The sequence below is a fragment of the Klebsiella sp. 1SOBk5mer genome (genome assembly GCF_046603115.1).
GTDB lineage: Bacteria > Pseudomonadota > Gammaproteobacteria > Enterobacterales > Enterobacteriaceae > Klebsiella > Klebsiella quasipneumoniae.
On record NZ_JBKIUU010000008.1, the window covers coordinates 170,392 to 225,212 of the forward strand.

Sequence of the window (54,821 nt, forward strand, 5' to 3'; positions counted from 1 at the left end):
ACCCAGATAGTTATTGGCGCAGAAGTTAATCACGTGGCTGTCGCCGACGGTAATGTCCGCCTGCTGCGCCGAGGTGATGATGCGCTCTTCTTTAAACAAGCCTTCGGCCCGAGCGGTCTCCAGATTGCTAGTTAACTGTTTGTAGAAATCACCACGCATTGCAACTCTCCAGATTCGGCAAAATTTGGCACATATTACCCAAAGCTATACGCTGATACGAGATGATGCAGGCCTGAATGAATTATTTGCAGCATAAATCACGTCAGCCCAGCACCTTATTCTGCGAATGGCTGTAGGCTTGCTCATGTGGTGATATGATATGAGCATTCATGTCCGGATTGTCTCCGGGCTCTCAACTTCAAAGGTACAGTTATGATCATCGTAACCGGCGGCGCAGGCTTTATCGGCAGCAACATCATTAAAGCGCTGAATGACAAGGGCATTACCGACATTCTGGTTGTCGACAATCTGAAAGACGGCACCAAGTTTGTGAACCTGGTTGACCTGAACATCGCTGACTACATGGATAAAGAAGACTTTCTGATCCAGATTATGGCAGGCGAAGAGTTCGGCGACATTGATGCAATCTTCCACGAAGGCGCGTGCTCTTCCACCACGGAGTGGGACGGCAAGTACATGATGGACAACAACTATCAGTACTCCAAAGAGCTGCTGCACTACTGCCTGGAGCGCGAAATTCCGTTCCTGTACGCCTCTTCGGCGGCCACCTACGGTGGACGCACCAGCGATTTCATCGAGTCTCGCGAGTATGAGCAGCCGCTAAACGTCTACGGCTACTCCAAATTCCTGTTCGATGAATACGTTCGTCAGATCCTGCCGGAAGCCAATTCGCAGATCGTCGGCTTCCGCTACTTCAACGTCTACGGGCCGCGCGAAGGCCACAAAGGCAGCATGGCGAGCGTCGCTTTCCACCTCAACACCCAGCTGAATAATGGCGAAAGTCCGAAACTGTTCGAAGGCAGCGACGGCTTCAAGCGCGACTTCGTCTACGTCGGCGACGTGGCTGACGTCAACCTGTGGTTCTGGGAAAACGGCGTTTCCGGCATCTTCAACCTCGGCACTGGCCGCGCGGAATCCTTCCAGGCCGTCGCCGACGCGACCCTGGCGTACCACAAAAAAGGCAGCATCGAGTACATCCCATTCCCGGACAAACTGAAAGGCCGCTACCAGGCGTTCACCCAGGCGGATCTGACTAACCTGCGTAAAGCGGGCTATGACAAACCGTTCAAAACCGTTGCCGAAGGCGTAACGGAGTATATGGCCTGGCTGAATCGGGATGCGTAAGAGATAACATGAAAATTCTGGTGGTAGGCCCGTCTTGGGTGGGCGACATGATGATGTCGCAAAGTCTTTATCGTACGCTCAGGGCGCGCTATCCCCAGGCGATTATCGACGTGATGGCGCCAGCCTGGTGTCGTCCGTTGTTATCGCGCATGCCGGAAGTGAACGAAGCGATCCCGATGCCGCTGGGCCACGGCGCGCTGGCTATCGGCGAACGCCGCAAGCTCGGCCACAGCCTGCGCGAGCGTCGCTACGATCGCGCTTACGTGCTGCCAAACTCGTTTAAATCGGCATTAGTCCCCTTCTTCGCCAACATCCCGCTGCGCACCGGCTGGCGCGGCGAGATGCGCTACGGTCTGCTCAACGACGCCCGGGTGCTGGACAAAGACGCCTGGCCGCTGATGGTGGAACGCTACGTGGCGCTGGCCTACGACAACGGCGTGATGCGCTGCGCCAAAGATCTGCCGCAGCCGCTGCTATGGCCGCAGCTGCAGGTCAACGAAGGGGAAAAGTCGCAGGCCTGCAGCGCCTTTAACCTGTCCAACGATCGGCCGATCATCGGCTTTTGCCCCGGCGCGGAGTTCGGCCCGGCAAAACGCTGGCCGCACTATCACTATGCTGCGCTGGCGAAAAAGCTCATCGACGATGGTTATCAGATTGCGCTATTTGGCTCGGCAAAAGATAACGAGGCCGGCAAAGAGATCATCGCCGCCCTCAGCAGCGAGCAGCAGGCCTGGTGCCGGAATCTGGCGGGTGAAACCCAGCTGGAGCAGGCGGTGATCCTGATTGCCGCCTGTAAAGCGGTGGTGACTAACGATTCGGGGCTGATGCACGTCGCCGCGGCGCTGGACCGCCCGCTGGTGGCGCTGTATGGCCCGAGCAGTCCGGACTTTACCCCGCCGCTGTCGCATAAAGCGCGCGTGATCCGTCTGATTACCGGCTACCACAAGGTGCGCAAAGGCGATGCCGCGGAAGGTTATCATCAGAGCCTGATCGACATTACGCCAGAGCGCGTCCTGCAAGAGCTGAACGAATTGCTGACGGAAAAAACCGGGCACGAGGAAGCGTAGCGGATGCGGGTATTGATTGTAAAAACCTCATCGATGGGCGACGTGCTGCACACGCTGCCCGCGCTGACCGACGCCGCGCAGGCCATCCCCGGCATCCGCTTCGACTGGGTTGTGGAAGAAGGCTTCGCGCAGATCCCCTCCTGGCATGACAGCGTCGAGCGGGTGATCCCGGTGGCGATCCGCCGCTGGCGTAAAGCCTGGCTCTCCGCGCCGATCAAAGCGGAGCGTAAAGCCTTTCGCGAGGCCGTCCAGGCGGTCAAGTATGACGCCATTATCGACGCCCAGGGGCTGGTGAAAAGCGCTGCGCTGGTCACCCGTCTGGCGCACGGCGTCAAGCATGGTATGGACTGGCAAACGGCCCGCGAGCCGCTGGCCAGCCTGTTTTACAACCGCCGCCACCACATTGCGAAACAGCAGCACGCGGTGGAGCGTACCCGCGAGCTGTTCGCCAAAAGCCTCGGCTACGCGAAACCCCAAACCCAGGGGGATTACGCCATTGCGCGCCATTTCCTGCAGCACGAGGCTAGCGCTGCCGCCCCCTATCTGGTGTTTCTGCACGCCACCACCCGCGACGATAAGCACTGGCCGGAAAACCGCTGGCAGGAACTGCTCGATCTGCTGGCCGACAGCGGCGTCCGCATTAAGCTGCCGTGGGGCGCCCCGCACGAAGAGGCGCGGGCGAAGCGGCTGGCGGAAGGCCGGGAGTATGTTGAAGTGCTGCCGCGCATGAGCCTTGAGCAGGTGGCGCAGGTTCTGGCCAGCGCCCGGGCCGTCGTCTCGGTCGATACCGGCCTGAGTCATCTGACCGCCGCGCTGGATAAACCGAACTTCACGCTCTACGGCCCGACCGATCCGGGGCTGATTGGCGGATACGGTAAAAACCAGCACATCGTGCGGCCGGAAAACAGCGCCAGCACCGGCGATATTACCGCCAGCCGGGTTCATCTTCTTCTGCAAAATCAGGGGCTGCTCTGATGGGATCCCTGTTTAAGCAGATCTATCGCTACACCCGCCCTCGCGCTTATCGTCACAATGAAAATCTGTGGCCTTTTACCCGCATCACCCGCGCGCCGAGCGGCGAAATCAGCGCGTTGCGTTATAAAGGGAAAACGGTGCCGCTGGTCAGCCTGAGCGCGCTGAAAAACAGCATGCAGGGCGAAGTCCTGCTGACCGCCACTGGCCCTTCGACCCGCAATATCGATTTTTCCCTGTTGTCGAAAACGATCCCGGTGATGGGCGTCAATGGCGCCTGGCATCTTGCCGACCGACTGCACTTTTCGCTCTATACCATCGTCGACATGGAGTTTTTCGATAAGAAGCCGGACATTATCCGCGCCATCGTCAGTCAGCCGGACATTCTGCTGTTCACCACCATGCATGGGATCGCCAAAATCGTCGATCGCCATGCGGGCGCGCTGCGCTGCCGTTTGGCGTTGATTGAGGACGGTTGCTATAAGATTTACCAGCCGAAAGTCGCCAGCGAAGCGATAAAGCGCACTTACCAGCAGAATCCGGCGATGTGCTTTCATCCCCAGCGCCCGGATATCTGTTTTAGCACCGATATTCGCCAGGGCGTCTTTGATGCCGGCACGGTGGTCTACTGGGCGCTGCAGATCCTCGCCTGGCTGGGCTTCAGCACTATCCTGGTGAGCGGTCTGGATATGACTAACTTCAACCAGCCGCGATTCTACGAAACACAACAAGAAAAATTGCCTTCGTACCTGGCAACAAAAGTGGATACCCTCGTCATGCCCTCCTTTGCGCATGCCGCGCAGGTACTGCAGCAACGCCAGATCCGGGTCATTAATTTTTCACCAGAAAGCGCTGTGCCGGACACTATTTTCGAAAAGGTTGCGTTTAATGAGTACTTTAAAAATGAGTAACTACGCCAGACAGGGTTACTCGATTGTTTTTCCTTTGTTTTTATTTTTCAGCGCGATTTTTTGCATGTCCACCCGGACCAATAACCTGCTGCATTTATCGATCCTGCTGCTCTTGCTCTCGCTGGTACGCCCGGAAAACCGCCAGGCGCTGGCCGGCGTGTTACGTGAACAGTGGCAGACCTGGGCGCTGCTGGCGGTCTTCTTTATCTATTACGCCCTCAGTAACCTGTGGGGCCATACGCCGCAGCATATCGACTCGCCGATCACCCACGGCGTGTACCTGACGGGCTATCTGTTGCTGATGGCGATGCTGCTCAGCGACGAACGAACCCGCCGCCTGGCCATGCTGGCGGTGGTTGGCGGGATCACTGTGCTCTCGCTGTGGACGCTGATGTTCGACCACACCCTGGTCCTCACCGAACGGGCGGTCTCCCCCGAGAACCCCGGGCCAACAAACGTTATCGACCTTGCCGGATACTGCGGCATCGGCATCTTAATCTGCGGCATGCTGCTGAAAGAAAAAGCCAGCCACTGGCTCTATCTGCCAGTGGCCATCATGCTGGTGATGATGCTGCTGACCCAAAGCCGCGGGCCGATCATCGCCCTGGTGCTGGCGGTCGGCTGTACGCTGCACCTGCACGTCTTCACCCGCCGCAACCTGCTGATCGCCGCGGCGCTGGCCGTGCTGGTGGCTCTGCTTTTGGTCATGACGCCGGTGGGCGACATGCTGCTCGCCCGTTTCGAAGAGTTGGGCACCCAAAGCGGGCTGCGCCTGAGCATCTGGCACCATACGCTGTCGGAGATGGCCAGCCAGCCCTGGCTGGGACGCGGTTTCAGCTATGAACTGGATTTCATCAACTACAGCGGCGAACACATCACCACCACCCACAGCGTATATATGGGCGCCCTGCTGAAAGGCGGCATCGTGGGTTTACTGCTGTTGCTGGCGGTCATTGCCTGCGGACTGTGGCAGGCGTGGCGCAAGCGCCGCTCCGACAGCCGCTACAGTCTGGCGATCCTGTTTTACGCGCTGGTATTTATGGCCTCGCAGGGGATGTTTATCATCAGCAACCCCCGGGAGACCTGGGTGCTGTTCTGGCTGCCGCTGGGCATTGCGCTCAGCAAAGGGCTGGCGGAAAAGCGTTAACAAGAAAGGGCCGCTGACGGCCCTTTTTTATATTCACTTTTCTATTAACTGCGGGCGGCGACCAGCCGGTCGGCCTGCTCTTTAATCACCGGCCATACCGACTCAATCGCCACATCGGCGACATTCGCTTCTTCACAAACGATCTGCCTCGCTTTGTCATAGCCCGGCGCCCAGATATGATAGCCGGGCAGCCCGGTATCCTTGAGTTTGCGTTTGTTATAGACCGCCACCATCGGTTTATCGAAAGCGCGGGCGATATGCACGATCGAGGTGTCCGGCGTAATGACTAAATCACAGCTGCGAATCACCTCCACGGCGGAGTTGATAGTGCTGTCGGCGACGTACAGCGCCATATCCAGCCCCAGCTGTTGAATTTTCTCGCTGCGACCCACCATCACGATACAGACCCGGTAAGGCAGAGCATGTAGCCGCTCGACCAGGGTCGCCACCTGATGACGACAGAAGTCTTTATCCTCGGAGGCGGTAAAAGGGTTAATGGCGATGCGCAGTGCGACCTCTCCGGCCTGGGAAAGCAAGCGCGCCACTTTCTCCCGCTCATGGCGACAGCCGGGGAGATGATAGTCGTATGGCTGGTCGTCAACGACGCCAAAAAGCTTCACCACCTGTTGATAGCGCAGGGAAATATGGCTGTTGCTGTCAAAAAAAGCGATCGAATGATCGTAAAGTTTATAGGGCTCTTTATTAAAGCCAATCACGCTAGTCGCCCGTAAATCGGCGAGTAATTTAAAGCGTTCATAGCTGGTCACGTCATCAAAATCGATAACCGCATCAAAACCCGCCGCCCGTAACGTATTTAAGGACATGCGTGGTCGATATAAATATACTTGCTCAATGAATTCTGAGCCGGCTAATATTTCGCAGCATATTGGTCCGGTTAACACCGAAACCTGATATCCCCTTTCGGCCAGTATTCTGGCGCAGCCGGTGGTCACCACCATATCGCCGACTTTATCGTCCAGGCGCAATAGCAGCACGCGGCGCACGGGGGCCGGGTCGAAGGGTTTGCGCGCCGGCTTATTTCTGTATCGATAGTTAATTAAATTAAATTTAATACCGCGGAAAAAAGCGTTCTTTTTCCGCGTCAATTGTTTAAGGATACGCATACGGTACCTTGAGCTGTGTTAGCGCTGTGTGATTTTCCGCTGGTAATATTCTGCCAACGTCATGCCCTTCACCTGCGGCGCCAGCCAGCTAAAAAAGGCTTCAAGGTCAGCGTATAAACGCTCAATATCCCGTTCATTCTGGAACGTGGGGCTGCCGCCGGGCATATATTCTGAAGAGTGGAGCATATATTCCACGTAGTCATTGCCCTGCGTCAACGTTTGTTCGACGACTTTTTTCATCGTCTCCACGTTGCCGCCCATCGGACGCAGCCAGTGCACGGAGGGGGAACGCACTTTGCCGCGCAGGCGGTCGTAGCCCTGCTTCACGCTGTTCATCCACGCGGAGTGCTTGTACTGAATGCTCATCGGCACTTCCAGCAGCGGCGAGCGGCCCTCGCGGCTGATGTCATTTTCATCGAGGAAATAGGCATGCTGCGGGAAGCGACGATAATCGGTCCCGCCATCGCCCTGCGGCGCCCCCTTGGCGGTCTTCCAGTTCACCCGCGGGGTCACCGAGCAATCCACCTGATACCCGTACTCCACCAGCAGACGCGCATAGCGCTCGTCAAAGGCCCAGCGCCCGGCGCGATGACTAACCATTTTGGTCTGGAAGGTGTCCTCCAGCAGACGCGTCATATAGTCGACCTTCTCACGCATCATGGCATCGCTGTATTCAATGAGATAAGGCTTATGCCGCCAGTCATCGGCGGTCAGCGGCTCGGTCGGCGGGCTGTTCCAGGCATGCAGATGCATACCGACTTCCGCAGTGCCGCGGGCAATCACGTCTCTGGCGAATTCGATATAAAAGGGATCGATGGCCATTTCATAATTGGTCAAATAGACCGGTTTAAAGCCATACTTTTCGCAAAGCTGCTGAAAACGCGGGAGATAACGCGCATTCTCGGTGGTGATGCTGTCATGTTTTTGCCAGAGGTTATCGCCCTCTGTATCAATCGTGATGAGAAATGCGGGATTGTGCACGAAAACGTCCTCAGGCCATACGTATCGGGTCATGGTAGAGCAATACAACGCTTCTCTCAATCTGTCTGATCCCCTAGAATCGGAACCCTTATCCTGGATGAAGAACAGAGTATGACGCCTGAAACCCTCTCCCGCAGCCCCTTGAACCCGGCGCGGATCCTGGTCATTAAGCTGCGCCATCATGGCGACATGCTGCTGATCACCCCGCTTATTCACGCGCTGAAACAGCAGTATCCCGCCGCCAGCGTGGATGTCCTGCTGTATGAAGAGACCCGGGATATGCTCGCCGCCAACCCCGATATCCACCATATTTATGGTCTCGACCGCCGCTGGAAAAAGCAGGGGAAAAAGCATCAGCTGAAGATGCAATGGCAGCTCATTCAGACGCTGCGCCAGCAGCGATACGATATGGTGCTCAACCTTGCCGACCAGTGGCCGAGCGCGATTATCAGCAAACTGACCGGCGCCGCGACGCGGATCGGCTTTGATTTTCCGAAGCGTCGCCACCCGTTCTGGCGCTATTGCCACACCGCGCTGGCCGCCACCCAACAGCATAATCAGCTGCATACGGTACAGCAGAATCTCTCTATCCTCGCTCCGCTCGGTATCCAGTTGAACGACGCCCCGGCGCGGATGGGCTACAGCGAAGCAGACTGGGCCACCAGCCGCGCCCTGCTGCCGGAGGACTTCCGGGATAACTACATCGTCATCCAGCCAACGTCGCGTTGGTTCTTTAAATGCTGGCGCGAAGACAGGATGAGCGCGCTGATCAACGCGCTGTCCGCCGAAGGGTACGCGGTGGTACTCACCTCCGGCCCCGACGATAGAGAGAAGAAGATGGTGGAGACCATCATCGCCGGCTGCCCGCAGGCGCGGCTGCACTCTTTAGCCGGCCAGTTAACGCTGCGCCAGCTGGCGGCGGTGATCGATCACGCCCGGCTGTTTATCGGCGTCGACTCGGTGCCGATGCATATGGCTGCGGCTCTCGGCACCCCGCTGGTCGCCCTGTTCGGCCCCTCGAAGCTGACCTTCTGGCGTCCATGGCAGGCGAAAGGCGAGGTGATCTGGGCAGGCGACTTCGGTCCGCTGCCCGACCCGGACGCCATCAACACCGACACCGAGGAACGTTATCTCGATTTAATTCCTACCGACGCCGTGATCGCGGCGGCGAAAAAGGTACTGGCATGAGTAAATTCAGGCTGGCTCTGGTGCGGCAGAAGTACCGCCCGGACGGCGGCGCAGAACGGTTTGTCTCCCGCGCGCTGGAAGCCCTCGACAGCAGTCATCTGCAGCTGAACGTCATCACCCGCGAATGGCAGGGGCCGGTGAAACCGGACTGGCAGATCCATATCTGTAATCCGCGCAAATGGGGGCGCATCAGCCGCGAGCGCGGGTTTGCCAACGCCGCGCGGGCGCTCTGGCAGCGCGAATCTTTCGATCTGGTGCAGAGCCATGAGCGTATTCCCGGCTGCGATCTCTACCGCGCCGGCGACGGCGTTCATCGCCGCTGGCTGCAACAGCGCTCGCGCATTTTACCGGCCTGGAAAAGCCGCCTGCTGTTTGCCGACCGCTACCACCGTTATGTGATGCAAGCGGAACGGGAGATGTACGAAGACCCGCATCTGCGCGGGGTGATCTGCAACGCCGAGATGATCAAACGCGAGATCATCGAAGACTTTGGCCTGCCGGCGGACAAGATCCACGTTATCTATAACGCCATTGATAACCAGCGTTTCCTGCCGCCGGGCGAAGAAACCTTTGCCGCCTTACGCGCCAAATGGCAGTTGCCGCTGCAGGCGACCTGCCTGATTTACGTCGGCTCCGGCTTTGAGCGTAAAGGGCTGGCGGCGGCGATCCGCGCCATCGCCCCGACCGATCGCTATCTGCTGGTGGTTGGCAAAGATAAAGATCAGCCGCGCTATCAGGCGCTGGCGAAGAGTCTCGGCTGCGAAGCGCGGGTGCGCTTCTTCGGCATGCAGTCGGAGACGCTGCCGTTCTATCAGATGGCTGATGGCCTGCTGCTGCCGACCCTCTACGATCCGTTCCCCAACGTCATCCTTGAGGCAATGGCCTGCGGTCTGCCGGTGATCACCACCACCGGCTGCGGCGGGGCGGAGTTTATCGTCAACGGCCACAACGGTTACGTCTGCGACGCCCTGGATATCCCGGCGCTGCAGCAGGCGGTGATGGCCCTGCCTGCCCGCGCGCTGGGCTCCGCGGAAGGCGACCGCGCCCGCGAGCGCATCATGGCCTGCACCAGCGAGCGCCTCTCAACCCAGCTGCTTTCCCTTTATCAGGATCTGGTGAAATAACGATGCGCATCTTATTTGTGATTGACGGATTGCCCGGCGGCGGCGCGGAGAAAGTGGTTCTCACCCTGGCGGCGCAGTTCCTGCGCGACGGCGATCGGGTCTCGCTCATTTCGCTACGCGACGTCTGCGAGTACCCATTGCCCGAGGGGCTCGACTACCAGGTGGTGGCCGATCGCTGCCGCAAACCGTGGCGCAAGCTGACCGAGCTGTCCCGCCGCGCCCGCCAGCTGGACGCCGCGGTCATCCGGGCCGAGCAGCAGGGACAATTTGACCTTGTGCTCTCCAACCTGCACAAAACCGACCGCATCGTCGCCCGCAGCCGGGCGCTGCGCGAGCGCAACGTCTGGTTCTGCCTGCACGGCGTCTTCTCGGCCTCTTATCTTGGTCACCGTACCGGCTTTGATCGCTGGATGAAGCAGCAGAAAATTAAGCGGATTTACCAGGGGCGCAACGTGGTAGCGGTTTCCGACGCCGTGGGGCGCGATCTGGTGGACGCCTTCGCCCTGCGCCCGGCGCAGCTGAAAACCATCTATAACCCCTTCGATATCGCCGCCCTGCGCGCCGGGGCGGAAGCCGACAGCGAGCGCCCGGACGGCGACTACCTGATTCACGTCGGCCGCTTCCATCCCGGCAAACGACACGACCGCCTGCTCGAAGCCTACGCGCAAAGCGGCATCGACGCGCCGCTGGTGCTGTTAGGCCAGGGGAAACCGGAGCAAGAGCAGCGCCTGCGCCAGCTGGCCAAAACGCTGCAGATTGACGACCGGGTGTGGTTCAAAGGTTTTCAGGAAAACCCCTTACCGTGGATCAAAGGCGCGCGGATGCTGGTTTTGAGCTCGGATAGCGAAGGATTCGGCAATGTGGTGGTGGAGGCGCTGCTGTTGCATACCCCGGTCGCCAGCACCCGCTGCCCCGGCGGCGTCACCGAGATCCTCACCGGCGAACTTGCCCGCGGTCTGGCGGATCTCACCAGTCCGGCGCTGGCTCAGACGATGCAAAGCATTTACCATAACCCGCCGGCCATCGACGATGCCGCGCTGGAAAAATTCAGCGTCGTGTCCATTTGTCAGCAGTACCGTCAGCTGCAGCGCATCTGACGCCGTTAGTTAACCAGGATCGAAGATTTATGAGTCAAACGCCTTTACTGAGCATCGTGGCTGCCGTCTACAACGGTGAGAAATTTCTTGCGCAATTCTTTGAGTGCATTGAACAGCAGCAGCTGGACAGCTATGAACTGATCCTGGTGAACGATGGGTCGACGGACAACAGCCTGGCGGTGATCGCCGAATGGCGGGATCGGCTGCAGAACGTCCAGGTGCTGGAGCAGGAAAACCAGGGCGTCTCGGTCGCGCGCAATACCGGCCTGGCGGTTGCCAGCGGCAAGTACCTCGCGTTTCCGGACATCGACGATAAACTCTATCCGGGCATGTATCGCACGCTGCTGGAGATGGCGGAGAAAGCACATCTCGATGTCGCCACCTGCAACGGCACCTACGTGTACGAAAAGCGCCGCGAGAGCCACCCGATCTTTCCGCTGGATCGCTTGCCCTCGACCGGTGTGCTGCCGGGCCATGTCTGGCTCAAGCAGGCCCTGGACTCGCGGAAATTTCTGCACGTCACCTGGCTCAATATCTATCGCCACGATTTTATCCGCCAGCATCACTTCCATTTCGAGCCCGGCCTGCGCCATCAGGATATCCCGTGGACCACAGAGGCGCTGCTGGCCGCGGAGCGCGTGCAGTACACCAGTCAGCAATTCTATGATTACTACATCCACTCTGAGTCGGTGTCGCATAAGCCGGACAACGACGACACGCTGATGCGTTCGGCGCGCCATTACATGAAAATTCTGGAGATGCTGGAGGCGATCAACCAGCGTTACCCGGACAAAGTGCGCCATATCGCCGCCTGTCGCTGGCAGATCGCCAAAGAAGGCCTGGGGATCATCCACACCTTCGACAGTATGAAAGATGAGTCGAAAAAGCATGTTATCATTAAAGAATTCTTCGACCGCGGTATCTGGCGGTTAATCTGGAAAAACGCCTGTACTTTCCGTTTACGCTGGCGCCTGGGACGCCGTTATCTGCGTATTAAGCGTTATCGCCACGCGGGATAGACCAAAAACCCGCTGTTTCCGCCAAAGAGATAGCTTTACGCGGGCTAAATGCTTAGAATTTGCCCGCCAAAACAGAGAACGGATAAATAGTTTGGAATTGCTTTATACCACCCTACTTTACCTTATTCAGCCGCTGGTGTGGCTGCGGCTGCTGCTGCGCAGTCGTAAGGCTCCTGCCTACCGTAAACGCTGGGCGGAACGCTATGGCTTCTGTCAGAACAAGGTAGAGCCGGATGGCATTCTGCTGCACTCCGTTTCCGTCGGCGAGACCTTAGCCGCCATCCCGCTGGTTCGCGCCCTGCGCCACCGCTACCCTTCTCTGCCGATCACCGTCACCACCATGACGCCGACCGGCTCCGAGCGCGCCATGTCGGCCTTCGGCAAAGATGTCCATCACGTCTATCTGCCCTACGATCTGCCCGGCGCCATGAACCGCTTCCTGGACACCGTTCAGCCGAAGCTGGTGATCGTCATGGAGACCGAACTGTGGCCGAATATGGTAGCCGCGCTGCATAAGCGTAAGATCCCGCTGGTGATTGCCAACGCCCGCCTGTCCGAACGTTCCGCCAAAGGCTATGCCAAACTGGGCGGCTTTATGCGTCGCCTGTTGAGCCGTATTACGCTTATCGCCGCGCAGAATGAAGAAGATGGCAACCGCTTCCTCGCGCTGGGACTGAAGCGCAACCAGCTGGCGGTCACCGGCAGCCTGAAATTCGATATCTCCGTCACGCCAGAACTGGCGGCCCGCGCGGTGACGCTGCGCCGGCAATGGGCGCCGCACCGCAAAGTCTGGATTGCCACCAGCACCCACGATGGCGAAGAGCAAATTATCCTCCAGGCGCATAAAAAGCTGCTGGAGACCTTTCCGAACCTGCTGCTGATCCTTGTTCCTCGCCATCCGGAGCGCTTCCCTGACGCCCGCGACATGGTGCAAAAAGCCGGAATGAGCTTCACTCTGCGCAGCACCGGCGAGATCCCCTCCTCCAGTACCCAGGTGGTCATTGGCGATACCATGGGCGAACTGATGCTGCTCTACGGCATTGCCGACCTCGCTTTCGTCGGCGGCAGCCTGGTGGAGCGCGGCGGCCATAACCCGCTCGAGCCGGCGGCGCACGCCATTCCGGTGCTGATGGGGCCGCATACCTTCAATTTCAAAGATATCTGCGCCAAGCTGCAGCAGGACGATGGCCTGATCACCGTTACCGACGCTAACTCGCTGGTCAAAGAGGTTTCCACGCTGCTGACCGATGAAGACTACCGCCTGTGGTATGGCCGTCACGCGGTGGAAGTGCTGCACCAAAACCAGGGCGCGCTGTCGCGTCTGCTACAGTTACTGCAACCTTACCTGCCGCAGCGGAGTCATTAATGTCGAACCGGCTTTCCGTGGTGATGATCGCCAAAAACGCAGCGGACCTGCTGCCGGATTGTCTGGACTCCGTTAGCTGGGCGGATGAAATTATCGTCCTCGACTCCGGCAGTACCGACGGCACCGTCGAGCTGGCTCGCCGCCTCGGGGCGCAGGTCTATACCCATACCGACTGGCGAGGCTATGGCATTCAGCGCCAGCGCGCGCAGGACTACGCCACCGGCGACTGGGTGTTGATGATCGATACCGATGAGCGCGTCACGCCGGAACTCAGGCAGGCTATTCTTACGGTACTGGCAGCCCCGCAGCGCGGCGCCATCTACAGCATCGCCCGCCGTAACTATTTTCTCGGACGCTTTATGCGCCACAGCGGTTGGTACCCCGATCGCGTCCTGCGCCTGTACGAACGCGCCCGTTACCGCTATAACGATAATCTGGTCCATGAATCGCTGGATAGCCTGGGCGCCGAGGTCATTCCGTTGACCGGCGATCTCCTGCATCTGACGTGCCGCGACTTCGCTGGCTTTCAGCAAAAACAGCTGGCGTATGCCGCCGCATGGGCGCTAGAACGCCACCAGAAGGGCAAGAAGACCTCGATGGCGGGGATATTCAGCCACACGCTGGGCGCGTTCCTGAAAACGCTGCTGCTGCGCGGTGGGGTGCTGGACGGTAAGCAGGGCTGGTTACTGGCGATGGTCAACGCGCAGTATACGTTTACGAAATATACCGAGCTGTGGGCGCTGAGCCACGGCTACTCGGAGAAAGAGTCATCATGAGCACAAAAGCGATCTATCCGGGTACCTTCGATCCCATCACCAATGGCCATATCGATATCGTCACCCGCGCGGCGAGTATGTTCGATAAAGTGGTGCTGGCTATCGCCGCCAGCCCGAGTAAAAAGCCGATGTTCAGCCTTGATGAACGTATTGCGCTGGCGGAGCAGGCGACGGCCCACCTGGTGAATGTTCAGGTGGTCGGCTTCAGCGACCTGATGGCCAGCTTCGCGCGCGCGCAGCAGGCCAATATCCTGATCCGCGGCCTGCGGGCGGTGGCGGATTTCGAATATGAGATGCAGCTGGCCCATATGAACCGCCATTTGATGCCCACCCTTGAGAGCGTGTTCCTGATGCCGTGCAAAGAGTGGTCGTTTATCTCCTCTTCGCTGGTCAAAGAAGTCGCGCGCCACCAGGGCGATGTCTCTCACTTCCTGCCAGCCAACGTCCACCAGGCGCTGTTGAATAAGCTGAAGTAACGCATCTGCTGGGACATGTGCCAGGCTGGCGCTGCGCTCACCTGGCCTACAAACGTCCCCGGCCCACCAGATGCGCCCCCGCAGGTCCGCTGACCTGGCCGACAATCATTCCTGTTCCGGTGACTATTTCTGACACTGGCGGCAATAAAAGGTCGCCCGCTGGGCATGCTTGGTCCCGACAACCGGCGTGCCGCAGATCCGGCAGGGTTCGCCCTTGCGGCCATAGACCTGTAGCTCCTGGGCAAAATAGCCGGGCTTGCCATCGCTTTGCAGGAAGTCCTTCAGCGTGGTGCCGCCCTGCTCTATCGAACGCAGCAGGACCAGCTTAATCACCTTCACCAGCTGCTCGCACTCGTCCCGCGACAGTGAGGACGCCAGCCTGTCAGGGTGGATCCCAGCGGAGAACAGCGATTCACTGGCGTAGATATTGCCGACGCCCACCACCAGCTTGTTATCCATCAGCCAGGGTTTGATCGCGGTTTTCTTCTTCGCGCATTTCTGCTGGAGATAATCGGCGTTGAAGGCGTCGCTCAGCGGCTCCGGCCCCAGATGCGCCAGCACCGGGTGGCCTTCCAGCTCTTTGGTCCACAGCCAGGCGCCAAAGCGGCGCGGATCGGTATAGCGCAGGACTTTACCGTTACTCATAACCAGATCAACGTGATCGTGTTTTTCCGCAGGCAGCTCTTCGCTCAGGATGCGCAGGCTTCCCGACATCCCGAGATGGACAATGATCCAGCCGTTCGGGAGTTCCAGAAGCAGGTATTTGGCGCGACGACGCACGCTGAGCACCGGAACGTCGCTCAGGCGATAAATCTCTTCAGAAACCGGCCAGCGCAGCCGTCCGTTGCGCACGACGGCGTGCAGAATGGTTGCGCCAACCAGGTGCGGCTCAATGCCGCGGCGGCTGGTTTCAACCTCTGGTAATTCAGGCATGATTTTCCTCCATTAACCCGGCGTATTGTGCTTCACGGACAGGTGGCTGAAAAGGGAGTGTGTGAAAGCAATATGGGGGAGTTTTAAAAACAAAAAACCCCGCCGGAGCGGGGTTTTTATACAAGGAGGCTAAAATTATTTGATTTTAGCTTCTTTGTAGATAACGTGCTGACGTACAACCGGATCGTACTTTTTCAGTTCCATTTTTTCCGGTTTGGTACGTTTGTTCTTCGTGGTGGTGTAGAAGTGACCAGTACCAGCGGAAGAAACCAGCTTGATTTTCTCACGAATACCTTTAGCCATGATTTATTTCCTCTAAGTACTTAGTACTTTTCGCCACGGGCACGCAGTTCAGCCAGAACTGTATCGATGCCTTTCTTATCGATTACACGCATACCTTTAGCAGATACGCGCAGGGTGACAAAACGCTTCTCGCTCTCAACCCAGAAACGGTGAGAGTGCAGGTTCGGCAGGAAACGGCGTTTAGTCGCGTTCAGTGCGTGGGAACGGTTGTTACCGGTCACCGGACGCTTGCCAGTAACTTGGCAGACTCGGGACATGTCTATTCTCCAAAAATCAAATTAGCTCGAGCTTCGTATGGGGTATTGGCGCCTCGTCAGGCTTTACAGCCTGGTCATCGCAGTTCAATGTGAACTCTCGACTGCCAGGCCCAAATGCCAAACCCGAGATTCTCAAAGGTGGCGTAGTATACGCTGACTCGGCGATGTGCTCAAGTCCCGAACAGACAAAGATCCCGAAGGATCGCCAGTTCGGGGCTAAATCCAGCCACGTTCGGCAAAAGATACATACGCACCGCGGCCGATAACCAGATGGTCAAGCACACGTATCTCCATGAATCGACAACACTTTACCACCCTTTCGGTAATCAGCCTGTCAGCCTGACTCGGCTCCGGACTACCGGAGGGATGATTATGCGCAAGGATCACGGCGGCGGCGTTCACTTTGATGGCTTCGCGTACAATTTCTCGCGGATGCACCTCAACGTGGCTAAGAGTACCAGAAAAAAGGCGGCTATGTTTCAACACGCGGTTCTGATTATCTAAAAAGATCACCATAAAGATCTCGCGCTCCTCTTCCGTCAGCTGGCTTTGCAAAAATTCCCGCGTCATCGAGGGGGTGACCAGCGCGGCCTCCTCAACCAGCTGCGAACTAAAATAGCGCCGCGCCAGCTCGGCAATCCCCTTCAGTTGCGCATATTTCGCCAGCCCCAGCCCGTCAACGGCAACCAGTTGCGCTTTATCAGCGGAAAGCAGAGCGTAGAGCGAACCAAAACGCTGCAATAACGCCTGGGCGTAGCTCAGCACATCCTGACGGCGTGTGCCAATGCGCAGAAACAGCGCCAGTAGCTCAACGTCCGTCAGCGCCTCGATGCCGAATTGCAGCATCTTCTCCCGTGGCATCAGATTTTCCGTTCCGTCCATGCGCCCTCCTGCGTGAATCAGCCTATCCTGGCACAACCTGACGACGCTGCCGACCCGCCGCTTTTCACCCTGCGTAGCCGCTCGCAAAGTGAATGCCCGTCAGAGGCACGACGGCGGCAGGATTGTGATAAGATGCGCGGATTCTGGTCTACGGCAACAGGAATACATCATGATGACTCTGGCGGGTAAAAAAATCGTCCTGGGCGTCAGCGGCGGTATCGCGGCGTATAAAACCCCGGAACTGGTACGGCGACTACGTGAACGCGGCGCGGAAGTGCGTGTCGCAATGACGGAGGCGGCAAAAGCGTTCATCACCCCACTCAGCCTGCAGGCGGTATCCGGCTATCCGGTTTCCGACAGCCTGCTCGATCCGGCGGCGGAAGCGGCCATGGGCCATATTGAGCTCGGAAAATGGGCCGACCTGGTGATCCTCGCCCCGGCGACCGCCGATTTGATCGCCCGCGTGGCGGCAGGCATGGCCAATGATTTGGTGTCGACGATCTGTCTCGCCACCCCTTCCCCGGTTGCCGTCTTGCCCGCCATGAACCAGCAGATGTATCGCGCGCAGGCCACCCAGCATAATCTGCAGACGCTCGCATCCCGCGGCCTGCTGCTGTGGGGACCGGACAGCGGTAGCCAGGCCTGCGGCGACGTCGGCCCGGGGCGAATGCTCGATCCGTTAACCATCGTGGAGATGGTCGCACAGCATTTCGCCTCCCCTGTCAAAGATTTGCAACATCTCAACCTCATGATTACCGCGGGCCCGACCCGTGAGCCGTTGGATCCGGTACGTTACATCTCAAACCACAGCTCCGGTAAGATGGGCTTCGCGATTGCCGCCGCCGCCGCACAGCGCGGCGCGAACGTGACCCTGGTCAGCGGACCGGTATCGCTACCGACACCGCCCTTTGTGCAGCGCATTGATGTCACTACCGCGCTGGAAATGGAAGCGGCCGTCCAGGCCAGCGCTCAGCAGCAGCACATTTTTATTGGCTGCGCCGCGGTGGCGGATTACCGCGCCGCCGCCATCGCCGAAGATAAAATAAAAAAACAAGGTGATGAATTAACAATAAAAATGGTTAAAAACCCGGATATCGTCGCCGGGGTTGCAGCGCTAAAATCGCATCGCCCCTACGTCGTTGGGTTTGCCGCCGAAACGAATAATGTGGAAGAATATGCGCGGCAAAAACGTGCCCGCAAAAACCTCGACCTGATTTGCGCCAACGATGTTTCCCAGCCTAATCAGGGATTTAACAGCGATAGCAACGCATTACACCTTTTCTGGCAGGATGGGGAAAAGCGCTTACCACTTGAGCGCAAGGAACTCCTGGGCCAATTATTACTCGACGAGATCGTGACCCGTTATGATGAAAAAAATCGACGTTAAGATTCTGGACCCGCGTGTCGGCCAGCAATTTCCGCTGCCGACCTATGCCACCTCCGGCTCCGCCGGACTTGACCTGCGAGCCTGTCTCGACGACGCCGTAGAGCTGGCGCCGGGCGCAACCACGCTGTTGCCGACCGGCCTTGCGATTCATATCGCCGATCCCTCTCTGGCGGCGGTGATCCTGCCGCGCTCGGGCCTGGGTCATAAGCACGGCGTGGTGCTGGGCAACCTGGTGGGCCTTATCGACTCCGATTACCAGGGGCAACTGATGGTGTCCGTCTGGAACCGCGGTCAGCAGAGCTTTATTATCGAGCCGGGCGAACGTATCGCGCAGATGGTCTTTGTGCCGGTCGTGCAGGCGGAATTTAACCTGGTGGAATCTTTCGATGCCACCGACCGCGGCGAAGGCGGCTTCGGTCACTCAGGGCGTAAATAAGCCCAGCAACACGGAATCTGCATCCCAACGCGCATAATGCAATAACATCACCGCAAACTCTGGTTTGCGGTCGCGTTGTGGATGTCTGCCTGACAAGTGCTTATTTTCAGGGGTATTTTAAAACATGGCAGAAAAGCAAACTGCGAAACGGAATCGTCGCGAAGAAATACTTCAATCTCTGGCGCTAATGCTGGAATCCAGCGATGGTAGCCAACGTATTACCACCGCGAAACTGGCGGCTTCCGTCGGCGTTTCTGAAGCCGCGCTGTATCGCCATTTTCCCAGCAAAACCCGCATGTTTGACAGCCTGATCGAGTTCATTGAAGACAGTCTGATTACGCGCATCAATTTGATTCTGAAAGATGAGAAGGACACATCCGCGCGCCTGCGCCTGATTGTTCTGTTGATTCTTGGGTTTGGCGAGCGTAATCCTGGGCTGACGCGCATCCTCACCGGACACGCGCTGATGTTCGAACAGGATCGGCTGCAGGGCCGTATCAACCAGCTTTTTGAACGCATCGAAGTGCAGCTGCGTCAGGTGATGCGCGAGAAAAAAATGCGCGAAGGCGAAGGCTACACTCTCGACGAAACGCTGCTGGCCAGCCAGCTGCTGGCCTTCTGCGAGGGCATGCTGTCGCGCTTTGTGCGCAGCGAGTTCAAATACCGTCCGACGGATGATTTCGACGCCCGCTGGCCGCTGGTCGCCGCACAGCTGCAGTAGTTTTTTTGCATTGCCCGGTAGCGCTCTGCTTACCGGGCTTTTTCGTTACACGCCGTAGGCTTCGCGATAAGCGCGAACTGCCGCCAGGTGTTCCGCCATCTCCGGTTTCTCTTCCAGGTAAGCGATCAGCTCTTTCAGGGTGACGATCGAGATAACCTGGCAGCCGTAATCCCGCTCCACTTCCTGAATGGCGGAGATTTCGCCGCGGCCACGCTCCTGACGATCCAGGGAGATCAGCACACCCGCCAGCTGCGCGCCGTTGGCCTGGATGATCTCCATGGATTCGCGAATCGCCGTACCGGCGGTGATCACATCATCCACCAGCATGACCCGGCCCTGCAGTGGACTACCGACCAGATTGCCGCCTTCGCCGTGAGTCTTTGCCTCTTTACGGTTAAAGCAGTAAGGCAGGTCGCGGTCATGGTGTTCGGCTAACGCCACCGCGGTGGTGGTGGCAATCGGGATCCCTTTGTAGGCCGGGCCAAACAGCAGGTCGAACTCAATCCCGGAATCCACCAGCGCCTCGGCATAAAAACGGCCCAGCAGAGCCAGATCGCGCCCGGTGTTAAACAGGCCGGCGTTAAAGAAATAGGGGCTCTTACGCCCGGATTTCAGCGTGAACTCGCCAAACTTAAGAACCTGCTTGCTAAGCGCAAACTCAATAAACTGGCGCTGATACGGCTTCATGGATTCGCTCCTCATCTTACTTTTTTACGGTCAAAAAAAAGGCGACTTCTCAGTCGCCTTAAAAACTAATCTGCTAACGCCGCCTTCTGCGTCGTAATAATGGATTCGATCCCCCCTCGGGCTAACGCCAGGAGAGTGAGGAGCTCTTCATGGGTGAACGGCTCGCCTTCTGCCGTACCCTGCACCTCGATGATGCGACCATCTTCGGTCATCACCACGTTCATGTCGGTTTCCGCGGCAGAGTCTTCGATGTACTCCAGATCGCAGATGGCTTCGCCATTAACGATCCCAACAGAGACCGCCGCCACCATCCCTTTCATCGGGTTAGTTTTCAGCTTGCCGGCCGCCACCAGCTTATTCAGCGCGTCGGCCAGCGCCACGCAGGCACCGGTAATAGACGCGGTGCGGGTGCCGCCGTCGGCCTGCAGCACATCGCAGTCGAGGGTGATGGTAAACTCGCCCAGCGCTTTCAGATCAACCGCCGCGCGCAGCGCACGGGCGATCAGGCGCTGAATTTCCATCGTCCGGCCGCCCTGTTTGCCTTTTGCCGCTTCACGCGCGTTACGCGTGTGCGTTGAACGCGGCAGCATGCCATATTCAGCGGTGATCCACCCCTGTCCCTGTCCTTTCAGGAAACGCGGTACGCCTTCGTCAATGGAGGCGGTGCACAGCACTTTGGTATCACCGAATTCAACCAGCACAGAGCCTTCAGCGTGTTTTGTGTAATTACGGGTCAGGGTAACGGGGCGCACCTGGTTGGCGCTACGACCTGCTGGACGCATGATAGAAATCTCCGGCTTGAAACGAATGTGGCTGCGCATTATACGGATTAAAGGCGCTTATTCCTATCCTGATAAGGTCTCGAAAGCTATAATCCTCCCCACTCTCCTTTAAAAACAGGAACGACTATGATCCGCAGTATGACCGCCTATGCCCGCCGTGAAATCAAGGGTGACTGGGGTAGCGCCGCATGGGAGCTGCGCTCGGTAAACCAGCGCTATCTGGAAACGTACTTCCGCCTGCCGGAGCAGTTCCGTAGCCTGGAGCCCGTGGTACGCGAGCGCATTCGCGCCCGCCTGACTCGCGGTAAAGTCGAATGCACCCTGCGTTTTGAACAAGACCCCAGCGCTCAGGGCGAACTGATTCTCAACGAAAAGCTGGCTAAACAGCTGGTTAACGCCGCCAACTGGGTAAAAATGCAGAGCGATGAAGGGGAAATCAATCCGGTTGATATCCTGCGCTGGCCGGGCGTGATGGCCGCCAAAGAACAGGATCTTGACGCCATCGCCGCCGACATTCTGGCAGCCCTTGACGGCGCGCTGGATGACTTCATCGTCGCTCGCGAAACGGAAGGCCAGGCGCTGAAAGCGCTTATCGAGCAGCGTCTTGAAGGCGTGAGCGGCGAAGTGGCGAAAGTTCGCGCCCATATGCCGGAAATTCTCCAGTGGCAGCGCGAGCGTCTGGTCGCCAAGCTGGAAGATGCGGAAGTGCAGCTGGAGAATAACCGTCTCGAGCAAGAGCTGGTGCTGATGGCGCAGCGTATCGACGTTGCCGAAGAGCTGGACCGCCTCGAAGCCCACGTAAAAGAGACCTACAACATTCTGAAAAAGAAAGAGGCTGTGGGTCGCCGTCTCGACTTTATGATGCAGGAGTTCAACCGTGAGTCGAACACCCTGGCGTCAAAATCGATCAATGCCGAGGTCACCAACTCTGCGATTGAGCTGAAAGTGCTGATCGAGCAAATGCGCGAGCAGATCCAGAATATCGAGTAATCTCAGATACCTTTCTGAAGGCCGGTTTACCGGCCTTTTTTCATTCATTTCAAAAGCACTATTTTTTATCCAGTACCCGGCAGGTCAAAAACGCCCCTGCCGCGCACAGCAGCGTCGGGGCCAGATAGCTGTGATCCATGTGGGTGAACTCCATCACCAGCACCACCGCCGTCAGCGGCATCTGCATGGAGGCGGCGAGAAAAGCGGCTGCCCCCACCAGGGCGAAACTGCTTTCATCTCCGCCAGGGAACCCTGATTGCCAGAGCGCGCAGTGCAGCAGGCTGGCCAGCCCGCCCACCGCCAGCCCCGGGGTTAACAACCCGCCTTCCGCGCCGCCGCGCAACACCGCCAGGATCACCACCAGCTTCAGCCCTAACAGGATCGCGACCATGGAGTGAGGCAGCCCGTCGCTGAGCGCCAGCTGCATCGGCCCCTTGCCATTGCCCGGTAGCGCAGGGAACCAGAGGCTAAGGACGGCCAGAAGCGAAAACGCCAGCAGACAGAACACCGGCATCTGCCAGTTACTTCGCACGCGTGAACGCGCTGCGCTGGTCGCTTTGCGAAAGAGCCAGGCGCCGGCGCCAAGAATCGGGCCCGCCAGAATCGCCCACCAGAGAAAGGTGTGCGGAAGCGCGCTGGAAACAAAATGGTATTGCGATTCATCCCCTAACCCGAGGGTGGCCGTCCAGGCGGCAATCGCCGAGGTCATTATCGCCGCCAGCGTTTTTTCCCAGCTAAACGACAGCAGCATGACCTCGAGGGTGAACAACGCCCCTGCCAGCGGGACGTTATACACCGCCGCCAGGCCCGCGCCCGCCCCACAGGCAATCAGCGTACGGGTTTCATCCTCCAGCAGGCGCAGCTTACGCGCCACCATCCCCGCTCCCAGCGCGCCCATTTCCCGAGGAGCCACTTCGCGGCCAAGCGGGGACCCCAGCGCGACGGTGACGATCTGCAGCAGAGCGTGGATCGTCGTGGTGCCTGCGGGCATGGGGACGGAAGGGTTAGCCACCGCCGCGGCAATGGAAACCCGCTTCTGCCCATAGCGACCAAGCAGCCACCAGCCAAATCCGGCGACGATGCCGCCGGCCACGATTGCCGCGATGCGACGTGGCCAGGGCGACGCCGTGACACCCTGTAAAAATGATACCGAACCGACGATATGCGCTGGACTGTAGCCAAAAGCCAGGTGCTGAATGGCATGTAAAATCAGCGCCAGCGCCATACCGGACAGACCGGCCAGAATCCCGGTTAATACCACGGCCATCAGGCGAGTCAGAGAATGTTTGTTCCCGGCGGCGACACGCATTTCTCATCTCCTCGAGAAAGAAAATAAAAGGATAAAGGTCGGGACTTAAACATTAGGTATTCTTAGCGTTTTCAATATAGATAACCGATCGGGAATAAAACATTACTTTTTCTAATCTGTAAAAATTCAAAAAATAATACTTAACCGCCAAATAAAGCCAATTTAAGCCATGTTGTCATTACTTTTTACTGGCCTAACGACTTCACTTTAGAAAATATCAATCGTGATCCTGCGCACAAATCGTTAACCTGCCGGCCACTGTCTGGGGGGATCTATGCTGCTTCATGTTCTGTATTTAATCGGTATCACCGCGGAAGCCATGACCGGAGCGCTGGCTGCCGGTCGTCGGCGGATGGATACGTTTGGCGTCATTATTATCGCCACCGCGACCGCGCTGGGCGGGGGTTCTGTTCGCGATATCCTGCTGGGACACTATCCTCTCGGCTGGGTGAAGCATCCGGAATACGTCATCATTGTCGCCGTCGCCGCCGTCCTTACCACAATTGCCGCCCCGGTAATGCCGCACCTTCGCCGGCTTTTCCTGGTGCTGGATGCGCTGGGGCTGATCGTGTTTTCCATCATCGGCGCGCAGATCGCCCTGGATATGGGCGAAGGCCCGGTTATCGCCTCTATTGCTGCGGTCATCACCGGCGTTTTCGGCGGCGTACTGCGCGATATGTTCTGCAAGCGCATTCCGCTGGTCTTCCAGAAAGAGCTGTATGCCGGGATCTCGTTTGCCGCAGCGGTACTCTATATAGCGCTGCAACACTACGTCAGCAGCCACGATGTGGTGGTCCTGGCCACGCTGCTGTTCGGCTTTACCGCCCGCATGCTGGCGCTGCGCTGGAAGCTCGGGCTACCGGTCTTCCACTACACCCACGACGCCCACTAACCGCCTTAAAACCCGGGGATGCGCTGCCTGCTAAGCCATTGCGCCAGCGCCGCCACGTCAGGGTCATGCAGGAAAGCCACTAACTGTCGGGCTCTGATCGCCCCCACGCCCGGCAGCGTGCGCCATTGCGCTTCACTCTTTGCCGTGAGGAGGCGCCAGTTTTCACTGCCAGGCTGCGCCAGCGCCCCCTGGGGCACCGGGATCCCCATCGCCAGCACCCAGCGTATAAAAGGCCGTTTACGAATAAGATCAAACTGATGCCAGAGGTGCTGCCCGCGGGCAGCCGAGATCCCCGGCATCGCCTGCAGCTGCTCCGGCGTGAGCGCCAGCCAGGAAAAAAGATGCTCCATCGGGTGCTGCTGCTGAATAACGCGCCATACGCTTTCCCCTACGCCATCGATATCCAGCGCCGACTTTGATGACAACCAGACCAACCGGGAAAGAAACTGTTCGCTGCACTCGGGGGTGGCGAAATAGCAGGTTAGCGCATTGAATTTCGCCGCCGGCGGCGTCGGTTTATGGCGCTCGACCGTCCGCCAGACAACAGCGTCGATCCGTGGAATACCCTGGCCAGCCAGACTGATCTGCAGCTGATCGCCAACCCCAATATCCAGCGCCTGCCAGCGGCTCACAGAGCCAACGTTAACCCGCTGCACGCGTTTGTCATCCAGCCGCTGGGGCTCAAGCTCAGCCACTACGTTGAGTCTGCCGCTGCGGCCAGTACTGAAATGGATCGCCCGCACCTCCATCACCCGCGATGCCGGAGGATATTTCCAGGCTGCCAGCCACTCGCCCCTTCCCGGTGACCAGACGCGCCCCGAAGGTTCGCGTCCTTCACGCACAATCACGCCATCGCTGACGAAGGGGAGCGGCGAGCGATACCAGCGCTGGCGCCACTCCGCCACCTGCTCAACGCGCGTTATCGAATGGGTGTATTGTCCGCTGTAGCCGAACCCCGCCTGCGCCAGCAGCTGCTGCCGACGGCGCATATCCGAGGGACCGTCTGGCCAGGCCCAGATAAAAACGTCCAGCTGGCTGAGCGGCGCCGCCGCCGCGTCAGCCCGCATCATCAACCCGGCGACTTTCGCCCGCGCGTTCATTCCGCCAGCCTGCTCCTGAATATGCCCCTCCCGACGCAGAAATAGCTCCCCCTGCAGCACGCTGTTGGCCAGTTCGCCGGTCGTCTGCTTCGCCAGCGCCGGGATCTGCCGCGCTCGGGCGGTCCACAACTCACCGCGCAGGCCATCCCCGCGGCTAATAGCCTGAACCAGATGCCCCTGGCGATAGACCAGGGTGACCGCCACGCCGTCCACTTTAGGCTGTACCCACAGGTCGGCTTTATTTTTCATCCAGCGGGCCACGCTGGCCCCATCCGCCAGCTTGCGCACGCCAGTATGGGCGACCGGATGACGCGTATCGCCGGTCGGCGGAGGCAGATCGTCATCCTCCGGCGTCGCGCCCGGAAAGCATTGCCGCCACTGCGCCAGGCGCAGGGTGAGCTGGTCGTAAACGTCATCGCTCACCTCGCTGGCGCCCTGTCGCCAGTAAGCCTCGTTCCAGGCGTCAATCTGCTGATGTAGACGTGCGATCTCCTGTCTGCCTTTGGCCGGCGGCCAGTCCGGACACGTCGCCAGCGCGCTGGCGGAGAACATCCCTATCGCCAGCCACCCTCCTCCTTTACGCATTGCTGTCCCCTCCTTCATCACCTGGCGGAGAGTCTGCGGCAGAATGCCGGAAACCGCGACGGGCGCTTTTTCACCCTGCGAAGCGCCTTCCAGGATTTACACCTCGTTGCAGCAACGGCTGGCGAATTCAGGAAAACGGCAGGCAAAATGAAAGAAACAGCGGCAAAAAGTGTGACAAGGACTGCGTCACGCCGCGGCGACGTGTATAATAGGCTCGTATGTAGGACCTCTTTCGATAACCACATACAAAAGACACTCATGGCTCAAGGCACGCTTTATATTGTTTCCGCCCCTAGCGGCGCGGGTAAATCCAGCCTGATTCAGGCTTTATTAAAAACCCAACCGTTGTATGACACCCAGGTATCGGTTTCCCATACCACGCGGGCGCCGCGTCCGGGTGAAGTGCACGGCGAACATTATTTCTTCGTGAATCACGACGAATTCCGCTCGATGATTGGCGAAAACGCGTTTCTGGAACATGCAGAGGTCTTTGGCAACTATTACGGCACGTCGCGTAAAGCGATCGAGCAGGTGCTGGCGACCGGCGTTGATGTCTTCCTCGATATCGACTGGCAGGGCGCGCAGCAGATCCGTAAAAGCATGCCTGGCGCACGCAGCATTTTTATTCTGCCGCCGTCAAAAGATGAACTGGACCGTCGCCTGCGCGGCCGCGGCCAGGACAGCGAAGAGGTGATCGCGAAGCGAATGGCCCAGGCCGTTGCGGAAATGAGCCATTACGCCGAATATGATTACCTGATTGTGAACGATGATTTTGACACCGCCCTGAGCGACCTGAAAAATATCATCCGCGCTGAACGTCTGCGCATGAGCCGCCAAAAGCAGCGACATGGCGCTTTAATCACCAAACTATTGGCAGACTGAACCCACATTCAGTATCATGCCCAGTCATTTCTTCACCTGTGGAGCATTTTAAGTATGGCACGCGTAACTGTTCAGGACGCTGTAGAGAAAATTGGTAACCGTTTTGACCTGGTACTGGTCGCCGCGCGTCGCGCTCGTCAGATGCAGGTAGGCGGAAAGGATCCGCTGGTACCGGAAGAAAACGATAAAACCACCGTAATCGCACTGCGCGAAATCGAAGAAGGTCTGATCAACAACCAGATCCTCGACGTACGTGAGCGCCAGGAACAGCAAGAGCAGGAAGCCGCTGAATTACAAGCCGTTACCGCGATTGCTGAAGGTCGTCGTTAATCACACAGCGGGTCGCCCTTGTATCTGTTTGAAAGCCTGAATCAGCTGATTCAAAACTACCTGCCGGAAGACCAGATCAAACGTCTGCGGCAGGCGTATCTCGTTGCACGTGACGCTCACGAGGGTCAGACACGTTCAAGCGGTGAACCTTATATCACGCACCCGGTCGCGGTAGCCTGTATTCTGGCCGAGATGAAACTCGACTACGAAACGCTGATGGCCGCGCTGCTGCATGATGTGATTGAAGATACTCCCGCCACCTACCAGGACATGGAACAGCTTTTTGGTAAAAGCGTCGCCGAACTGGTAGAGGGGGTATCGAAACTTGATAAGCTCAAGTTCCGCGATAAGAAAGAGGCACAGGCCGAAAACTTTCGCAAAATGATCATGGCGATGGTGCAGGACATCCGCGTCATCCTCATCAAGCTTGCCGACCGCACCCACAACATGCGTACCCTGGGCTCGCTACGCCCGGATAAACGCCGCCGCATCGCCCGCGAAACGCTGGAAATCTACAGCCCTCTGGCGCACCGTTTAGGTATCCATCACATCAAAACCGAGCTCGAAGAGCTGGGCTTTGAGGCGCTGTACCCGAACCGCTACCGCGTCATTAAAGAGGTGGTCAAAGCGGCGCGCGGCAACCGTAAAGAGATGATCCAAAAGATTCTCTCGGAAATCGAAGGGCGTTTGCAGGAAGCGGGGATCCCCTGCCGCGTTAGCGGTCGCGAAAAGCATCTGTACTCGATCTACTGCAAAATGGTGCTTAAAGAGCAGCGTTTTCACTCGATCATGGATATCTACGCCTTCCGCGTTATCGTCCATGATGCCGATGTCTGCTACCGCGTGCTTGGCCAGATGCACAGCCTCTATAAACCGCGTCCAGGTCGTTTCAAAGATTACATCGCTATTCCGAAAGCGAACGGCTATCAGTCTTTGCACACCTCGATGATCGGCCCCCACGGCGTCCCGGTCGAGGTACAAATTCGTACCGAAGACATGGACCAGATGGCGGAGATGGGGGTCGCGGCGCACTGGGCTTATAAAGAGCACGGCGGCGAAAGCAGCACCACCGCGCAAATCCGCGCCCAGCGCTGGATGCAGAGCCTGCTGGAGCTGCAGCAGAGCGCCGGCAGCTCGTTTGAATTTATCGAGAGCGTTAAATCCGATCTGTTCCCCGATGAGATTTACGTTTTCACCCCGGAAGGGCGCATTGTCGAACTGCCCGCTGGCGCCACGCCGGTGGACTTCGCCTATGCGGTGCATACCGATATCGGCCATGCCTGCGTCGGCGCGCGCGTCGACCGCCAGCCCTATCCGCTGTCGCAGCCGCTCTCCAGCGGTCAGACTGTCGAAATTATTACCGCGCCGGGCGCACGTCCGAATGCCGCCTGGCTGAACTTTGTCGTCAGCTCGAAGGCGCGCGCCAAGATCCGTCAGCTGCTGAAAAACCTCAAGCGCGATGACTCGGTCAGCCTTGGCCGTCGCCTGCTCAACCACGCGCTGGGCGGTAGCCGCAAACTCGCCGAGATCCCGCCGGAGAATATCCAGCGCGAGCTCGACCGGATGAAGCTGGCCTCGCTTGACGATCTGCTGGCGGAGATCGGTCTGGGCAACGCCATGAGCGTGGTGGTGGCGAAAAACCTGCAGCAGGGCGAAGCCGCTGCGGCGCCGGTGCCGGCCAATGCCTCAAACCACGGCCATCTGCCGATCAAAGGCGCCGATGGCGTGCTGATCACTTTCGCCAAGTGCTGTCGCCCGATCCCCGGTGACCCGATTATCGCCCACGTCAGTCCCGGCAAAGGGCTGGTTATCCATCATGAATCCTGTCGTAACATCCGCGGCTACCAGAAAGAGCCGGAGAAATTTATGGCGGTTGAGTGGGATAAAGAGACCGCTCAGGAGTTCATTACGGAGATCAAGGTGGATATGTTTAACCACCAGGGCGCACTGGCTAACCTGACGGCGGCGATCAACACCGCCTCTTCCAATATCCAGAGCCTGAATACGGAAGAGAAAGATGGCCGCGTATACAGCGCCTTTATCCGCCTGACCGCCCGCGACCGCGTGCATCTGGCGAATATCATGCGCAAAATACGCGTCATGCCGGACGTGATTAAAGTCACCCGTAACCGAAATTAGCTTTTAGACAAAACATTCGAATTGCATCAAAGCGGCAAGCGAATGACAGATCTGCCGGGAGCAGATTTGAACGCTGCCTGCAGCGCCCCCGTCAGGGGCGAGGCCCAGGGATGGGCCGCGTGATCCGCAGCGGCTAAAGAGGTAATTCGAAGGATTAAGAGTAATGAATTCACAGCGTTATGCGCGTATCTGCGAGATGCTCGCCAGGCGTCAGCCTGACCTGACGGTCTGCATGGAGCAGGTCCATAAGCCCCATAACGTCTCTGCGGTCATCCGGACCGCAGACGCCGTTGGCGTACACGAGGTGCACGCGGTCTGGCCGAGCAGCCGGATGCGCACCATGGCCTCCGCCGCCGCGGGCAGCAACAGCTGGGTGCAGGTGAAAACCCACCGTACCATCGCAGATGCCGTCGGCCACCTCAAAGGCCAGGGTATGCAAATCCTCGCCACCCATCTTTCCGACAAAGCCATCGATTTCCGTGAAATCGACTATACGCGCCCAACCTGCATCCTGATGGGTCAGGAGAAAACCGGCATCACTCAGGAAGCGCTGGCCCTGGCGGATCAGGACATTATTATCCCGATGATCGGCATGGTGCAGTCGCTGAACGTCTCCGTCGCCTCGGCGCTGATCCTGTATGAAGCCCAGCGGCAGCGACAGAATGCCGGGATGTACCAACGCGCCAACAGCATGCTGCCGCCGGAAGAGCAACAGCGTCTGCTGTTTGAAGGCGGCTATCCGGTGCTGGCCCGCGTCGCGAGACAAAAAGGGCTGCCTTACCCCCACGTTAACGAGCAGGGCGAAGTGGAAGCCGATGCCGCGTGGTGGGCCACCATGCAGGCTGCGAGGTAAACCCGATGTCAGGCCGCCTGTTAGATGCCGTTCCGCTCAGTTCACTCACCGGCGTCGGGGCTGCGCAGAGCAGCAAGCTGGCGAAGATCGGCCTGCATACGGTACAGGATCTGCTGCTGCACCTGCCTTTGCGCTACGAAGATCGCACCCATCTTTATCCGATAGCCGATCTGCTTCCCGGCGTTTATGCCACCGTGGAAGGCGAAGTGCTCAACAGCAATATCACCTTCGGCGGCCGCCGAATGATGACCTGCCAGATCAGCGACGGCACCGGCATCCTCACCATGCGCTTTTTCAACTTCAACGCGGCGATGAAAAACAGCCTCGCGACCGGTCGACGCGTGCTGGCCTACGGTGAAGCCAAACGCGGGAAGTACGGCGCCGAAATGATCCACCCGGAATATCGCGTCCAGGGCGATATGAGCACCCCGGAGCTGCAGGAGACCCTAACGCCGGTCTATCCGACTACCGAGGGCATTAAGCAGGCGACCCTGCGCAAGCTCACCGATCAGGCGCTCGAACTGCTGGAGACCTGCGCTATCGGCGAACTCCTGCCGCCGGAGCTGGCGCAGGGGATGATGAGCCTGCCGGAGGCGCTGCGCACCCTGCATCGTCCGCCGCCATCGTTATTGCTTAGCGAGCTGGAAAGCGGCAAGCACCCGGCGCAGCAGCGCCTGATTCTGGAAGAGCTGCTGGCGCACAACCTCAGCATGCTGGCGCTGCGGGCAGGCGCCCAGCGCTATCACGCCCTGCCGCTCGGCGCCAACGATACCCTGAAAAATCAGCTGCTGGCCTCCCTGCCCTTTAAGCCCACCGGCGCGCAGGCGCGGGTCACCGCCGAGATCGAGCGCGATATGGCGCTGGACGTGCCAATGATGCGCCTGGTGCAGGGCGACGTCGGCTCCGGTAAAACGCTGGTCGCCGCCCTGGCCGCGTTGCGCGCTATCGCCCACGGCAAACAGGTGGCGCTGATGGCGCCCACCGAACTGCTCGCCGAGCAGCACGCTAATAACTTCCGCAGCTGGTTTGCACCGCTGGGCATTGAAGTCGGCTGGCTGGCGGGCAAACAGAAAGGCAAAGCCCGCCAGGCGCAGCAGGACGCGATCGCCAGCGGCGAGGTGCAGATGATTGTCGGCACCCACGCCATCTTCCAGGAACAGGTGCAGTTTAATGGCCTGGCGCTGGTGATTATCGACGAACAGCACCGCTTCGGCGTACACCAGCGGCTGGCGCTGTGGGAGAAAGGTCAGCAGCAGGGTTTTCATCCGCATCAGCTGATCATGACCGCCACGCCGATCCCGCGCACCCTGGCGATGACCGCCTACGCCGACCTCGATACCTCGGTTATCGACGAGCTGCCGCCGGGCCGAACCCCGGTGACCACCGTCGCTATCCCGGACACCCGGCGCAGCGATATTATCGACCGCGTGCGCAACGCCTGCACCCACGAAGGCCGCCAGGCCTATTGGGTCTGTACCCTCATCGAAGAGTCCGATCTGCTGGAGGCCCAGGCGGCGGAAGCCACCTGGGAGGAGCTCAAGCTGGCGCTGCCGGAGTTGAATATCGGTCTGGTGCACGGGCGGATGAAACCGGCGGAAAAGCAGGCGGTGATGCAGGCTTTCAAGCAGGGCGAAATGCACTTGCTGGTAGCCACGACGGTCATTGAAGTCGGTGTCGACGTGCCGAACTCGAGCCTGATGATTATCGAAAACCCGGAACGTCTGGGTCTGGCGCAGCTGCACCAGCTCAGAGGGCGCGTCGGGCGCGGCGCGGTCGCTTCCCACTGCGTGCTACTCTATAAATCGCCGCTCTCTAAAACGGCGCAGAAGCGTCTGCAGGTGCTACGCGACAGCAACGACGGTTTCGTCATCGCCCAGAAAGACCTTGAAATTCGCGGTCCCGGCGAGCTGCTCGGCACCCGCCAGACCGGCAACGCCGAGTTTAAAGTGGCGGATTTACTGCGCGATCAGGCGATGATCCCCGACGTTCAGCGCATTGCGCGCCACATTCATGAACGCTATCCGCTGCAGGCCCAGGCGCTGATCGAGCGCTGGATGCCGGAAACCGAACGCTATTCCAACGCGTAGCGCGCTTTTGCCGCGCTGCGGGCAATTTTTCTACACAATGAGTGGATTATGAAACGAGAACTGGCCATCGAATTTTCGCGTGTCACCGAAGCCGCCGCGCTGGCGGGCTATAAATGGCTGGGCCGCGGCGATAAAAACTCCGCCGACGGCGCCGCAGTGAACGCCATGCGCATTATGCTTAACCTCGTCAATATCGACGGCACCATCGTCATTGGCGAGGGCGAAATCGATGAAGCGCCGATGCTCTATATCGGCGAAAAAGTGGGCACCGGCAAGGGCGATGCGGTGGATATCGCCGTCGATCCCATCGAAGGCACCCGGATGACGGCGATGGGCCAGGCTAACGCCCTGGCGGTGATGGCGGTCGGCGATAAAGGCTGCTTCCTCAACGCGCCGGATATGTATATGGAAAAGCTGATTGTCGGCCCGGGCGCTAAAGGCGCTATCGACCTCAGTCTGCCGCTGGAAGAGAACCTGCGCAATATCGCCCGCGCGCTGAACAAGCCGCTGGGCGAGCTGACCGTCACCGTGCTGGCGAAACCGCGCCACGACGCGGTGATTGCTCAGCTGCAGCAGCTGGGCGTGCGCGTGTTCGCCATTCCCGATGGCGACGTCGCGGCCTCCATTCTCACCTGCATGCCGGATAGCGAAGTCGACGTGCTGTACGGCATCGGCGGCGCGCCGGAAGGGGTGGTTTCCGCCGCGGTGATCCGCGCGCTCGACGGCGATATGCAGGGCCGCCTGCTGGCTCGTCACCACGTGAAGGGCGACAGCGAAGAGAATCGTCGCATCGGTGAAAACGAGCTGGCGCGCTGCAAAACCATGGGCATCGAAGCGGGTAAAGTGCTGCGCCTTGATGAAATGGCGCGCAGCGATAACGTCGTCTTCTCCGCCACCGGCATCACCAAAGGCGATCTGCTGGACGGCATCACCCGTAAGGGCAATATGGCCACCACCGAGACGCTGCTGATCCGCGGCAAGTCGCGCACCATCCGTCGGATCCAGTCGATTCATTACCTCGACCGTAAAGATCCGGACGTCCAGCAGCACATCCTGTAATACCGCTTTCTCTCCTCCAGGCAACCGTCCGCGGGCGGTTGTCCTGTTCTTCGTTTATATTTGATCAATAGAGCTTTCTTGCGCCTGCGGGGTGGAAATCTTGCCCGTCTGGGCCGAAGATAAAGCATCGCTTGGCAACAGGAGAAGACGATGGCGGACTGGGTTAGCGGCAAAGTGACAAAAGTGGAGTACTGGACGGACGCCTTGTTCAGTTTATACGTGCGGGCGCCGGTTCAGCCGTTTACCGCCGGGCAATTTACCAAGCTCGGGCTGGAAATCGACGGCGAACGCGTGCAGCGCGCCTACTCCTACGTCAACGCTCCCGGCAATCCCGATCTCGAGTTCTATCTGGTCACCGTCCCAGAAGGCAAGCTGAGCCCGCGTCTGGCGGCGCTGAAGCCGGGCGATGAGGTCCAGGTGGTGAGCGAAGCGGCTGGCTTCTTCGTCCTCGAGGAAGTACCGGATTGCGATACCCTGTGGATGCTGGCGACCGGCACCGCGCTTGGGCCTTACCTGTCGATTCTCCAGGAAGGCAAAGATCTTGAGCGTTTTAACCATCTGGTGCTGGTCCATGCCGTGCGCTACGCCGCGGACCTGAGCTATCTGCCGCTGATGCGCGAGCTTGAGCAGCGCTACGCCGGCAAATTACGCATCCAGACGGTGGTCAGTCGCGAAACCGTGGCAGGCTCGCTGACCGGCCGGGTGCCGTTCCTGATTGAAACCGGGGCGCTGGAGGAGGCGGTCGGCCTGCCGATGACCAACGACACCAGCCATGTGATGCTGTGCGGCAACCCGCAGATGGTGCGCGATACCCAACAGCTGTTAAAAGAGACCCGGCAGATGACCAAACATCTGCGTCGCCGGCCGGGCCACATGACGGCGGAGCATTACTGGTAATCAGGCGTCCGCTTTCCAGCGCACGTCCTGGGTCTCCTTGCCGAACTTATTCTCGCCCTGGGTGCCGACAAACGCCCCCAGGTCGATCAGCATCATGACGATAATCAGCGTCGGCACAAAGCGCCCGACGCCCCACTGCCAGACCTGCGGCAGCATCGCCCAGTTCCCCGCCAGCAGCATCCACGCCAAAATCATCAGCAGCGCCCACAGTCCGGATTTGCCGCGATCGTGCAGTCGCTTCACCACCACCGCCGCCGTCGGCCACAGCAGGCAGACGATAATAAACGCCGCCGTCTGCAGATTAAGCAGATTGCTGCCTGCCAGGGTGAACAGAGCGCTCATGGTCACCAGCCAGATGGCAATCCAGATCCAGAAATCGCGGCGGCCAATGCGCCCTTTAATTGAGAATAACCACTGCTGTAGGGTCATGCGTTTTTCCTTATCATCATCGTCTGCGTAGTTTACCCTGGCGTCGTGACTTTTTGACAAGCGCCGCGCTTCCCGATTTAATCGTCAGCAGGCAAAAAAAGGAACGACGGGCATGAAGAAGTGGACAATCTTGTGTTTCAGTGGGCTGATGGGCCTTGCCGTCGGCCCGCACGCGTTGTCCGCAGAAAGCGAATCGACGACCGCTGCCCCCTACCTGCTCGCCGGCGCGCCGAGCTTTGACCTGTCGATCAGCCAGTTCCGGGAAAAATTTAACGCCGATAACCCGAAGCTGCCTCTGAATGAATTCCGTTCCATATCAACCAGCCGCGATCGGGCTAACCTGACCCGCGCCGCCAGCAAGATAAACGAAAATCTCTATGCCTCCACCGCGCTGGAGCGCGGCACGCTGAAGATCAAATCCATGCAGATCACCTGGCTACCGATCCAGGGGCCGGAGCAAAAAGCGGCGAAGGCCAAAGCGCTGGAGTATATGAGCGCCATGATCCGCGCCTTCGTGCCCACCCTTAGCCCGGCGCAGAGCCAGCAAAAACTGCAGAAACTCCTGACCGCCGGCAAAGGCAAACGCTACTTCGCCGACACCGAGGGCGCCGTGCGCTATGTGGTGGCAGATCATGGCGAAAAGGGTCTGACCTTCGCTATTGAACCGATTAAGCTGGCGCTATCTGAAACGCTGGAAGGTAACAATAAATGACAAAAAGCAAAGCCTTTCCAGTGACGAGTCTCTATACTGTTTCACAGACCATGCTGCCCTCTGGGGCGGCTATATTCCTTAATTCGCTTAAGTAGCGTGGAGAATTAAAATGCGACATCCTTTAGTGATGGGTAACTGGAAACTGAACGGCAGCCGCCACATGGTAAACGAACTGGTTGCGAACCTGCGTACCGAGCTGGCTGGCGTAAGCGGCTGTGCAGTTGCCATCGCCCCGCCGGAAATGTATCTGGACCTGGCTAAGCGTGCGGCAGAAGGCAGCCACATCCACCTGGGCGCGCAGAACGTTGACGTGAACCTGTCCGGCGCTTTCACCGGTGAAACCTCCGCCGAAATGCTGAAAGATATCGGCGCGCAGTACATCATCATCGGCCACTCCGAGCGTCGTACCTACCACAAAGAATCCGACGAGCTGATCGCGAAGAAATTCGCCGTGCTGAAAGAGCAGGGTCTGACTCCGGTACTGTGCATCGGTGAAACCGAAGCGGAAAACGAAGCGGGCAAAACGGAAGAAGTTTGCGCGCGTCAGATCGACGCGGTACTGAAAACGCAGGGCGCTGCCGCTTTCGAAGGCGTGGTTATCGCTTACGAACCCGTATGGGCTATCGGTACCGGCAAATCCGCGACCCCGGCTCAGGCTCAGGCGGTGCACAAATTCATCCGTGACCACATTGCTAAAGCTGACGCCAAAATCGCTGAGCAAGTGATCATCCAGTACGGCGGTTCCGTTAACGCTGGCAACGCAGCAGAGCTGTTCACCCAGCCGGACATCGACGGCGCGCTGGTTGGTGGCGCTTCCCTGAAAGCAGACGCTTTCGCGGTGATCGTGAAAGCGGCAGAAGCGGCGAAAAAAGCCTAATCCGCTTTTCCCGGCGGCGACACGCGACCGGGATGACTAATAACTCTCTGAAGCCCGGCTTCGCACAGCGCAAGCCGGGCTTTTTTTGCCGCTACAGTTTCCCCAACAGCTGATACCAGGCGTAGTCCAGCGGCAGCAAAATCAAATAGCTCACCGCCGCCAGCGCCAGACACAGCAGCATCCCCGCCCTCGCCGGGACCTTGCCTAACCCCATCGCGACCACGATCGGCGACGCCTGATACGGCAGCAGCGGCGTGGAATAGCCCAGCACCTGAATCATAATTACGCTCAGCAACGGGAAGCCGGTGGCGTCGGCAAAGCTCTGGGCAAAGGTGGTGTAGAGCGCCGGCACGCCGTTGGCGGTCATAATAAAGTTCAGCGCGCTGGTTATCCCGGTCAGAGCGAGAAAGCTGGTGAAAGGATTGTCTTTATCCAGGGGCATCACTTCCAGCAGCGCATTGCCCACCACGCCGCCAATCCCGGTTTGGGTGACGGTGATCGCCAGCCCCAGAATCCCGGCGACGTAGATGCAGGTGCGCATATTCACGCCGCTGGCAAACTCCTCGCCGCTGATAAAGCCCACCCGCGGCAGCAGCGTTACCACCGCCGCCGCCAGGCCGGTCCACGCTGGGCCAACGCCGTGCCAGCTCTCGGTCACCCACAGCGTGAGGACCACCGCCAGCAGCCACGCCAGACGCTTCTCGTCGCGGCTCATCGCCGGCAGCGGCGCCAGGTCGCGCGGCGGATGCGGCTTACCAGGAAACAGCCAGCAGATTAGCGCCACCAGCGCCGCCCCTTTCAGCCAGCCAAGCACCGGCGTATGCAGCAGTAAATAGGGGACATAATTCAGGTGGATACCGTACGAGCCTTCCGCCGCGCCGCTCATCACCAGATTCGGCACGTTGGCGGGCAGAATGGTCGCCGACAGCTGAAAGGTGCCGAATCCCACCGCCAGCGCCAGGCCGAACCAGCCGCGGCTACCGTCGGCAATGCCCGCCCGGCGGGCCATCGCCGCCACGATCGGCATCAGCAGCGCGATGCGCCCCATGTTGGAAGGCATCACGAACGCCAGGGCGTAGCTCAGGAGTACCACGCTGGCGACCATCCGCGGCCAGGAGTCGGTTAGCCGCGCCGACAACGCCTGCGCCGCCCGGTCCGCCAGCCCGGTTTTACGGATCGCGATGCCGAGCACAAAGCCGCTGAACACCAGCCAGAAGGCCGAGGAGGCAAAGCCGCCAAAGATCACCTCCGGCGGGGCGATTTTCGCCATCATCGCCGCAGCGAAAAACAGCAGCGCGGTGATAAACTCCGGCAGCAGCGACGTCGCCCAGAGCACAATGGTGACGCCGACAATCAGTGAAGGGAGGAACAGCGGGTGGGTAAGCCAGAGCGACATGCCTGTCTCCTGTCGTTTTTTTCAGCAAGAATACGACGACAGGTAAGACAGGTAAACGCCAGAACTAGTGGTTTGCGTTAAGGATGGCGCAGCGATGATCCTGAATCTCTTCCGCCGAGGCCCGGTTCAGGGAGAGCAGGTTACGCTCCGTCGCCAGCAGCACCAGCGAGCCGTCGCTCTGCTGGGCCATCGCCAGCGCGAAGCGTCCCATATGCTGACGCGCCTCCGGCACCTCTTCCGCCAGCATCAGGAATGGGCTGCGCTGGGCCAGCTCCGCCTCCGTCACCCGGCGCGCCAGGTATTCATGGCCCTCAAGCCCACCCGGTAGCGGCAGCCAGCGGCTGCTGATCGCCGCCGCATCCTTATCTAACTGCGCGCGCACATCGGGGCGCAGGCAAGAGATATGAATATGGAAATGGTTTTGCGTGCGTCCGCTGCGCGAGTTGATTGCCAGCGATACCGCGTTATCCGGAACCGGCGCGCCGTGGCGCTGGCTCATGATTTCACGCCCCTGCCAGGCCTGCCAGAAGAAGTTGGGCGTCAGCGGATCCAACAGCAGCGGGCTTTCGGTGCCGTTAATGCGGTAGGTCGGCATCAGCAAATACTGCAGCGGGCCGTTACGGTCTTTAAACAGCACATAGCCGCCCTTGAGGTTCACTTCGGCGCACGGCGACGGGTTTTGCTGCTGTTGCTGATGGGGAACGCACTGCTGCAGAACAATCTTGCGCAACGCGTCCGGGTTGCCAGAGTGCAGCCAGTAGTAGCCGCCGGCCAGCGCCGCGAGGATCGCCACCAGCAGCGCCAGCAAAAAGTATCTTACTCTTCTCATTTTCATTCCCTGTTAAGCCTGAAGCGGAAGAGTAACGTAATTTGATGACTAAATGAAAACAGATGACGGGCGGGGCGCTTTTCCGGATGGCGTCTGGCGCGTTGCCCGGGCTACGCTGGCGGCCTGTAGGCCCGCGCAAGCACAGCCGCCGCAGGGCGATGGCAGCAAGCCCCGCCGGAGCGGGGCTGGAGAGGTTTAACGCTGGCTAATCTGGTCGAAGGTGCCGCCGTTGGAGAAGTGCGCTTTCTGCGCTTTCGTCCAGCCGCCGAACTCCTGATCGATGGTGAACAGCTTCAGTTTCGGGAATTCATTAGCATATTTCTTCGCCACGTTCGGATCGCGCGGACGGTAGAAGTTCTTCGCCGCAATCTCCTGGCCTTCCGGCGAGTAGAGATACTTCAGGTACGCTTCCGCCACCTGGCGGGTGCCTTTCTTATCCACGACTTTATCGACCACCGAAACGGTTGGCTCAGCCAGAATCGACTCACTCGGAGTCACGATTTCAAACTTGTCTTTGCCCAGTTCGTTGGTCGCCAGCAGCGCTTCGTTTTCCCAGGCGATCAGCACATCGCCGATCCCGCGTTCTACGAAGGTATTGGTCGAACCGCGCGCGCCGGAGTCCAGCACTTCCACGTTTTTATACAGCGCCTTGACGAACTCCTGGGCTTTCGCCTGGTCGCCATGGTTCTGATGCAGGGCATAGCCCCAGGCCGCCAGGTAGTTCCAGCGAGCGCCGCCGGAGCTTTTCGGGTTCGGGGTAATGACCGACACGCCCGGTTTGATCAGGTCGTTCCAGTCATGGATCTGTTTCGGATTGCCCTTACGGACGAGGAACACGATGGTGGAAGTATAGGGCGCGGAGTTATCCGGCAGGCGCTTCAGCCAGTTTTTATCGATACGGCCGCGCTCGGCGATCGCGTCGACGTCGTAGGCCAGCGCCAGCGTAACCACATCCGCTTCAATACCGTTAATCACCGAGGTCGCCTGCTTGCCGGAGCCGCCGTGCGACTGGCGGATCACCACGTTGTCGCCGGTCTCCTGCTTCCAGTGCGCGCTGAACGCTTTGTTGTACTGTTCGTACAGCTCGCGCGTTGGATCATAAGATACGTTTAATAGCTGAATGTCTTTTGCCAGAACGCTGGCGGATGCCAGCAACAGAGTTAACCCTACGCCCCACTTATTCATCGCACCGCTCTCTTTATGTCGTGTTGTGATGGGCTAAGCGTGCCAGAAAGCGATTCAATGATTAAAGAATAAAAAAAGATTGGCTATAACTTGCGAGTATAAAGGAAGGGATAAGGATCACCCCCTCCCTGGCGGGAGAGGGCGCGAAGCGATTAGACTTCTTCCATGCGGCCCAGCAGCGCCTGCAGACGCTCCTGCCAGCCCTGCTGCTGCTCTTTCAGCTGGCTGTTTTCGCGCTCCAGCTCTTCACGACCATGCTGCGCGCTCTGAACTTCCTGCGCCAGGGTGTTGTTCTTTTCTTTCAGCTCTTCGATTTCCATCTGCAACAGAGTGATGGTATCAATCGCCTGCTGAACCTTAGATTCTAATTTCTCAAACACTTCTAATGACATCGTCATACCTCTCCTGAACTTGCAAGGCGTTGATAGAAACTGGTGTTTCGTATACGCGGTCCCGCCTTAACGAAAATTAGCGCACATAGCGGTGTTATCGTCGATTGTATGAATCCCCGCCTCCCCTGTCCAGCGGCAAGCCGCGCAGATTGCGGTTTGCAACACTTTTCAGTCTTTACCTGGTACTTTCAGCGCAGTTCGCTCGTACTTCATGAGCCATTGTTAATTTTATGGTTAACAAAATGCGAGGTGAAACGCTCCGGCAGCGCGCTCAATGCGCGCGAATGGCGCGAAAACGCTCATTTTCTTGACGTGGTACACACATTTGAAGTTCGATATTTCTCGTTTTTGCTCGTTAACGATAAATTAACACTATGCCTACATGGCAATATGGTCGTCTGTGACCACCCTACATACAATAATCATCACCACGCTTCAGGATTCGATTATGAGCCAAACATCAACCTTAAAAGGCCAGTGCATCGCAGAGTTCCTCGGTACCGGGTTGTTGATCTTTTTCGGCGTTGGGTGCGTGGCTGCGCTCAAGGTCGCGGGAGCCAGCTTCGGACAATGGGAAATCAGCATCATCTGGGGTCTGGGCGTCGCCATGGCGATCTACCTGACCGCCGGAGTATCCGGTGCGCACCTTAACCCTGCGGTGACCATCGCGCTCTGGCTGTTCGCCTGCTTCGATGGCCGCAAAGTGGTTCCTTTTATTATTTCGCAATTCGCTGGCGCCTTTTGCGCTGCGGCATTAGTTTACGGGCTTTATTACAATCTTTTCCTCGATTATGAAACCACCCACCATATGGTACGCGGCAGCGTGGAAAGCCTTGATCTGGCTGGCATCTTCTCCACTTACCCGAACCCGCATATCAATTTTGTGCAGGCCTTCGCGGTAGAGATGGTGATTACCGCTATCCTGATGGGCGTCATCCTGGCGCTGACCGACGATGGCAACGGCGTGCCGCGCGGCCCGCTGGCGCCGCTGCTGATCGGCCTGCTGATCGCGGTGATTGGCGCCTCCATGGGCCCGCTGACCGGCTTCGCCATGAACCCGGCGCGTGATATCGGCCCGAAAGCCTTCGCCTGGCTGGCCGGCTGGGGTGATGTCGCCTTCACCGGCGGCAAAGATATACCTTATTTCCTGGTGCCGCTGTGCGCACCGGTGGTCGGCGCGGCGCTGGGCGCGTTCAGCTATCGTAAGCTGATTGGCCGCCACCTGCCTTGCGACACCTGCGTGGACGAAGAGCAACAGAGCCCCTCCTCTTCCACCACTCAACATAAAGCTTCGCTGTAATCTGACTACGGGACACCGACTATGACCGACAAAAAATATATCGTTGCGCTTGACCAGGGCACTACCAGCTCCCGGGCCGTTGTGATGGATCATGATGCCAATATCGTCAGCGTCTCCCAGCGAGAATTCGAACAAATTTATCCTAAGCCAGGCTGGGTCGAACACGACCCGATGGAAATCTGGGCGTCCCAAAGCTCGACGCTGGTCGAAGCGCTGGCCAAAGCGGATATCAACTCCGATCAGATCGCGGCCATCGGTATCACCAACCAGCGTGAGACCGTGGTGGTGTGGGAGCGTGAGACCGGCAAACCGATCTATAACGCCATCGTCTGGCAGTGCCGCCGCACCGCAGAGATCTGCGAGCAGCTCAAGCGTGACGGGATGGAGGAGTATATCCGCAAGGCCACTGGCCTGGTGGTGGACCCCTACTTCTCCGGCACCAAGGTGAAATGGATCCTCGACCATGTCGAAGGTTCCCGTGAGCGTGCGAAGCGCGGTGAGCTGCTGTTTGGCACCGTGGACACCTGGCTTATCTGGAAGATGACCCAGGGTCGCGTGCACGTCACCGACTACACCAACGCCTCGCGCACCATGCTGTTCAACATCCACGACCTGGACTGGGACGACAAGATGCTCGACGCGCTGGATATTCCGCGCGCCATGCTGCCGGAAGTGCGCAAGTCGTCCGAAGTGTACGGCCAGACCAACATCGGTGGTAAAGGCGGGACCCGTATTCCTATCGCCGGGATCGCCGGTGACCAGCAGGCGGCCCTGTTCGGCCAGCTGTGCGTCAAGGAAGGGATGGCGAAAAATACCTATGGCACCGGCTGCTTTATGCTGATGAACACCGGCGAAAAAGCGGTGACCTCCACTCACGGTTTGCTGACCACCATCGCCTGCGGTCCGCGCGGCGAGGTGAACTACGCTCTGGAAGGGGCGGTGTTTATGGCTGGCGCCTCCATTCAGTGGCTGCGCGACGAGATGAAGCTCATCAGCGATGCGTTCGACTCCGAGTACTTCGCCACCAAAGTGAAGGACACCAACGGCGTGTATGTCGTGCCCGCGTTCACCGGTCTTGGCGCGCCTTACTGGGACCCGTATGCCCGCGGCGCGATTTTCGGCCTCACCCGCGGCGTGAACTCGAACCACATTATCCGTGCGACGCTGGAGTCCATCGCCTATCAGACCCGCGACGTGCTGGAAGCAATGCAGGCTGACTCCGGTATCCGTCTGCACGCCCTGCGCGTGGACGGCGGCGCAGTGGCCAACAACTTCCTGATGCAGTTCCAGTCCGATATCCTCGGCACCCGTGTGGAGCGTCCGGAAGTGCGCGAAGTCACAGCCCTGGGCGCCGCCTATCTGGCCGGGCTGGCGGTCGGCTTCTGGCAGAACCTTGATGAGCTGCAGGAGAAAGCGGTGATTGAGCGCGAATTCCGCCCGGGCATTGAAACCACCGAGCGCAACTATCGCTACAGCGGCTGGAAGAAAGCAGTGAAACGCGCCCTGGCGTGGGAAGAGCACGACGAAGCGTAAGATTGTTGAGGTATTCCCGGCTGGCGGCGTAAACGCCTTGGCCGGGATACAACCAGCAGGCCGCACACCCCGTAGCCCGGCTAAGCGCAGCGCGAGCCGGGGAGAAGCCGCGCCAACGCATAAATCCCGGGGTATCCCCGGGTTGCGGCGTAAACGCCTTACCCGGGCTACACAGCCCGCAGACCGCATAATCAGGTAGCGCACCGCCTCCGGGTTTTTATCAGCCAAACACCGGCAGCAGCAGAAACAGCTTAATCACCAGCGCGTTGACGATATCGATAAAGAACGCCCCCACCATCGGCACCACCAGGAAGGCCATGTGCGACGGGCCAAAACGGTCGGTAATCGCCTGCATATTGGCAATCGCCGTCGGCGTTGCCCCCAGACCAAACCCACAGTGGCCCGCCGCCAGCACCGCGGCATCGTAGTTTTTGCCCATCATCCGGTAGGTGACGAACACCGCATACAGCGCCATCGCCAACGCCTGGACCGCCAGGATAATAATCATCGGCAGCGCCAGGGAGGCCAACTCCCACAGTTTGAGGCTCATCAGCGCCATGGCGAGGAACAGCGACAGGCTGACGTTGCCCAGCACCGACACCGCGCGATCGAACACCCGATACAACCCCGCCAGCGCCAGGCTGTTGCTAAGGATCACGCCGATAAACAGCACGCAGACGAAGGTCGGCAGCTCAAAGACGCTGCCCGCCAGCAGTTGCGCAACCACCTTGCCCAGCGTCAGACAGATGGCGATCAGGGCGATACTCTCGATCAGCACCAGCGACGTGATGACACGCCCCACGTCCGGCTTTTCAAAGGCGGTCGGCGCCACCTGATCGTCCGGCGTCCCGTCAGGAGAGGAAGAGTGCTTCACCAGGTAACGCGCCACCGGGCCGCCGATCAGACCGCCGAGCACCAGGCCGAAGGTCGCGCAGGCCATCGCCACCTCCGTGGCATTGGCAAAACCATAGCGCTCAATGAACAGCTTGCTCCACGCCGCGCCGGTGCCGTGGCCGCCGGAAAGGGTGATAGTGCCGGCCAGCAGACCCATCAGCGGATCCAGCCCCAGCAGCTTCGCCATACCGATACCGAGGGCGTTCTGCAGCAGCAGCAGACCAACCACCACAATCAGAAAGGTACCCAGCACCTTGCCGCCCGCCCGCAGGCTGGCGAGGTTGGCGTTAAGCCCGATGGTGGCGAAGAACGCCAGCATCAGCGGATCTTTGAGGCTCATATCGAAATCAATTTCGATATCCATACTTTTTTTCAGCACCAGCAGCGCCAGCGCCACCAGCAGACCGCCGGCAACAGGTTCAGGAATGGTGTATTGCTTGAGGAGGGGAACGGTTTGGACGAGTTTTCTGCCGAGTAACAGCACAAGCGTTGCGGCAACGAGCGTCGATAAGGTATCGAGATGAAACATAAAAAGCTCCTTATGGCGCATGATCCATTCACACGCGACGATATTCCTGGTGTCTTTAGCTTCTCATCATGAGGAGTCAGAGGGGGATTTTACGCAGAACGGCGGAAAAAATGACAGAAAAACATATTTTGTATCCTGAATGATGCGATTTAGCATACAAAATGTTAATTATCTCGTTGCGCATATTCACGGCATAAATTTTTATGGGCAAACGCTGGCAAACGTTTGCTTTTGGTCTACAGTCCGATAAAATTCCCGCTTTGCCACCTTGGGATTGCTTGTGATGTCCGTTAACACCGCAGAGTCAGAAAATGCGCAACCGGTTGCGCATAAACCAGCCAGCGAATTAATCTACCACCTCGAAGATCGCCCACCGCTACCGCAAACCCTGTTCGCCGCCTTCCAGCACCTGCTGGCGATGTTTGTCGCGGTGATCACCCCGGCGCTGTTAATCTGCCAGGCTCTCGGTCTCCCGGCGCAAGATACCCAACATATCATCAGCATGTCGCTGTTCGCCTCGGGCGTGGCCTCCATTATTCAGATCAAAGCCTGGGGCCCGGTCGGTTCCGGACTGCTCTCCATTCAGGGCACCAGCTTCAACTTTGTCGCCCCGCTCATCATGGGCGGCACCGCGCTGAAAACCGGCGGCGCCGACGTCCCGACAATGATGGCCGCCCTGTTCGGCACCCTGATGCTGGCCAGCTGCACGGAAATGGTTCTCTCCCGCGTCCTGCATCTGGCGCGCCGCATCATTACCCCGCTGGTCTCCGGCGTGGTGGTGATGATTATCGGCCTGTCGCTGATTCAGGTCGGATTGACCTCCATCGGCGGCGGCTACGCGGCGATGGCCGACCACACCTTCGGCGCGCCGAAGAACCTGCTGCTGGCGGGCATCGTGCTGGCGCTGATCATCATTCTCAACCGCCAGCGTAATCCCTATTTGCGCATCGCTTCGCTGGTGATTGCCATGGCGGCGGGCTATCTGGCGGCGTGGTTCCTCGATATGCTGCCGGCCAACACCGCCCCGACCAACAGCAGCCTCATCACCGTTCCGACGCCGCTGTACTATGGCCTCGGCATCGACTGGAGCCTGCTGCTGCCGCTGATGCTGGTGTTTATGATCACCTCCCTGGAAACCATCGGCGATATCACCGCCACCTCCGATGTCTCCGAGCAGCCGGTCTCCGGTCCGCTGTATATGAAACGCCTGAAAGGCGGCGTGTTGGCTAACGGCCTCAACTCCTTTGTTTCCGCGGTCTTCAACACCTTCCCGAACTCCTGCTTCGGCCAGAACAACGGCGTGATCCAGCTGACCGGCGTCGCCAGCCGCTACGTCGGCTTTGTGGTAGCGCTGATGCTGATCGTCCTCGGGCTGTTCCCGGCGGTGAGCGGTTTCGTACAGCATATCCCTGAGCCGGTGCTCGGCGGCGCCACGCTGGTGATGTTCGGCACCATCGCCGCGTCCGGCGTGCGCATCGTCTCCCGCGAGCCGCTGAATCGCCGGGCGATCCTGATTATCGCCCTGTCGCTGGCGGTGGGCCTCGGCGTGTCGCAACAGCCGTTGATCCTGCAGTTCGCGCCGGACTGGCTGAAGAATCTGCTCTCCTCCGGCATCGCCGCCGGCGGTATCACGGCGATTGTTCTGAATTTAATTTTCCCGCCGGAAAAAGCCTGATTTAACGCGCCCCCGGTCGTGCCATCGGCCGGGACGCCCCCCTGTTGTCCTCCACCGCCTGCTCCGTCACGGAAATAAACCACGCCTGCCTTGAGAAGTGCGCCTAAATCGGGCATAACACGGTTATGTGCATCTCACAGAATGGAAGACCATGAAATTTCTTGGAAAGCTGATTCTCTGGCTGCTAGTCGCTCTACTGCTCGTCATGGTTGGCGCGTGGTTCCTGCTGCAAACCCACTGGGGCGCCCGCCAGGCCAGCGCCTGGCTCAGCAATGGCACCGGCTGGCAGGTCTCCTTCGATGCGATGGATCATGATTTCTCCTCCCCTCTGCATGTGCAGTTGCAAAACGTCACCTTTGGCCGGGAAGGCAAGCCGGCAACCCTGGTGGCGAAAACGGTCGATATTGGTTTCAGCACCCGCCAGTTTAGCGACCCGCTGCATGCGGATGAGATTGTCCTTAACGACGGCACCCTGAATCTGTCCCCCCACTCTGCCGACCTGCCGTTCGCTGCCGACCGGCTGATGTTGCGCAATATGGCTTTCAATAGTCCGGAAACCGGCTGGGCGCTCAGCGCGCAGCGCGTCACCGGCGGCGTCAGCCCATGGGCGCCGGAGGCAGGCAATGTGCTGGGGAAAACGGCGCAGATCCAGATGAGCGCGGGTTCAATGACGCTCAACGGCGTCGAAGCCAGCAACGTCCTGATTCAGGGCAAGATTGATCAGGGCGAAGTCACCCTCTCCACCCTCGGCGCCGATGTCGCCCGCGGCACCTTAACCGGCAATGCGAAACGCAGCGCCGACGGCAGCTGGCTGGTGGATAATCTTCAGCTAAATGAGATCCGACTGCAGAGCGCCGCCTCGCTGGCCAACTTTTTCGCGCCGTTAACCACGGTCCCCTCTCTGCAGATTGGCCGCCTGGATATCACCGACGCCCGCCTGCAGGGGCCGGACTGGGCGGTAACCGACCTCGACCTGAACCTGCGCAACCTGACGCTCAGTCACGGCGGCTGGCAGAGCCAGGACGGCACGCTGTCGATGAATGCCAACGAATTTATCTACGGCTCGCTGCACTTTTTCGACCCGATCGTGAATGCCGAATTTTCACCCCAGGGTATTGCCCTGCGCCAGTTCTCCTCGCGCTGGGAGGGCGGCATGGTGCGAACCTCCGGCAACTGGCTGCGCGCCGGTAACGCGCTGGTGCTCGACGACACCGCCTTCGCCGGGCTGGAGTACACGCTGCCGGCGAACTGGAAGCCGCTGTGGATGACGCCGCTGCCGGCCTGGCTGCAAAGCCTGACGCTGAAAAAATTCAGCGCCAGCCGCAACCTGATCATCGATGTGGACCCTGCCTTCCCATGGCAAATTACCGCTCTCGATGGCTATGGCGGCGAGCTTCAGCTGGTGAAAAACGGCAGCTGGGGGGTGTGGAACGGTAGCGCGACGCTGAACGCCGCGGCGGCGACTTTTAACCGAATTGACGTGCGCCGCCCTTCACTCAAGCTGAGCGCCACGGCGTCGACGCTCAATATCACTGAGCTCAGCGCGTTCACCGAGCGCGGTATTCTGCAGGCCACCGCCGCGGTATCCCAGCTGCCGCAGCGCCAGGTCAATCTGAGCTTGAACGGCCGCGGCGTGCCGCTGAATATTCTGCAGGCCTGGGGCTGGCCTTCGCTCCCCATCAGCGGGGATGGCAATCTCCAGCTGACCGCCAGCGGCAGCGTGCAGGCCGATGCCCCGCTCAAGCCGACGGTCAACGCACAGCTTAGCGCCGTGAACATGGAGAAACAGCAGGTGGCGCAAACGATGCGCAACGGCGAGGTCAATACCGCCCCCGCCGCGCCAGCGCCCGCTCCCGTCACGCCATAGCGATATCCCATCACCCTCTCCCCCACGGGAGAGGAAAGGCTTCTCAGCAAAAACGCCGCTCTGGCTACGCCCTCTCCCTGTCAGGGAGAGGGTCTGCAGGCATTCTGAAACCTGTGTGCAATAAGCGGCTATCTGTGCCTATTTACCGCTACTGGTTCCCTTCAAATATCAGAGTTGCTATAACCAAAATACTGGAAGTCGATAAAAAACCGCTCCCTGTCCCTACAAAAATATAAAAGGATCAATCATGCCTGAAATACGTCAGCGTATTCTGGAGAATATGCAAAAATTCTCCCGGGCCATGATCGGCGCCGTATTGTTCTTGCCGGTCATTGGCTTAATTCTGGCCCTCAGTTCAGTATTAACTAATCCGACATTAATTGCTGAAACCAGTTTCCTGCACCAGCTTGGGCAGATGCTCGGCGACACCTTTTGGCCTTTATTTGGCAACCTCGGCTTATTATTTTGCGTCGGCATTAGCTATGGTCTGGCAAAAGATAAAAAAAACGAAGTCGCGCTGGTTGCGGTGATGTGCTTCATTATGTTTCTTGGCGCCAACCACTCCTGGCTGGAACACACTCACGGACTCGCCGAAAAAATTAACGGTGAATATTATGGCACCGGGCAAACCCAGCTGCTGGGCTTTGTGGTGGTGGATATGGGCGTTTTCCTTGGCATTATTCTCGGCTGCACCATCGCGTGGGTGCACAATAAAGTCTCTACCATTGACCTGCCCGGCGCGCTGTCGATGTACGGCGGCGCCAAGCTGACGCTGGTGGCGATGACGCCGGTGGTTATCTTCTACGCCATCGCCTTTACCTGGATTTGGCCGTTTATGACCCACGGCATCTCCGCCCTCACCGGCTTTATGAAAAATGCCGGGGTCGCCGGGGTCTTCGTCTATGGTTTCTTTGAAAAATTTCTTATCCCGACCGGCCTGCACCATTTTGTCTGGTCCCCCTTCCAGCTCACCCAGATTGGCGGCACCCTGAACGTGGACGGCCAGGTGGTCTCGGGTACCCAGGCCATTTTCCTCGCCTATATGCGCCACCCGGATCTGACCCCGGTGATGAATGAGGCCCTACGCTTCTCACAGCAAGGGATGACCACTATCTTCGGCCTCGCCGGCGCCTCGCTGGCGTTCTACCACACCGCGAAGCCGGAGAAAAAAGTCATGGCTAAGGCGATTCTGCTGCCGGCGATTATCACCTCCATGCTGACCGGCATCACCGAGCCGATTGAGTTCACCTTTTTGTTTGTCTCGCCGCTGCTGTGGGTGATCCATGCGACGTTAACCGCCGCCTCGCAGGCCATTTGCGACCTCTTCACCGTACGCCCCTGGGGCGCATCGGGCCTGATCGAATTTCTGATCTATAACCTGCCGCTGCCGGTCTCCTTAACGCGCTGGCCGGGATATGTCCTTATCGGGATCGGCCAGTTCGCCGTCTACTACGTGATTTTCCGCACCCTGGTGGTGAAGCTGAATCTGAAAACGCCGGGCCGGGAAGATGACGAGAGCGTGAAGCTCTACAGCAAAGCGGAGTACCGCCAGAAAGTCGCACAGCCGCAGTCGGTTACCGATGACATTATCCGCGGCCTCGGGGGCAAGGAGAATATTCTCTCCGTCGATAATTGTTTTACTCGTCTGCGCGTAGCCGTGCGCGATATGGCGCAAGTTGATGACGCGCAATTAAAAAATACCGGCGCCAACGGCGTGGTGCGCAATCGTAATGAAGTTCAGGTTATTTATGGCGTAAAAGTGGGACAGGTACGTTCCCGGGTTGATAACTGGTTAGCAGAAAATTAATGAGGAGTTTGTATGAAATTAACCGTATTAGGCGGGGGCGGCGTTCGCTCTGCATTTTTAGCGAAATCTCTGGCATATAATGCTCACCGCATTGGTTTAACGGAGGTGGTTTTTCTCGATAACTCTGCGGATAATCTGGCGATATTCGGCGAAATTGCCCGCTATGTATTTACGACCATTCGCCCGGATATTCATTTCACGACCACCACCGACCCGGTCGCGGCGCTGCAAAACGCCAATTATATTATTACCACCCTGCGGGTCGGCGGCGATGAAAGCCGCATTCGCGACGAGCGCATTGCGCTGCAGCATAACACCCTCGGCCAGGAGACTACCGGCGCCGGCGGCTTCGCGATGGCCATGCGCTCGATCCCGGCGATCCTCGACTATTGCCGGCTGATCGAAGCCCATGCCGCCGAAGACGCCATTCTGTTTAACTTTACCAACCCGTCAGGCCTGGTGACGGAAGCGATCGTCAAGTCCGGCTTTAAGCGTCGGGTCTATGGGATCTGCGATGCGCCTTCCGAGCTGATTCGTGAACTGCCGGCGATCCTCGGCTGTGAGGAGCGCGACCTGAGCGTGGAATGCTATGGGCTGAACCATTTCTCCTGGTTTACCCACTTCACCGTGCGCGGGGAAGCGGTGACCGAGCGGCTGATCGCCAGCCCGGCGCTGTACCAGAAGACCGCGATGCAGTACTTCTCACCCGAGCTGGTGCGGCTGTGCGATAACCAGTTACTCAACGAATATCTCTATTATTACTACTATCGCGACGAGGCGCTGAAGGCGATTCAGGGGGCCGGCGAAACGCGCGGGGAGCAGATCGCCCGTATCAATCAGGAGATGCGCCAGGCGCTGCGCACCGTGGATGCCAGAACGCAGCCGGAAGCCGCCTTCAATATCTGGATGCAGCACTACCTGCGCCGGGAAAACAGCTATATGCAGAACGAATCCCGGCAGGAGAAATTTCATACCCGCGAGCCGCTGACGCTGCGGCAGTTTATCGAAGAGCCGGACACCGGCGGCTATGCCGGGGTGGCGCTGGATATTCTGGAAGCGGTGAACAGCACCACCACCAAGCGGATCGTGGTGTCGATCCAGAATAATGGCACGCTCGACTTTTTGCGCCCTGACGACGTGATTGAGATCAGCTGCGACCTGAGCCGGGAGGGCCTCAGGCCGGTCACGCCGACGAAGGTGCCGACGGCGCAGAAGAATATGATTTCCTGCGTGAAAGAGTATGAGCGGCTGGCGGTAGCGGCGATCCTGCAGCAGGATAAGTCGCTGGCGGTGCGGGCGCTGATGGCGCACCCGCTGATCGGTTCCTGGTCGCTGGCGAAAACCCTGGTCGAAGCTTATCTCGACGATAAGCAGTTCGCCGCCTGGCGGTAAATCACTGACCGGACCTGGAGGCGTAGGCCGGGTAAGGCGCAGCCGCCACCCGGCAACATGGCGGCGCGGCGCCTGATATATTGCCCGGCGGCACTGCGCTTAGCGGAGCTACCTATTGCCAGGTGCGCGGGTAAACCACATCTTCAGTAGCCGCTCAAAGCCTAGGATGCAGTAGCCGAAAAACGGGTTGCTCCAGTAAATATCATCGTCGAACTTCTGCGGATCGTGAATGATAAACGCCGTATCCGCAGCCTGCGCCAGCGGGCTCTGATAATCACCGGTAAAGCAGACCAGGTTGATCTCCTTCCCCTCCATGGCCTTCACCCAGTTGAGCGCCGAGCTGCTGCGCCCGGATTTAGAAATGATCCAGATGGAGTCGAAGCGAGCGGCGTTTTTCTGCTCAAGGATTTCGTAATCCGGCCACAGCGCCAGGCTGGCATTCACCCCAGTGACGAGAAACTTGTTATAAATATACTGGGCAATCAGCTGCGAAAAGCCGCTGCCGTGGATCAGGACGCGCTGCTGCGCGAGGCTTGCCAGCAGCGGCGTCAGCGCCTCCGCCGGCTGAATGCTCATATAGTCGATATCGTTGGTGACATCGAGCTTCGGCATGGTGATATTGAACTTGATGAAATAGACCAGCTCCAGCCAGCCGCTGAACTTAAGCTTTTTCGCCAACCGCACCAGCGAGGAGGGGTTACTGTAGCACTGCTCCGCCACGGCGCGGATCCCCTGGCGGATACACAGCTCCGGGTCGTTCTGGATAAAGCGCAGCACGGTCATTTCCGTTTTGCTTAGCTTCACGTCACGAAAGATATTTTCTAAGTCCATGGCGGGCTCCTCTCAGCGGCAGCATACGCTATCACCGTTCAGGAATAGCGTCTGCGGCCTGAGTCACCAGACTGAAATGAATGTTACTTTTTGTACAAAAATGGAATAAAAAAACCCTCTCCGCCGAAATGAGGGTGAACAAGGCGAGAATAATGGGGAGGGTGGCGCCGTCGCCCATGATGCCGTAGCCAATTTTCTCTTTGACGGACAAAACAGGATCTTTCATATGGGCACAATTCCCTTGGCGGCACCACAGATGGGTACCGGTTACATTTTTTATCAGCCTTTGCCGCAGGAAGATGAATTAGGTCATTATCAGAATATGTTTCATGTATTTTGCGATCGCGTTAGCCTGAAAAGAGTATGAAAAAGTGTAACTCATGGATTTTGAACGGATTTGTCTCAGACTGTTCTGCAAAGTCCAGTTTTAACAGTAAAAAAGTGCGTTCAGGTATGTGGTAAACGGCTGAAAGTAGCTATAATGCGCCCCGCCTCCATGTAGCAATCGAGGCGCGGAAGATCGTCATCTCCGGTGAGGTGGCTGGACTTCAAATCCAGTTGGGGCCGCCAGCGGTCCCGGGCAGGTTCAACTCCTGTGATCTTCCGCCAGTTTGCCTCTGCTCGCCCACAGCCACGCCCAACCAAACTGAGTCGCAAAACCCATCATCTCAGCCAATCATTTTCATTCAAACCCTGCGTTATTTTGTATCCTGCAAACCCGTTACACTGACGCAAAGGCCGCGTGTCGTTGCCAACCGAAACAGGAGAGCCATGATGACCCCCGAACTGAGACACTGTTTTTCCATTACCATCCAGGTTGACAAACCGGTGATAGTCTCCCGCAGTCCGCAGACCGGCAAGCGCCAGCTGATCCCGATTCTCGGCGGCAGCGTCTCGGGTCAACTGCGCGGCCACGTGCTGCCCGGCGGCGTCGATAGCCAGATTATCGGGCCCGACGGCACATGCAGGCTATCCGCCCGCTATGCCCTGCAGGTGGAGGAAGGGACGGTGTACGTGGAAAACAACGGTATCCGCCGGGTGCCGGCCCACTATCATGACCAACTGTTCGCCGACGATATGCGCTTTTTTAGCACTATTCCGCCGGAAGATATCTATTTTCGCACCGTCCCCACCTTCGAGGTGGATACCCCCGCGCTCAGCTGGCTAACCACCTCGCTGTTTATCTGCGCTGGCGGGCGTACTCAGGATGGGGTGATGCTCGATTTCTATCAGGTGGGCTGATTTTCACTTTCTGCATATAACTGTTATTGCCGTTAACCCGTTTTTCCCCTCCCGGCACCGGTCTACTATCGCGTCATCGCTTTATTCACCCGATTCACAGACCGGAGCAGTTATGAAAGCTATCGCCATTACTCAAGCCGCCGCTGACGGCGACAATATCCCTTTTTTAACCGAGATCGACCTGCCGGTCCCCTCCGCCCACGGGCGTGACCTGCTGGTTGCCGTGAAGGCGGTCTCGGTCAATCCGGTAGACACCAAAGTGCGCGCCGGCTTCCAGGGCGACACGCCGCGGGTGCTGGGCTGGGACGCCGTTGGCGTGGTGCAGTCCGTCGGCGAGGAAGTGACGCTGTTCGCGCCAGGCGATGAGGTCTGGTACGCCGGCGCCCTGGGCCGGGCCGGCAGCAACAGTGAATATCAGCTGGTGGATGAGCGCCTGGTGGCGCACAAACCGCGCACCCTCGATAACGCCTCCGCCGCCGCGCTGCCGCTGACGGCGATCACCGCCTGGGAGCTGCTGTTTCACCGTCTCGGCGTCACGGAAGGCGGTAACGCGGGCGACACGCTGCTGATCGTCGGCGCGGCGGGCGGCGTGGGCTCGATCCTGACCCAGCTGGCCAGCAAACTGACCGCCATGACGGTGATCGGCACCGCCTCGCGTCCGGAGAGTCAACGGTGGGTCCGCGAGGCGGGCGCGCACCATGTTATCGATCACAGCAAGCCGCTCGCCGACGAGCTGGCGCGTATCGGCATCAACGCGGTGACCCATGTCGCCAGCCTGACCAACACCGACCAGCACTTCAACGCGCTGATTGACGCCCTCGCCCCGCAGGGCAAGCTGGCGCTGATTGATGATCCGGAGACCCTGGACGTGGTGCCGCTGAAAGCCAAAAGCCTCTCCCTGCACTGGGAATTTATGTTCACCCGCTCAATGTTTGAGACGGATGACATGATCGCCCAGCATCAGCTGCTGACCCGCGTGGCGGCCCTGATCGACAACCACACAATCAAAACCACCCTCGGCGAACACTACGGCGCCATCACTGCCGACAATCTGCAGCAAGCGCATCGCCAGCTGGAAACCGGACGCGCGGTGGGCAAGATTGTGCTGGAGGGATTTTAAGATGATAACCCTGCTCGCCGTGCTCAAGGCGAAACCAGGCCAAACGGACGCGCTGCGCCAGGCCCTGCAGAAGCTGCTCCTGCCGACGAGACAGGAGCCGGGCAATCTCGACTACGCGCTGTTCCAGCTGCGCGACGCGCCGGACACTTTCTACATGCGCGAAGCGTGGCGTGGGCAGGACGCCCTTGATGCGCATGTAGAGATGCCCTATTTTCAGGCGTTTGTTATGCAGATGGAGCGTCTGCTGGCTGAGCCGCTGCGGCTGGACTACCTGACGGCGATTGAGCCCTAAGCGGACCAGCAGGTGGGGGGCGACAAATCACGCCCTTCGCCTGCCAGGCTCAAAAATTGGCGGGAAGCGGTTGGGCGATAGTCATCAACACCCCGCGGTGGATAATAATATAACCGCCTTTGCGCAGCTCCGACAGAATCGACATAATGCGGCTACGCGACAGGTTGGTACGCCGCTGGATAAACCTTAATACATTGATCTGTCTACGGTACGTCTCCGAATAGACCGCCAGTTCCATTAACAGGATGCGCACCATCTGGTAAGAGTCCACCCCCAGCAGCTCCCGCTCGCGCATGCTCAACACCATCAACCGCTGCGTCAGGATATGGGCCATCTCCTGCCACAGGTTTTTCTCATTCAGGATATTGACCGCGGCCTGATGCGCTATCCAGCGCCCGCTTAAATCCGTCTCAGCAAACAGAGAACAGTGGCGTTTATCCGGGAGCCCGTTAAAC

The 54,821-nt window shown here is 58.8% G+C and carries 55 protein-coding genes and 1 tRNA gene (2 of these 56 only partly in view); 36 read left to right on the plus strand and 20 right to left on the minus strand.

The window, feature by feature from the left end:
• Window positions 1-159: the 5' portion of a glycine C-acetyltransferase gene (gene kbl / locus ACLH1U_RS18495; protein ID WP_017900044.1), read on the minus strand. The gene continues 1,035 nt to the left of window position 1, outside the view; 159 of the gene's 1,194 nt are visible here — the first part of the coding sequence; it begins with the start codon at window positions 157-159; its stop codon lies off the left edge, out of view.
• A 213-nt stretch (window positions 160-372) separates the two neighbouring features.
• Here kbl and rfaD point away from each other — a divergent pair, with 213 nt between their 5' ends.
• Genes rfaD through ACLH1U_RS18520 form a run of 5 tightly spaced genes read left to right on the plus strand, consistent with a single transcriptional unit; the run spans window position 373 to window position 5,402 of the window.
• Complete coding sequence (rfaD, locus tag ACLH1U_RS18500; RefSeq protein ID WP_085551492.1) at window positions 373-1,305, plus strand: ADP-glyceromanno-heptose 6-epimerase; 933 nt, start codon at window positions 373-375, stop codon at window positions 1,303-1,305.
• A gap of 8 nt (window positions 1,306-1,313) precedes the next feature.
• The gene (gene rfaF / locus ACLH1U_RS18505) at window positions 1,314-2,372 is read left to right on the plus strand and encodes an ADP-heptose--LPS heptosyltransferase RfaF (RefSeq protein WP_044525043.1); all 1,059 of its coding nucleotides are present in this window, start codon (window positions 1,314-1,316) and stop codon (window positions 2,370-2,372) included.
• Between the two features lie 3 nt (window positions 2,373-2,375).
• A complete protein-coding gene (gene rfaC, locus ACLH1U_RS18510; RefSeq protein ID WP_032454361.1) occupies window positions 2,376-3,347 on the plus strand; it encodes a lipopolysaccharide heptosyltransferase RfaC in 972 nt (323 codons plus the stop codon).
• Window positions 3,347-4,255: a sugar glycosyltransferase gene (locus ACLH1U_RS18515; protein WP_194859882.1), complete on the plus strand. Its 909-nt coding sequence runs from the start codon at window positions 3,347-3,349 to the stop codon at window positions 4,253-4,255. Before rfaC ends, ACLH1U_RS18515 begins: the two co-directional genes overlap by 1 nt.
• Window positions 4,233-5,402: an O-antigen ligase family protein gene (locus ACLH1U_RS18520; RefSeq protein ID WP_032429018.1), complete on the plus strand. Its 1,170-nt coding sequence runs from the start codon at window positions 4,233-4,235 to the stop codon at window positions 5,400-5,402. Before ACLH1U_RS18515 ends, ACLH1U_RS18520 begins: the two co-directional genes overlap by 23 nt.
• A 44-nt stretch (window positions 5,403-5,446) precedes the next feature.
• Here ACLH1U_RS18520 and ACLH1U_RS18525 read toward each other — a convergent pair whose 3' ends face one another.
• Together ACLH1U_RS18525 and ACLH1U_RS18530 are read right to left on the minus strand one after the other, a co-directional pair.
• Window positions 5,447-6,526 (minus strand): glycosyltransferase family 9 protein, encoded by a 1,080-nt coding sequence (locus tag ACLH1U_RS18525; protein WP_032454363.1) that lies wholly within the window; start codon window positions 6,524-6,526, stop codon window positions 5,447-5,449.
• 18 nt (window positions 6,527-6,544) lie between these two features.
• Window positions 6,545-7,507, minus strand: coding sequence for a polysaccharide deacetylase family protein (locus ACLH1U_RS18530; protein WP_023291361.1), 963 nt, complete (start codon window positions 7,505-7,507; stop codon window positions 6,545-6,547).
• 111 nt (window positions 7,508-7,618) lie between these two features.
• Here ACLH1U_RS18530 and rfaQ point away from each other — a divergent pair, with 111 nt between their 5' ends.
• The 7 genes from rfaQ to coaD all read left to right on the plus strand — a co-directional run bounded on the left by rfaQ (window position 7,619) and on the right by coaD (window position 14,553).
• Complete coding sequence (gene rfaQ / locus ACLH1U_RS18535; RefSeq protein ID WP_411299393.1) at window positions 7,619-8,695, plus strand: putative lipopolysaccharide heptosyltransferase III; 1,077 nt, start codon at window positions 7,619-7,621, stop codon at window positions 8,693-8,695.
• Complete coding sequence (locus ACLH1U_RS18540; protein WP_023291363.1) at window positions 8,692-9,819, plus strand: glycosyltransferase family 4 protein; 1,128 nt, start codon at window positions 8,692-8,694, stop codon at window positions 9,817-9,819. Before rfaQ ends, ACLH1U_RS18540 begins: the two co-directional genes overlap by 4 nt.
• Before the next feature lie 2 nt (window positions 9,820-9,821).
• A complete protein-coding gene (locus ACLH1U_RS18545; RefSeq protein WP_023291364.1) occupies window positions 9,822-10,916 on the plus strand; it encodes a glycosyltransferase in 1,095 nt (364 codons plus the stop codon).
• A 29-nt stretch (window positions 10,917-10,945) separates the two neighbouring features.
• The gene (locus tag ACLH1U_RS18550; protein WP_023291365.1) at window positions 10,946-11,935 is read left to right on the plus strand and encodes a glycosyltransferase; all 990 of its coding nucleotides are present in this window, start codon (window positions 10,946-10,948) and stop codon (window positions 11,933-11,935) included.
• Between the two features lie 91 nt (window positions 11,936-12,026).
• Window positions 12,027-13,301: a lipid IV(A) 3-deoxy-D-manno-octulosonic acid transferase gene (gene waaA, locus ACLH1U_RS18555; RefSeq protein WP_004205065.1), complete on the plus strand. Its 1,275-nt coding sequence runs from the start codon at window positions 12,027-12,029 to the stop codon at window positions 13,299-13,301.
• Window positions 13,301-14,077 (plus strand): glycosyltransferase family 2 protein, encoded by a 777-nt coding sequence (locus tag ACLH1U_RS18560; protein WP_032454366.1) that lies wholly within the window; start codon window positions 13,301-13,303, stop codon window positions 14,075-14,077. Before waaA ends, ACLH1U_RS18560 begins: the two co-directional genes overlap by 1 nt.
• On the plus strand, window positions 14,074-14,553 hold the full coding sequence (coaD, locus tag ACLH1U_RS18565; protein WP_004205067.1) for a pantetheine-phosphate adenylyltransferase: 480 nt from the start codon (window positions 14,074-14,076) through the stop codon (window positions 14,551-14,553). The genes ACLH1U_RS18560 and coaD overlap by 4 nt, the downstream gene beginning before the upstream one ends.
• Window positions 14,554-14,676: 123 nt before the next feature.
• Here coaD and mutM read toward each other — a convergent pair whose 3' ends face one another.
• The 4 genes from mutM to radC all read right to left on the minus strand — a co-directional run bounded on the left by mutM (window position 14,677) and on the right by radC (window position 16,928).
• On the minus strand, window positions 14,677-15,486 hold the full coding sequence (gene mutM / locus ACLH1U_RS18570) for a bifunctional DNA-formamidopyrimidine glycosylase/DNA-(apurinic or apyrimidinic site) lyase (protein ID WP_032454367.1): 810 nt from the start codon (window positions 15,484-15,486) through the stop codon (window positions 14,677-14,679).
• A 135-nt stretch (window positions 15,487-15,621) separates the two neighbouring features.
• Window positions 15,622-15,789 (minus strand): 50S ribosomal protein L33, encoded by a 168-nt coding sequence (rpmG, locus tag ACLH1U_RS18575; RefSeq protein ID WP_002922510.1) that lies wholly within the window; start codon window positions 15,787-15,789, stop codon window positions 15,622-15,624.
• Between the two features lie 20 nt (window positions 15,790-15,809).
• A complete protein-coding gene (gene rpmB, locus ACLH1U_RS18580) occupies window positions 15,810-16,046 on the minus strand; it encodes a 50S ribosomal protein L28 (protein WP_000091955.1) in 237 nt (78 codons plus the stop codon).
• Window positions 16,047-16,262: 216 nt separating this feature from the next.
• Window positions 16,263-16,928, minus strand: a complete 666-nt coding sequence (gene radC / locus ACLH1U_RS18585) for a RadC family protein (protein WP_017900054.1) — start codon at window positions 16,926-16,928, stop codon at window positions 16,263-16,265.
• A 172-nt stretch (window positions 16,929-17,100) separates the two neighbouring features.
• On the opposite strand from radC, the gene coaBC reads away from it, so the two are divergent.
• The 3 genes from coaBC (at window position 17,101) to slmA (ending at window position 19,472) form a co-directional block, all read left to right on the plus strand.
• Window positions 17,101-18,315, plus strand: a complete 1,215-nt coding sequence (gene coaBC, locus ACLH1U_RS18590; RefSeq protein WP_004205070.1) for a bifunctional phosphopantothenoylcysteine decarboxylase/phosphopantothenate--cysteine ligase CoaBC — start codon at window positions 17,101-17,103, stop codon at window positions 18,313-18,315.
• Window positions 18,293-18,751, plus strand: coding sequence for a dUTP diphosphatase (dut, locus tag ACLH1U_RS18595; protein ID WP_004145270.1), 459 nt, complete (start codon window positions 18,293-18,295; stop codon window positions 18,749-18,751). Before coaBC ends, dut begins: the two co-directional genes overlap by 23 nt.
• Before the next feature lie 124 nt (window positions 18,752-18,875).
• Window positions 18,876-19,472 (plus strand): nucleoid occlusion factor SlmA, encoded by a 597-nt coding sequence (slmA, locus tag ACLH1U_RS18600; protein ID WP_004205072.1) that lies wholly within the window; start codon window positions 18,876-18,878, stop codon window positions 19,470-19,472.
• A 45-nt stretch (window positions 19,473-19,517) separates the two neighbouring features.
• Here the strand turns inward: slmA and pyrE are convergent, their stop codons facing one another.
• Together pyrE and rph are read right to left on the minus strand one after the other, a co-directional pair.
• Entirely contained in the window at window positions 19,518-20,159 is a 642-nt protein-coding gene (gene pyrE, locus ACLH1U_RS18605) for an orotate phosphoribosyltransferase (RefSeq protein ID WP_004205073.1), read from the minus strand.
• 65 nt (window positions 20,160-20,224) lie between these two features.
• A complete protein-coding gene (gene rph / locus ACLH1U_RS18610; protein WP_023319338.1) occupies window positions 20,225-20,941 on the minus strand; it encodes a ribonuclease PH in 717 nt (238 codons plus the stop codon).
• 126 nt (window positions 20,942-21,067) lie between these two features.
• Here rph and ACLH1U_RS18615 point away from each other — a divergent pair, with 126 nt between their 5' ends.
• The gene (locus ACLH1U_RS18615; RefSeq protein WP_002922636.1) at window positions 21,068-21,931 is read left to right on the plus strand and encodes a YicC/YloC family endoribonuclease; all 864 of its coding nucleotides are present in this window, start codon (window positions 21,068-21,070) and stop codon (window positions 21,929-21,931) included.
• Window positions 21,932-21,989: 58 nt separating this feature from the next.
• On the opposite strand, the gene ACLH1U_RS18620 is transcribed toward ACLH1U_RS18615, so the two are convergent.
• The gene (locus ACLH1U_RS18620; RefSeq protein ID WP_411299394.1) at window positions 21,990-23,240 is read right to left on the minus strand and encodes a chloride channel protein; all 1,251 of its coding nucleotides are present in this window, start codon (window positions 23,238-23,240) and stop codon (window positions 21,990-21,992) included.
• Window positions 23,241-23,514: 274 nt separating this feature from the next.
• Here ACLH1U_RS18620 and ACLH1U_RS18625 point away from each other — a divergent pair, with 274 nt between their 5' ends.
• Window positions 23,515-24,132 carry a trimeric intracellular cation channel family protein gene (locus tag ACLH1U_RS18625; protein WP_002922654.1) on the plus strand — a complete coding sequence of 206 codons (618 nt, stop codon included), beginning with the start codon at window positions 23,515-23,517 and terminating at the stop codon, window positions 24,130-24,132.
• 5 nt (window positions 24,133-24,137) lie between these two features.
• Here the strand turns inward: ACLH1U_RS18625 and ligB are convergent, their stop codons facing one another.
• Window positions 24,138-25,817, minus strand: coding sequence for an NAD-dependent DNA ligase LigB (ligB, locus tag ACLH1U_RS18630; RefSeq protein ID WP_306764884.1), 1,680 nt, complete (start codon window positions 25,815-25,817; stop codon window positions 24,138-24,140).
• Between the two features lie 258 nt (window positions 25,818-26,075).
• On the opposite strand from ligB, the gene gmk reads away from it, so the two are divergent.
• The 7 genes from gmk to fpr all read left to right on the plus strand — a co-directional run bounded on the left by gmk (window position 26,076) and on the right by fpr (window position 34,064).
• On the plus strand, window positions 26,076-26,699 hold the full coding sequence (gene gmk / locus ACLH1U_RS18635; protein WP_002922664.1) for a guanylate kinase: 624 nt from the start codon (window positions 26,076-26,078) through the stop codon (window positions 26,697-26,699).
• Window positions 26,700-26,753: 54 nt separating this feature from the next.
• A complete protein-coding gene (gene rpoZ, locus ACLH1U_RS18640; protein WP_000135058.1) occupies window positions 26,754-27,029 on the plus strand; it encodes a DNA-directed RNA polymerase subunit omega in 276 nt (91 codons plus the stop codon).
• An 18-nt stretch (window positions 27,030-27,047) separates the two neighbouring features.
• Window positions 27,048-29,168, plus strand: coding sequence for a bifunctional GTP diphosphokinase/guanosine-3',5'-bis pyrophosphate 3'-pyrophosphohydrolase (gene spoT, locus ACLH1U_RS18645; protein ID WP_004205080.1), 2,121 nt, complete (start codon window positions 27,048-27,050; stop codon window positions 29,166-29,168).
• Window positions 29,169-29,331: 163 nt separating this feature from the next.
• Complete coding sequence (trmH, locus tag ACLH1U_RS18650) at window positions 29,332-30,021, plus strand: tRNA (guanosine(18)-2'-O)-methyltransferase TrmH (protein ID WP_017900060.1); 690 nt, start codon at window positions 29,332-29,334, stop codon at window positions 30,019-30,021.
• A 5-nt stretch (window positions 30,022-30,026) separates the two neighbouring features.
• Window positions 30,027-32,108 (plus strand): ATP-dependent DNA helicase RecG, encoded by a 2,082-nt coding sequence (recG, locus tag ACLH1U_RS18655; RefSeq protein WP_023291375.1) that lies wholly within the window; start codon window positions 30,027-30,029, stop codon window positions 32,106-32,108.
• 48 nt (window positions 32,109-32,156) lie between these two features.
• A complete protein-coding gene (gene glpX / locus ACLH1U_RS18660) occupies window positions 32,157-33,167 on the plus strand; it encodes a class II fructose-bisphosphatase (RefSeq protein ID WP_023291376.1) in 1,011 nt (336 codons plus the stop codon).
• A 150-nt stretch (window positions 33,168-33,317) separates the two neighbouring features.
• Window positions 33,318-34,064, plus strand: a complete 747-nt coding sequence (gene fpr / locus ACLH1U_RS18665) for a ferredoxin--NADP(+) reductase (protein ID WP_048298571.1) — start codon at window positions 33,318-33,320, stop codon at window positions 34,062-34,064.
• Here fpr and ACLH1U_RS18670 read toward each other — a convergent pair whose 3' ends face one another.
• Window positions 34,065-34,493 carry a DUF805 domain-containing protein gene (locus ACLH1U_RS18670; protein ID WP_004173894.1) on the minus strand — a complete coding sequence of 143 codons (429 nt, stop codon included), beginning with the start codon at window positions 34,491-34,493 and terminating at the stop codon, window positions 34,065-34,067.
• 112 nt (window positions 34,494-34,605) lie between these two features.
• Here ACLH1U_RS18670 and ACLH1U_RS18675 point away from each other — a divergent pair, with 112 nt between their 5' ends.
• Both ACLH1U_RS18675 and tpiA read left to right on the plus strand, forming a co-directional pair.
• Entirely contained in the window at window positions 34,606-35,205 is a 600-nt protein-coding gene (locus ACLH1U_RS18675; RefSeq protein WP_023291378.1) for a YiiQ family protein, read from the plus strand.
• A gap of 109 nt (window positions 35,206-35,314) precedes the next feature.
• Entirely contained in the window at window positions 35,315-36,082 is a 768-nt protein-coding gene (tpiA, locus tag ACLH1U_RS18680) for a triose-phosphate isomerase (protein WP_002922909.1), read from the plus strand.
• Between the two features lie 91 nt (window positions 36,083-36,173).
• Here tpiA and ACLH1U_RS18685 read toward each other — a convergent pair whose 3' ends face one another.
• The 4 genes from ACLH1U_RS18685 to zapB all read right to left on the minus strand — a co-directional run bounded on the left by ACLH1U_RS18685 (window position 36,174) and on the right by zapB (window position 39,890).
• On the minus strand, window positions 36,174-37,478 hold the full coding sequence (locus ACLH1U_RS18685; protein ID WP_023291379.1) for an SLC13 family permease: 1,305 nt from the start codon (window positions 37,476-37,478) through the stop codon (window positions 36,174-36,176).
• A 64-nt stretch (window positions 37,479-37,542) separates the two neighbouring features.
• On the minus strand, window positions 37,543-38,313 hold the full coding sequence (locus ACLH1U_RS18690) for a CDP-diacylglycerol diphosphatase (protein ID WP_072199002.1): 771 nt from the start codon (window positions 38,311-38,313) through the stop codon (window positions 37,543-37,545).
• A gap of 189 nt (window positions 38,314-38,502) precedes the next feature.
• Window positions 38,503-39,492, minus strand: a complete 990-nt coding sequence (locus ACLH1U_RS18695) for a sulfate ABC transporter substrate-binding protein (protein ID WP_023291381.1) — start codon at window positions 39,490-39,492, stop codon at window positions 38,503-38,505.
• 152 nt (window positions 39,493-39,644) lie between these two features.
• Window positions 39,645-39,890, minus strand: a complete 246-nt coding sequence (zapB, locus tag ACLH1U_RS18700; RefSeq protein ID WP_086075620.1) for a septal ring assembly protein ZapB — start codon at window positions 39,888-39,890, stop codon at window positions 39,645-39,647.
• Window positions 39,891-40,332: 442 nt separating this feature from the next.
• Here zapB and ACLH1U_RS18705 point away from each other — a divergent pair, with 442 nt between their 5' ends.
• Window positions 40,333-41,184 (plus strand): MIP/aquaporin family protein, encoded by an 852-nt coding sequence (locus ACLH1U_RS18705; RefSeq protein WP_012967047.1) that lies wholly within the window; start codon window positions 40,333-40,335, stop codon window positions 41,182-41,184.
• Window positions 41,185-41,205: 21 nt separating this feature from the next.
• A complete protein-coding gene (gene glpK / locus ACLH1U_RS18710) occupies window positions 41,206-42,717 on the plus strand; it encodes a glycerol kinase GlpK (RefSeq protein WP_004873089.1) in 1,512 nt (503 codons plus the stop codon).
• Window positions 42,718-42,937: 220 nt separating this feature from the next.
• On the opposite strand, the gene gltS is transcribed toward glpK, so the two are convergent.
• A complete protein-coding gene (gene gltS, locus ACLH1U_RS18715) occupies window positions 42,938-44,140 on the minus strand; it encodes a sodium/glutamate symporter (protein WP_032454381.1) in 1,203 nt (400 codons plus the stop codon).
• Window positions 44,141-44,423: 283 nt separating this feature from the next.
• Here gltS and ACLH1U_RS18720 point away from each other — a divergent pair, with 283 nt between their 5' ends.
• The 4 genes from ACLH1U_RS18720 to ACLH1U_RS18735 all read left to right on the plus strand — a co-directional run bounded on the left by ACLH1U_RS18720 (window position 44,424) and on the right by ACLH1U_RS18735 (window position 50,881).
• Window positions 44,424-45,815 carry a nucleobase:cation symporter-2 family protein gene (locus ACLH1U_RS18720; protein WP_411299395.1) on the plus strand — a complete coding sequence of 464 codons (1,392 nt, stop codon included), beginning with the start codon at window positions 44,424-44,426 and terminating at the stop codon, window positions 45,813-45,815.
• Window positions 45,816-45,966: 151 nt separating this feature from the next.
• Entirely contained in the window at window positions 45,967-47,682 is a 1,716-nt protein-coding gene (locus ACLH1U_RS18725) for an AsmA family protein (protein ID WP_117132872.1), read from the plus strand.
• Between the two features lie 247 nt (window positions 47,683-47,929).
• Window positions 47,930-49,489, plus strand: a complete 1,560-nt coding sequence (locus tag ACLH1U_RS18730) for a PTS transporter subunit EIIC (protein ID WP_236947796.1) — start codon at window positions 47,930-47,932, stop codon at window positions 49,487-49,489.
• 12 nt (window positions 49,490-49,501) lie between these two features.
• On the plus strand, window positions 49,502-50,881 hold the full coding sequence (locus ACLH1U_RS18735) for a glycoside hydrolase (protein ID WP_032454377.1): 1,380 nt from the start codon (window positions 49,502-49,504) through the stop codon (window positions 50,879-50,881).
• A 108-nt stretch (window positions 50,882-50,989) separates the two neighbouring features.
• Here ACLH1U_RS18735 and ACLH1U_RS18740 read toward each other — a convergent pair whose 3' ends face one another.
• Window positions 50,990-51,712, minus strand: coding sequence for a MurR/RpiR family transcriptional regulator (locus tag ACLH1U_RS18740; RefSeq protein ID WP_023291388.1), 723 nt, complete (start codon window positions 51,710-51,712; stop codon window positions 50,990-50,992).
• Between the two features lie 31 nt (window positions 51,713-51,743).
• A complete protein-coding gene (locus ACLH1U_RS18745) occupies window positions 51,744-51,938 on the minus strand; it encodes a hypothetical protein (RefSeq protein WP_032454379.1) in 195 nt (64 codons plus the stop codon).
• Window positions 51,939-52,226: 288 nt separating this feature from the next.
• Here ACLH1U_RS18745 and ACLH1U_RS18750 point away from each other — a divergent pair.
• The 4 genes from ACLH1U_RS18750 (at window position 52,227) to ACLH1U_RS18765 (ending at window position 54,366) form a co-directional block, all read left to right on the plus strand.
• Window positions 52,227-52,321: transfer RNA gene (locus ACLH1U_RS18750), tRNA-Sec, on the plus strand.
• 165 nt (window positions 52,322-52,486) lie between these two features.
• Window positions 52,487-52,954: a DUF3237 domain-containing protein gene (locus ACLH1U_RS18755; RefSeq protein WP_032454383.1), complete on the plus strand. Its 468-nt coding sequence runs from the start codon at window positions 52,487-52,489 to the stop codon at window positions 52,952-52,954.
• A 112-nt stretch (window positions 52,955-53,066) separates the two neighbouring features.
• Window positions 53,067-54,074: a zinc-binding alcohol dehydrogenase family protein gene (locus tag ACLH1U_RS18760; RefSeq protein WP_105491082.1), complete on the plus strand. Its 1,008-nt coding sequence runs from the start codon at window positions 53,067-53,069 to the stop codon at window positions 54,072-54,074.
• A gap of 1 nt (window position 54,075) precedes the next feature.
• Window positions 54,076-54,366, plus strand: coding sequence for a putative quinol monooxygenase (locus ACLH1U_RS18765; RefSeq protein ID WP_032454386.1), 291 nt, complete (start codon window positions 54,076-54,078; stop codon window positions 54,364-54,366).
• A 49-nt stretch (window positions 54,367-54,415) separates the two neighbouring features.
• On the opposite strand, the gene ACLH1U_RS18770 is transcribed toward ACLH1U_RS18765, so the two are convergent.
• A protein-coding gene (locus tag ACLH1U_RS18770) for a winged helix-turn-helix transcriptional regulator (protein ID WP_032454387.1) crosses the window boundary here: on the minus strand, window positions 54,416-54,821 show its 3' portion. It continues 293 nt past the right edge of the window; the window shows 406 of its 699 coding nt (coding positions 294-699); the start codon falls outside the window, past its right edge; its stop codon occupies window positions 54,416-54,418.

What these genes read in the sequence shown, in the direction of transcription:
- rfaD (WP_085551492.1), top strand. Translation starts at nt 373, where the DNA reads ATGATCATCGTAACCGGCGGCGCAGGCTTTATCGGCAGCAACATCATT.
- rfaF (WP_044525043.1), top strand. Translation starts at nt 1,314, where the DNA reads ATGAAAATTCTGGTGGTAGGCCCGTCTTGGGTGGGCGACATGATGATG.
- rfaC (WP_032454361.1), top strand. Translation starts at nt 2,376, where the DNA reads ATGCGGGTATTGATTGTAAAAACCTCATCGATGGGCGACGTGCTGCAC.
- ACLH1U_RS18515 (WP_194859882.1), top strand. Translation starts at nt 3,347, where the DNA reads ATGGGATCCCTGTTTAAGCAGATCTATCGCTACACCCGCCCTCGCGCT.
- ACLH1U_RS18520 (WP_032429018.1), top strand. Translation starts at nt 4,233, where the DNA reads ATGAGTACTTTAAAAATGAGTAACTACGCCAGACAGGGTTACTCGATT.
- ACLH1U_RS18525 (WP_032454363.1), bottom strand. Translation starts at nt 6,526, where the DNA reads ATGCGTATCCTTAAACAATTGACGCGGAAAAAGAACGCTTTTTTCCGC.
- rfaQ (WP_411299393.1), top strand. Translation starts at nt 7,619, where the DNA reads ATGACGCCTGAAACCCTCTCCCGCAGCCCCTTGAACCCGGCGCGGATC.
- ACLH1U_RS18540 (WP_023291363.1), top strand. Translation starts at nt 8,692, where the DNA reads ATGAGTAAATTCAGGCTGGCTCTGGTGCGGCAGAAGTACCGCCCGGAC.
- ACLH1U_RS18545 (WP_023291364.1), top strand. Translation starts at nt 9,822, where the DNA reads ATGCGCATCTTATTTGTGATTGACGGATTGCCCGGCGGCGGCGCGGAG.
- ACLH1U_RS18550 (WP_023291365.1), top strand. Translation starts at nt 10,946, where the DNA reads ATGAGTCAAACGCCTTTACTGAGCATCGTGGCTGCCGTCTACAACGGT.
- ACLH1U_RS18560 (WP_032454366.1), top strand. Translation starts at nt 13,301, where the DNA reads ATGTCGAACCGGCTTTCCGTGGTGATGATCGCCAAAAACGCAGCGGAC.
- coaD (WP_004205067.1), top strand. Translation starts at nt 14,074, where the DNA reads ATGAGCACAAAAGCGATCTATCCGGGTACCTTCGATCCCATCACCAAT.
- mutM (WP_032454367.1), bottom strand. Translation starts at nt 15,486, where the DNA reads ATGCCTGAATTACCAGAGGTTGAAACCAGCCGCCGCGGCATTGAGCCG.
- rpmG (WP_002922510.1), bottom strand. Translation starts at nt 15,789, where the DNA reads ATGGCTAAAGGTATTCGTGAGAAAATCAAGCTGGTTTCTTCCGCTGGT.
- rpmB (WP_000091955.1), bottom strand. Translation starts at nt 16,046, where the DNA reads ATGTCCCGAGTCTGCCAAGTTACTGGCAAGCGTCCGGTGACCGGTAAC.
- radC (WP_017900054.1), bottom strand. Translation starts at nt 16,928, where the DNA reads ATGGACGGAACGGAAAATCTGATGCCACGGGAGAAGATGCTGCAATTC.
- coaBC (WP_004205070.1), top strand. Translation starts at nt 17,101, where the DNA reads ATGACTCTGGCGGGTAAAAAAATCGTCCTGGGCGTCAGCGGCGGTATC.
- dut (WP_004145270.1), top strand. Translation starts at nt 18,293, where the DNA reads ATGATGAAAAAAATCGACGTTAAGATTCTGGACCCGCGTGTCGGCCAG.
- slmA (WP_004205072.1), top strand. Translation starts at nt 18,876, where the DNA reads ATGGCAGAAAAGCAAACTGCGAAACGGAATCGTCGCGAAGAAATACTT.
- pyrE (WP_004205073.1), bottom strand. Translation starts at nt 20,159, where the DNA reads ATGAAGCCGTATCAGCGCCAGTTTATTGAGTTTGCGCTTAGCAAGCAG.
- rph (WP_023319338.1), bottom strand. Translation starts at nt 20,941, where the DNA reads ATGCGTCCAGCAGGTCGTAGCGCCAACCAGGTGCGCCCCGTTACCCTG.
- ACLH1U_RS18615 (WP_002922636.1), top strand. Translation starts at nt 21,068, where the DNA reads ATGATCCGCAGTATGACCGCCTATGCCCGCCGTGAAATCAAGGGTGAC.
- ACLH1U_RS18620 (WP_411299394.1), bottom strand. Translation starts at nt 23,240, where the DNA reads ATGCGTGTCGCCGCCGGGAACAAACATTCTCTGACTCGCCTGATGGCC.
- ACLH1U_RS18625 (WP_002922654.1), top strand. Translation starts at nt 23,515, where the DNA reads ATGCTGCTTCATGTTCTGTATTTAATCGGTATCACCGCGGAAGCCATG.
- ligB (WP_306764884.1), bottom strand. Translation starts at nt 25,817, where the DNA reads ATGCGTAAAGGAGGAGGGTGGCTGGCGATAGGGATGTTCTCCGCCAGC.
- gmk (WP_002922664.1), top strand. Translation starts at nt 26,076, where the DNA reads ATGGCTCAAGGCACGCTTTATATTGTTTCCGCCCCTAGCGGCGCGGGT.
- rpoZ (WP_000135058.1), top strand. Translation starts at nt 26,754, where the DNA reads ATGGCACGCGTAACTGTTCAGGACGCTGTAGAGAAAATTGGTAACCGT.
- trmH (WP_017900060.1), top strand. Translation starts at nt 29,332, where the DNA reads ATGAATTCACAGCGTTATGCGCGTATCTGCGAGATGCTCGCCAGGCGT.
- recG (WP_023291375.1), top strand. Translation starts at nt 30,027, where the DNA reads ATGTCAGGCCGCCTGTTAGATGCCGTTCCGCTCAGTTCACTCACCGGC.
- glpX (WP_023291376.1), top strand. Translation starts at nt 32,157, where the DNA reads ATGAAACGAGAACTGGCCATCGAATTTTCGCGTGTCACCGAAGCCGCC.
- fpr (WP_048298571.1), top strand. Translation starts at nt 33,318, where the DNA reads ATGGCGGACTGGGTTAGCGGCAAAGTGACAAAAGTGGAGTACTGGACG.
- ACLH1U_RS18670 (WP_004173894.1), bottom strand. Translation starts at nt 34,493, where the DNA reads ATGACCCTACAGCAGTGGTTATTCTCAATTAAAGGGCGCATTGGCCGC.
- ACLH1U_RS18675 (WP_023291378.1), top strand. Translation starts at nt 34,606, where the DNA reads ATGAAGAAGTGGACAATCTTGTGTTTCAGTGGGCTGATGGGCCTTGCC.
- tpiA (WP_002922909.1), top strand. Translation starts at nt 35,315, where the DNA reads ATGCGACATCCTTTAGTGATGGGTAACTGGAAACTGAACGGCAGCCGC.
- ACLH1U_RS18685 (WP_023291379.1), bottom strand. Translation starts at nt 37,478, where the DNA reads ATGTCGCTCTGGCTTACCCACCCGCTGTTCCTCCCTTCACTGATTGTC.
- ACLH1U_RS18690 (WP_072199002.1), bottom strand. Translation starts at nt 38,313, where the DNA reads ATGAAAATGAGAAGAGTAAGATACTTTTTGCTGGCGCTGCTGGTGGCG.
- ACLH1U_RS18695 (WP_023291381.1), bottom strand. Translation starts at nt 39,492, where the DNA reads ATGAATAAGTGGGGCGTAGGGTTAACTCTGTTGCTGGCATCCGCCAGC.
- zapB (WP_086075620.1), bottom strand. Translation starts at nt 39,890, where the DNA reads ATGACGATGTCATTAGAAGTGTTTGAGAAATTAGAATCTAAGGTTCAG.
- ACLH1U_RS18705 (WP_012967047.1), top strand. Translation starts at nt 40,333, where the DNA reads ATGAGCCAAACATCAACCTTAAAAGGCCAGTGCATCGCAGAGTTCCTC.
- glpK (WP_004873089.1), top strand. Translation starts at nt 41,206, where the DNA reads ATGACCGACAAAAAATATATCGTTGCGCTTGACCAGGGCACTACCAGC.
- gltS (WP_032454381.1), bottom strand. Translation starts at nt 44,140, where the DNA reads ATGTTTCATCTCGATACCTTATCGACGCTCGTTGCCGCAACGCTTGTG.
- ACLH1U_RS18720 (WP_411299395.1), top strand. Translation starts at nt 44,424, where the DNA reads ATGTCCGTTAACACCGCAGAGTCAGAAAATGCGCAACCGGTTGCGCAT.
- ACLH1U_RS18725 (WP_117132872.1), top strand. Translation starts at nt 45,967, where the DNA reads ATGAAATTTCTTGGAAAGCTGATTCTCTGGCTGCTAGTCGCTCTACTG.
- ACLH1U_RS18730 (WP_236947796.1), top strand. Translation starts at nt 47,930, where the DNA reads ATGCCTGAAATACGTCAGCGTATTCTGGAGAATATGCAAAAATTCTCC.
- ACLH1U_RS18735 (WP_032454377.1), top strand. Translation starts at nt 49,502, where the DNA reads ATGAAATTAACCGTATTAGGCGGGGGCGGCGTTCGCTCTGCATTTTTA.
- ACLH1U_RS18740 (WP_023291388.1), bottom strand. Translation starts at nt 51,712, where the DNA reads ATGGACTTAGAAAATATCTTTCGTGACGTGAAGCTAAGCAAAACGGAA.
- ACLH1U_RS18745 (WP_032454379.1), bottom strand. Translation starts at nt 51,938, where the DNA reads ATGAAAGATCCTGTTTTGTCCGTCAAAGAGAAAATTGGCTACGGCATC.
- ACLH1U_RS18755 (WP_032454383.1), top strand. Translation starts at nt 52,487, where the DNA reads ATGACCCCCGAACTGAGACACTGTTTTTCCATTACCATCCAGGTTGAC.
- ACLH1U_RS18760 (WP_105491082.1), top strand. Translation starts at nt 53,067, where the DNA reads ATGAAAGCTATCGCCATTACTCAAGCCGCCGCTGACGGCGACAATATC.
- ACLH1U_RS18765 (WP_032454386.1), top strand. Translation starts at nt 54,076, where the DNA reads ATGATAACCCTGCTCGCCGTGCTCAAGGCGAAACCAGGCCAAACGGAC.